The organism is Paraburkholderia piptadeniae, assembly GCF_900007165.1.
GTDB classification, from domain to species: Bacteria; Pseudomonadota; Gammaproteobacteria; order Burkholderiales; family Burkholderiaceae; genus Paraburkholderia; species Paraburkholderia piptadeniae.
The window spans coordinates 1-40,961 of sequence record NZ_CYGY02000012.1; the positions used below are offsets into that span (position 1 = coordinate 1).

Annotated in this window: 40 protein-coding genes and 3 pseudogenes; 22 read left to right on the plus strand and 21 right to left on the minus strand. The window is 60.4% G+C overall.

Annotation, left to right across the window (positions count from 1 at the left end):
• Positions 1–138: 138 nt before the first annotated feature.
• The gene (locus BN2476_RS05830) at positions 139–1,608 is read right to left on the minus strand and encodes a mannitol dehydrogenase family protein (RefSeq protein WP_087733226.1); all 1,470 of its coding nucleotides are present in this window, start codon (positions 1,606–1,608) and stop codon (positions 139–141) included.
• 94 nt (positions 1,609–1,702) lie between these two features.
• On the opposite strand from BN2476_RS05830, the gene manD reads away from it, so the two are divergent.
• From manD to BN2476_RS05855, 5 genes are read left to right on the plus strand one after another with little or no spacing between them, the layout of a single operon-like run.
• On the plus strand, positions 1,703–2,911 hold the full coding sequence (manD, locus tag BN2476_RS05835) for a D-mannonate dehydratase ManD (protein ID WP_087733227.1): 1,209 nt from the start codon (positions 1,703–1,705) through the stop codon (positions 2,909–2,911).
• A 39-nt stretch (positions 2,912–2,950) separates the two neighbouring features.
• Positions 2,951–4,321 (plus strand): MFS transporter, encoded by a 1,371-nt coding sequence (locus tag BN2476_RS05840; RefSeq protein WP_087733228.1) that lies wholly within the window; start codon positions 2,951–2,953, stop codon positions 4,319–4,321.
• Positions 4,322–4,373: 52 nt separating this feature from the next.
• The gene (locus BN2476_RS05845; RefSeq protein WP_087733229.1) at positions 4,374–5,411 is read left to right on the plus strand and encodes an L-idonate 5-dehydrogenase; all 1,038 of its coding nucleotides are present in this window, start codon (positions 4,374–4,376) and stop codon (positions 5,409–5,411) included.
• A 57-nt stretch (positions 5,412–5,468) separates the two neighbouring features.
• A complete protein-coding gene (locus tag BN2476_RS05850; RefSeq protein ID WP_087733230.1) occupies positions 5,469–6,767 on the plus strand; it encodes an MFS transporter in 1,299 nt (432 codons plus the stop codon).
• A 30-nt stretch (positions 6,768–6,797) separates the two neighbouring features.
• Positions 6,798–7,643, plus strand: coding sequence for a GntR family transcriptional regulator (locus BN2476_RS05855; RefSeq protein ID WP_087733231.1), 846 nt, complete (start codon positions 6,798–6,800; stop codon positions 7,641–7,643).
• A 279-nt stretch (positions 7,644–7,922) separates the two neighbouring features.
• Here the strand turns inward: BN2476_RS05855 and BN2476_RS05860 are convergent, their stop codons facing one another.
• Together BN2476_RS05860 and BN2476_RS05865 are read right to left on the minus strand one after the other, a co-directional pair.
• A complete protein-coding gene (locus BN2476_RS05860) occupies positions 7,923–8,666 on the minus strand; it encodes an SDR family NAD(P)-dependent oxidoreductase (RefSeq protein WP_087733249.1) in 744 nt (247 codons plus the stop codon).
• 12 nt (positions 8,667–8,678) lie between these two features.
• Positions 8,679–9,092: a DoxX family protein gene (locus tag BN2476_RS05865; protein ID WP_087733232.1), complete on the minus strand. Its 414-nt coding sequence runs from the start codon at positions 9,090–9,092 to the stop codon at positions 8,679–8,681.
• A 93-nt stretch (positions 9,093–9,185) separates the two neighbouring features.
• On the opposite strand from BN2476_RS05865, the gene BN2476_RS05870 reads away from it, so the two are divergent.
• The 5 genes from BN2476_RS05870 (at position 9,186) to aspA (ending at position 15,187) form a co-directional block, all read left to right on the plus strand.
• Entirely contained in the window at positions 9,186–9,581 is a 396-nt protein-coding gene (locus BN2476_RS05870; protein ID WP_087733250.1) for a winged helix-turn-helix transcriptional regulator, read from the plus strand.
• A gap of 264 nt (positions 9,582–9,845) precedes the next feature.
• Positions 9,846–10,760 carry a LysR substrate-binding domain-containing protein gene (locus BN2476_RS05875; RefSeq protein ID WP_087733233.1) on the plus strand — a complete coding sequence of 305 codons (915 nt, stop codon included), beginning with the start codon at positions 9,846–9,848 and terminating at the stop codon, positions 10,758–10,760.
• 178 nt (positions 10,761–10,938) lie between these two features.
• The gene (locus BN2476_RS05880; RefSeq protein WP_087733251.1) at positions 10,939–12,216 is read left to right on the plus strand and encodes a dicarboxylate/amino acid:cation symporter; all 1,278 of its coding nucleotides are present in this window, start codon (positions 10,939–10,941) and stop codon (positions 12,214–12,216) included.
• Entirely contained in the window at positions 12,213–13,673 is a 1,461-nt protein-coding gene (cuyB, locus tag BN2476_RS05885) for a cysteate racemase (protein ID WP_087733234.1), read from the plus strand. Before BN2476_RS05880 ends, cuyB begins: the two co-directional genes overlap by 4 nt.
• 95 nt (positions 13,674–13,768) lie before the next feature.
• Positions 13,769–15,187, plus strand: coding sequence for an aspartate ammonia-lyase (gene aspA, locus BN2476_RS05890; protein WP_087733252.1), 1,419 nt, complete (start codon positions 13,769–13,771; stop codon positions 15,185–15,187).
• Positions 15,188–15,270: 83 nt separating this feature from the next.
• Here aspA and BN2476_RS49640 read toward each other — a convergent pair.
• Positions 15,271–16,373: pseudogene (locus BN2476_RS49640) on the minus strand (D-alanyl-D-alanine carboxypeptidase family protein).
• A gap of 401 nt (positions 16,374–16,774) precedes the next feature.
• Between BN2476_RS49640 and BN2476_RS05900 the strand changes: the two are divergent.
• The gene (locus tag BN2476_RS05900) at positions 16,775–16,963 is read left to right on the plus strand and encodes a hypothetical protein (protein WP_087733253.1); all 189 of its coding nucleotides are present in this window, start codon (positions 16,775–16,777) and stop codon (positions 16,961–16,963) included.
• A 231-nt stretch (positions 16,964–17,194) separates the two neighbouring features.
• Here BN2476_RS05900 and BN2476_RS47655 read toward each other — a convergent pair.
• Positions 17,195–17,379 (minus strand): annotated as a pseudogene (locus tag BN2476_RS47655) (integrase); the annotation flags it as partial.
• 174 nt (positions 17,380–17,553) lie between these two features.
• Here BN2476_RS47655 and BN2476_RS05910 point away from each other — a divergent pair.
• The 4 genes from BN2476_RS05910 to BN2476_RS05925 all read left to right on the plus strand — a co-directional run bounded on the left by BN2476_RS05910 (position 17,554) and on the right by BN2476_RS05925 (position 23,230).
• Positions 17,554–17,700, plus strand: a complete 147-nt coding sequence (locus BN2476_RS05910) for a CapA family protein (protein WP_438942861.1) — start codon at positions 17,554–17,556, stop codon at positions 17,698–17,700.
• Between the two features lie 283 nt (positions 17,701–17,983).
• Entirely contained in the window at positions 17,984–19,240 is a 1,257-nt protein-coding gene (locus BN2476_RS05915) for a metallophosphoesterase family protein (RefSeq protein WP_087733254.1), read from the plus strand.
• A 3-nt stretch (positions 19,241–19,243) separates the two neighbouring features.
• Entirely contained in the window at positions 19,244–22,705 is a 3,462-nt protein-coding gene (locus BN2476_RS05920; protein WP_087733235.1) for an ATP-binding protein, read from the plus strand.
• A gap of 321 nt (positions 22,706–23,026) precedes the next feature.
• Positions 23,027–23,230: a hypothetical protein gene (locus tag BN2476_RS05925; protein ID WP_087733236.1), complete on the plus strand. Its 204-nt coding sequence runs from the start codon at positions 23,027–23,029 to the stop codon at positions 23,228–23,230.
• A gap of 746 nt (positions 23,231–23,976) precedes the next feature.
• Here the strand turns inward: BN2476_RS05925 and BN2476_RS45355 are convergent.
• The 3 genes from BN2476_RS45355 to BN2476_RS05935 all read right to left on the minus strand — a co-directional run bounded on the left by BN2476_RS45355 (position 23,977) and on the right by BN2476_RS05935 (position 26,314).
• Positions 23,977–24,162, minus strand: a complete 186-nt coding sequence (locus BN2476_RS45355; protein WP_143810908.1) for a hypothetical protein — start codon at positions 24,160–24,162, stop codon at positions 23,977–23,979.
• A gap of 243 nt (positions 24,163–24,405) precedes the next feature.
• A complete protein-coding gene (locus BN2476_RS05930; protein ID WP_087733237.1) occupies positions 24,406–24,609 on the minus strand; it encodes a cold-shock protein in 204 nt (67 codons plus the stop codon).
• A 331-nt stretch (positions 24,610–24,940) separates the two neighbouring features.
• Positions 24,941–26,314 (minus strand): hypothetical protein, encoded by a 1,374-nt coding sequence (locus BN2476_RS05935; protein ID WP_087733255.1) that lies wholly within the window; start codon positions 26,312–26,314, stop codon positions 24,941–24,943.
• Positions 26,315–27,072: 758 nt separating this feature from the next.
• Between BN2476_RS05935 and BN2476_RS47630 the strand changes: the two genes are divergently transcribed.
• Positions 27,073–27,741, plus strand: a complete 669-nt coding sequence (locus BN2476_RS47630) for an H-NS family nucleoid-associated regulatory protein (protein ID WP_087733238.1) — start codon at positions 27,073–27,075, stop codon at positions 27,739–27,741.
• A 495-nt stretch (positions 27,742–28,236) separates the two neighbouring features.
• Here the strand turns inward: BN2476_RS47630 and BN2476_RS05945 are convergent, their stop codons facing one another.
• The 10 genes and pseudogenes from BN2476_RS05945 to BN2476_RS05980 all read right to left on the minus strand — a co-directional run bounded on the left by BN2476_RS05945 (position 28,237) and on the right by BN2476_RS05980 (position 33,928).
• Complete coding sequence (locus BN2476_RS05945; protein ID WP_087733239.1) at positions 28,237–28,704, minus strand: LPS-assembly lipoprotein LptE; 468 nt, start codon at positions 28,702–28,704, stop codon at positions 28,237–28,239.
• Positions 28,694–28,972: pseudogene (infA, locus tag BN2476_RS05950) on the minus strand (translation initiation factor IF-1). Before infA ends, BN2476_RS05945 begins: the two are co-directional and overlap by 11 nt.
• Before the next feature lie 231 nt (positions 28,973–29,203).
• Positions 29,204–29,704 (minus strand): hypothetical protein, encoded by a 501-nt coding sequence (locus tag BN2476_RS05955; RefSeq protein ID WP_087733240.1) that lies wholly within the window; start codon positions 29,702–29,704, stop codon positions 29,204–29,206.
• A 110-nt stretch (positions 29,705–29,814) separates the two neighbouring features.
• A complete protein-coding gene (locus BN2476_RS48010; protein WP_235850725.1) occupies positions 29,815–30,108 on the minus strand; it encodes an ATP dependent DNA ligase in 294 nt (97 codons plus the stop codon).
• Positions 30,059–30,694 carry an ATP-dependent DNA ligase gene (locus BN2476_RS05960; RefSeq protein ID WP_235850726.1) on the minus strand — a complete coding sequence of 212 codons (636 nt, stop codon included), beginning with the start codon at positions 30,692–30,694 and terminating at the stop codon, positions 30,059–30,061. Before BN2476_RS05960 ends, BN2476_RS48010 begins: the two co-directional genes overlap by 50 nt.
• Positions 30,609–30,926, minus strand: a complete 318-nt coding sequence (locus tag BN2476_RS46390; RefSeq protein ID WP_160111677.1) for a hypothetical protein — start codon at positions 30,924–30,926, stop codon at positions 30,609–30,611. The genes BN2476_RS05960 and BN2476_RS46390 overlap by 86 nt, the downstream gene beginning before the upstream one ends.
• Positions 30,913–31,407 (minus strand): hypothetical protein, encoded by a 495-nt coding sequence (locus tag BN2476_RS05965; RefSeq protein ID WP_087733241.1) that lies wholly within the window; start codon positions 31,405–31,407, stop codon positions 30,913–30,915. The genes BN2476_RS46390 and BN2476_RS05965 overlap by 14 nt, the downstream gene beginning before the upstream one ends.
• Positions 31,408–31,959: 552 nt before the next feature.
• Complete coding sequence (locus BN2476_RS47565; RefSeq protein WP_175607931.1) at positions 31,960–32,271, minus strand: DUF3331 domain-containing protein; 312 nt, start codon at positions 32,269–32,271, stop codon at positions 31,960–31,962.
• Positions 32,214–32,714, minus strand: coding sequence for an SET domain-containing protein (locus BN2476_RS05975; RefSeq protein ID WP_235850727.1), 501 nt, complete (start codon positions 32,712–32,714; stop codon positions 32,214–32,216). Before BN2476_RS05975 ends, BN2476_RS47565 begins: the two co-directional genes overlap by 58 nt.
• A gap of 128 nt (positions 32,715–32,842) precedes the next feature.
• The gene (locus BN2476_RS05980; RefSeq protein WP_143810909.1) at positions 32,843–33,928 is read right to left on the minus strand and encodes a hypothetical protein; all 1,086 of its coding nucleotides are present in this window, start codon (positions 33,926–33,928) and stop codon (positions 32,843–32,845) included.
• Positions 33,929–34,571: 643 nt separating this feature from the next.
• Between BN2476_RS05980 and BN2476_RS45360 the strand changes: the two genes are divergently transcribed.
• The 4 genes from BN2476_RS45360 to BN2476_RS05995 all read left to right on the plus strand — a co-directional run bounded on the left by BN2476_RS45360 (position 34,572) and on the right by BN2476_RS05995 (position 36,851).
• Complete coding sequence (locus BN2476_RS45360) at positions 34,572–34,811, plus strand: hypothetical protein (RefSeq protein WP_143810910.1); 240 nt, start codon at positions 34,572–34,574, stop codon at positions 34,809–34,811.
• A gap of 332 nt (positions 34,812–35,143) precedes the next feature.
• Positions 35,144–35,446: a hypothetical protein gene (locus tag BN2476_RS05985; RefSeq protein ID WP_087733244.1), complete on the plus strand. Its 303-nt coding sequence runs from the start codon at positions 35,144–35,146 to the stop codon at positions 35,444–35,446.
• Positions 35,447–35,656: 210 nt separating this feature from the next.
• On the plus strand, positions 35,657–35,860 hold the full coding sequence (locus BN2476_RS05990; protein WP_087733245.1) for a hypothetical protein: 204 nt from the start codon (positions 35,657–35,659) through the stop codon (positions 35,858–35,860).
• Between the two features lie 757 nt (positions 35,861–36,617).
• Positions 36,618–36,851 carry a hypothetical protein gene (locus BN2476_RS05995; RefSeq protein WP_087733256.1) on the plus strand — a complete coding sequence of 78 codons (234 nt, stop codon included), beginning with the start codon at positions 36,618–36,620 and terminating at the stop codon, positions 36,849–36,851.
• A 296-nt stretch (positions 36,852–37,147) separates the two neighbouring features.
• Here BN2476_RS05995 and BN2476_RS06000 read toward each other — a convergent pair whose 3' ends face one another.
• Complete coding sequence (locus BN2476_RS06000) at positions 37,148–37,798, minus strand: SEL1-like repeat protein (protein WP_235850728.1); 651 nt, start codon at positions 37,796–37,798, stop codon at positions 37,148–37,150.
• An 813-nt stretch (positions 37,799–38,611) separates the two neighbouring features.
• Here BN2476_RS06000 and BN2476_RS46395 point away from each other — a divergent pair.
• Positions 38,612–38,749, plus strand: a complete 138-nt coding sequence (locus BN2476_RS46395; protein WP_160111678.1) for a hypothetical protein — start codon at positions 38,612–38,614, stop codon at positions 38,747–38,749.
• A 94-nt stretch (positions 38,750–38,843) separates the two neighbouring features.
• Here BN2476_RS46395 and BN2476_RS06010 read toward each other — a convergent pair whose 3' ends face one another.
• Positions 38,844–39,605: a DUF3047 domain-containing protein gene (locus BN2476_RS06010; protein WP_087733247.1), complete on the minus strand. Its 762-nt coding sequence runs from the start codon at positions 39,603–39,605 to the stop codon at positions 38,844–38,846.
• A 318-nt stretch (positions 39,606–39,923) separates the two neighbouring features.
• Between BN2476_RS06010 and BN2476_RS06015 the strand changes: the two genes are divergently transcribed.
• Positions 39,924–40,241 (plus strand): DUF4148 domain-containing protein, encoded by a 318-nt coding sequence (locus BN2476_RS06015; protein ID WP_087733248.1) that lies wholly within the window; start codon positions 39,924–39,926, stop codon positions 40,239–40,241.
• 187 nt (positions 40,242–40,428) lie between these two features.
• Here BN2476_RS06015 and BN2476_RS49490 read toward each other — a convergent pair.
• A partial coding sequence (locus tag BN2476_RS49490) for a hypothetical protein (RefSeq protein ID WP_328590278.1) occupies positions 40,429–40,961 on the minus strand: 533 nt, incomplete at its 5' end.

A 40,961-nucleotide genomic window follows, 5' to 3' on the forward strand; every position in this document is an offset into this window, starting at 1 on the left:
TCTTACTGCGACAGAACCGTTGAATGTCGGTTTCCCGACGGAATCTGTACACCCTGCACGACCTTCGCGGCGTGGAGCGATATCTCCGTAGCGATGGATGGCCGTGCGCCGTTGACTAGCGAAAGAGGCCACGCCACGTTAGCCGCGCTCAATCGCAATGGCTTGTAGTGCCCCGTGCTGGATGAGCCGGACAGCCTGCACCAGCTGTCGCCGGAAAACGTCGTGATTCGCCAGTTCAGGCGGGAACACCTCCTTGACCGACAGCATGGTTTCGATGAGTTGTTCCGGGTCGGTGGGGACATCTGCACTCAGGCGCGCAGCCATCGGGTCGTTGATTTCGTAGCGCGTGCCATCATCGGCGTGCCCGCGCAGGAACACGAGCCACGCTGCAACGGCCAGTGTCAACCGTTCGATCGATTGTCCCGCGTTCATACGCGCCTCGATCGTTGCAAGCAGCCGAGGGGGGATCTTCTGACTGCCATCCATCGCAATCTGCGCGGTGCGATGCTTGAGTGCCGTGTTTGCGTAGCGTGCGAGCAACGCATCTCGATAGGCGAGCACATCGAACGAGGGCGGGACGTCGAGCGTCGGCGCGATTTCCTCCGTCATCATCGCGTGGACCAGAGTTCTCAGAGGTGGATGGCCGATTGCTTCATCGATCGTCGAGAAGCCAGCGAGCATCGAGAGATACGCGAGCGTCGAATGCGTCCCGTTGAGCATGCGCAGCTTGGCGACTTCGAATGGCATCACGTCGTCGACGAGTTGCGCGCCGACTCGCTCCCACGCGGGGCGTCCTGCCGGAAAGCGATCCTCGATCACCCATTGTCGAAACGGCTCGCACGGCACGGGCACGGCGTCGTGAAAATTCAATGCGCTCAGCGCGGCGTCGCGTTCCGCATCGGTGGTTGAGGGCACGATGCGGTCCACCATCGTCGACGGAAACGCCACATGTGAGTCAATCCAGTCGGCGAGTTCCTCGTCGAGTACGCGTGCGTACGACGCGACCGCCTGCTTTAGTGCGGCACCGTTGTGCGAGAGGTTGTCGCATGACAGCACGGTGAAAGGCGGCGTGCCGGCGTCGCGTCTTTGCCCGAGCGCAGCGGTGAGAATGCCTGGTACAGTCGACGGTTTGTCAGGATGCGCCAGATCGTGCGTGATTCCTTCGTGGCTCAGGTCTACATCGCCCGTTCGCGTATCGCGGCAGTAGCCTTTCTCTGTGACCGTCAGCGAGACGATCCGCACATTTTCATCGACGAGCAATTCGAACAGACGCGCGCGATCGTGTGGCATTGCGAGCACTTCCTTGAGCGCGCGAATCACCGTGACGCGCACGCCTTCGGGTCCGCGTTCCACCACGCTATACAAGCCGTCCTGCGCCATCAACGCGTCGCGCTTGCCCACGTCGCCCTGCAACGTCACGCCGCAGATGCCCCAGTCGCCGCCTGCCGCGAGCATCGCTTCCTCCGTATAAACGGCCTCGTGCGCGCGATGAAAGTTACCAATCCCCAGATGAACGATGCCGATGCGCGGATCGCGCCATGCCGGCCCGAGCATGTGATCGTTCAATGAGTCGAGGGCACTACGGCAAAGCGATGGTCTGTCGGTCATGTCTGGTCCGAAGCGCGGGAAAACCCGTTGTTGACGATTAAATATACTTGTATGGTAGCATCAGTTCCATCGAATGCGACTCAAGGAAATCCCCATGAAAATCGTCCGCGCCGATGTGATCGTCACGTGTCCCGGCCGCAACTTCGTCACACTCAAGGTGGTGACGGACGAGGGCGTCCACGGCATCGGAGACGCCACGTTGAATGGCCGCGAACTCGCGGTGGCGTCGTATCTCAAGGACCATGTCTGCCCGTTACTCATCGGGCGCGATCCGGGACGCATCGAAGATATCTGGCAATTTCTCTACAAGGGCGCGTACTGGCGCCGCGGCCCGGTAACGATGACTGCAATCGCCGCTGTCGACATGGCGCTGTGGGACATTCTCGGCAAAGTGGCGAACCTGCCGCTGTACCGGCTGCTGGGCGGTGCGTCGCGTGAAGGCGTGATGGTGTACGGCCACGCGACCGGGTGTGATATTCCCGAGGCGCTCGACCGCTATGAAGAGCACATTGAAGCCGGCTACAAGGCGATCCGCATCCAGTGCGGCGTGCCGAACATGCGTTCGGTCTATGGCGTCTCGAAGGGCTCCGGCATGTATGAGCCCGCGACCAAAGGTGCCGTCGAGGAGCAAAGCTGGTCATCGGAAAAGTATCTGGACTTCGTGCCGAAGCTCTTCGAAGCCGTGCGCGACAAGTTTGGCTTCACTACCCACCTGCTGCACGACGTGCATCACCGTCTCACGCCCATCGAAGCAGCGCGCCTGGGCAAATCCGTCGAACCTTATCGGCTCTTCTGGATGGAAGACCCGACGCCCGCTGAAAACCAGGCGGGCTTCCGTCTGATCCGCGAACACACGGTCACGCCGATTGCAGTCGGTGAGGTGTTCAACAGCATCTGGGACTGCAAGCAACTGATCGAAGAGCAGTTGATCGACTACATCCGCGCGACGTTGACGCACGCAGGTGGCATCACACACCTGAAGCGCATCGCCGACTTCGCTTCACTTTATCAGGTGCGCACGGGCTGTCACGGCCCGTCGGATCTGTCGCCTGTCTGCATGGGCGCGGCGCTCCACTTCGACCTGTGGGTGCCCAATTTCGGCGTGCAGGAATACATGGGTTTCCCGAAGGAAGCGCTCGACGTGTTCCCCCATGCGTGGACCTTCGATCGCGGCATGATGCATCCGGGCGAGGCACCGGGTCACGGCGTCGATATCGATGAGGAAGTGGCCGCGCGCTATCCCTACGACCCGGCGTATCTGCCCGTTGCGCGGCTCGAAGACGGCACGCTGTGGAACTGGTAAGCCCCCATCGATAGATAGAACGACGGCCAGGAGACAGGCATGGCAGACAAGAAAACCAGTGCGATGTTGCGACGCGTAGCGGCTGCATCGACAATCGGAACCGCCGCCGAGTACTACGATTTCTTCGTATACGGCACGGCCGCGGTGCTCGTGTTCGGCGCGAAGTTCTTCCCGTCGAGCGATCCGTTGATCGGCACGCTCGCGGCATTCGCAACCTATGCCGTGGGCTTCGTGGCGCGGCCGCTTGGTGGCATCGTGTTCGGGCATTTCGGCGATCGCATCGGACGCAAGAAGGCGCTGATCGTCACGATCCTGATTGTCGGGCTTGGGACGTTCGTGATCGGCCTGTTGCCCGACTATTCGCAGATCGGCATCTGGGCGCCTGCCTCGCTGATCCTGATTCGCGTGCTGCAGGGTTTCGGCGTCGGCGGCGAACAGGCGGGCGCGGTGTTGCTGACGGCGGAGTATGCGCCACCTCGCGAACGCGGCTTTTTTGCGAGTCTCGTGCAGCTCGGCGCGCCGGCAGGCTTTCTGATTCCGTCCGGTCTCTTCGCGTTGCTGAGTGCAACGCTCACGCATGCGCAACTGATGGACTGGGGCTGGCGCCTGCCGTTTCTGGGCAGCATCGTGCTGGTCGTGGTGGGCCTGTATATCCGGCTGCGCACGGAAGAATCGCCGATTTTCGCCAGCATCCGCGAGACCGAGGCAGTCGAGTCGCGGCCGGTCGTCGAGGTGGTCAAACAGTTCGGACCGACTATCGTGAAAGGCGTCGGCGCAAAGCTGATCGAGGCGTGCACCTTCGCGATGTACACGATGATCGTGCTCGCCTACGGACGTGCGCACAACATCAGCGAAAGCCTGCTGCTGCAGACGATTATCGTTGCCGTGGTACTCGAGCTGCTCGCGATTCCGATGGCGGGCGCGCTATCGGACCGCATTGGCCGGCGCACGACTTTCATCGCGGGCGCGGTGCTGCAAGTGCTGCTCGTCGTACCGTTGTTTCATGCAGTCGACAGTGGCAACCGCCTCGCAATTCAGGCGGCGATGATTCTCGCGATCTCGGTTGGTCACAGCCTGTGCTATGCGCCTCAGGCGTCGCTTTTCCCCGAGCTGTTTCCGGCGCGCGTTCGATGCAGCGGCATTGCGCTCATCTGGCAGATCGGATCGCTGATAGGCAGCGGCGTGCTGGGACTCGTCGCGGTCAAGGTGATTCAGGCGACGCACGGCAATTCGATTGGGCTTGTCATCTATGTGGCGCTGCTCGGAATCATCTCGGCCGTCTGCCTTTTCCTTCTGCCCGAAACCGCTCCCGCGCGACGCGGCGGCGATCTCCATGACTGGGGCGCGCCGCAACGCGACGCGGCCTTGCGCGAAACGCACGCTTCCGCCGCATTCGCTGCGCGCCACTGAGCGCACCGCTGAGCACGCCGATACGGCAACACCTCGATACAGGACCACGACCATGTTTGCAGCCGTTCTTCACGAACCGAAGAAACTCCTCATCGACGAACTCGATGCGCCTCAACCGCAAGCCGGTCAGGTCCAGATTCGCGTGCGTGCCGGCGGCATCTGCGGCTCGGATCTCTCGTACTACTTCAAGGGCAAGAGCGGCGACTTTGCGGTGCGCGAACCGTTCGTGCTGGGCCATGAAGTCGCGGGTGAAGTCGCGGCGCTCGGCGAAGGCGTGAGCGGTCTCGCGGTCGGGCAACGTGTTGCCGTGAATCCCGGACTCAACTGCGGCACCTGCAGGTACTGCGTCAAGGGCATGCCGAATCATTGCCTGAACATGCGCTTCATGGGCAGCGCATCGACGTTTCCACATATGCAAGGCATGTTCCGCCAGTTCATTGCGGTGAGTGCGCATCAGTGCGTGCCCGTGCCGGACGGACTCGACTTCGCGGAGGCCTCGATGGCCGAGCCGCTCGCGGTGGCGCTGCATGCGCTGCGTCTCGCCGGGTCGCTCGTCGGAGCGAAGGTGCTGCTGGTGGGTTGTGGACCGATCGGTTGCATTCTGCTCGCGGTGGCGAAGCGTGCGGGCGCGCACCGGATCGTTGCGCTCGATCTCGCGGAGAAAGCGTTGCAGATGGCGACGACACTCGGCGCCGACGAAACCGTGCTCGCCACTGATCACGCACGCATCGATCAATGGGCGCAGCAGCGCGGCACTTTCGATGTGGTGCTGGAAGCGTCGGGCAGTACGGCTGGGCTCGATACGGCATTACGCACCGCGCGCGCGGGCGGCACGGTCATTCAGGTCGGCAATCTACCGGCGGGACAATCGCCCGTGGCGGCGAATCTCGTGATGTCGAAAGAGCTTCGGTATCAGGGTTCGTTCCGCTTCACCGACGAATACGCCGTCGCCGCCGAAGAACTCGGTGCGCACAAGATCGATCTGCGCCCGCTGATGACGCACGCATTCTCGCTCGAAGAAGCCAACCGCGCTTTCGAAGTCGCGCATGACCGCATCCAATCGATGAAGGTCCATCTGCACTTCGACTAACCTTTCCACATGAACCGCCCGGACACACAAAGAGGCGGAGCACTGGAGACATACACCATGATCAAGAGCCAGCGATGGTTCGTCGTCGGCCTGCTGTTTCTCGCGGGCGTCATCAATTACCTCGACCGCGCGGCGCTCTCGATTGCCGCGCCGCTGATCCAGAAAGACCTGAACTTCTCGCATGCGCAGATGGGCATCGTGTTCAGCAGCTTCTTCATCGGCTATGCGCTGTTCAATTTCATCGGCGGCGTGGCTTCCGACGAATTCGGCGCGAAGAAAGTGTTTGGCGGCGCGATGGGTGTCTGGTCGATCTTCTGCGGCGCGACGGCGCTCGCGAGCGGGATCGTTTCCCTGATCGTGCTGCGCGTGTTGTTCGGCATGGGCGAAGGGCCGTTCAGCTCGTCGAACAGCAAAATGGTGAACAACTGGTTTCCACGCCGCGAAGTGGCGAGCGCAATCGGCGTCATCAGCTCGGGTACGCCGCTCGGCGGCGCACTCGCGGGCCCCGTCGTCGGCTATATGGCGATCCAGTTCGGATGGCGCTGGGCGTTCGTCGCGATCATGGTGTTCGGCCTCGCGTGGCTCGTGCTCTGGTCGATGACCACGACCGAGCATCCGCGGCAGAACAGTCGTGTGAAGCCGGCCGAACTCGATCTGATCGTCTCGGGCCAGCAGCAGGTTTCGTCGATGGAACATGCGCCTGCGGGCAAGAAGACGGGACTCAGCTTCTACCTGAAGCAACCGATCATTCTGGCGACCGCGCTCGCGTTCTTCTCCTACAACTACGTGCTGTTCTTTTTCCTGTCGTGGTTTCCGACCTATCTGACGGAAGCCCATCATATGTCGCTGCGCGACATGAGCATTGCTACGGTAATCCCGTGGGTGCTCGGCAGTATTGGACTCGCGGCAGGCGGTTTCATCACCGATTTCATCCTGCGTCTGACTGGTAAGCCGTTGTTGTCGCGCCGGATCGTGCTGTCGGTTTGTCTCGGCGCGGCGGCCGTGTGCGTCGGGTTCGCCGGACGCGTGCAGAGCATGCAGGGCGCGGTGGCGCTGATGTCGGTGTCGATCTTCTTCCTGTATGTCACGGGTTCCGTCTACTGGGCGGTGATTCAGGACACAGTGCGCCGTGAGAACGTGGGCGGCGTCGGCGGGTTCGTGCATTTGCTCGCCAATCTCGCGGGGGTGATTGGACCAGCCGTGACCGGCTTCATCGTGCAGGCGACGCACGGCGCTTACGGCAGCGCGTTTGTGCTGGCGGGGGCGATTGCCGTGATCGGCGCGCTGTGTGCGCTTGTTTTCATCCGCGAGCCCAGATCGCAAAAAGAGCCGGCAGAGCGTAAACTAGTATGGTAGTTTTGCGATATCAGTCTTCGATTACCCGGTATGGACACGAAAATTGCAAGCCCGAAGGCCGCGTCGCGGCGCGAGAAAGGAACCGGCGCGCTGACCGTTGCACCACCTGCCGCGAGTCGCGCACGCGTGGTGTCCGGCGAGCAGAAAACGCCGCTGCGCGGCGCGCTGGCGGGTTTGTCCGTCGAATCGCACGAGCCGATCGGCAAGCAGATCTTCCGCTCGTTGCGTGAGGCGATTTTTACCGGCCTGCTCGCGCCCGGCACACCGCTTTCGGAGAAAGAGGTGTCGGAGATGTTTCAGGTGTCCCGTCAACCCGTACGCGAAGCGTTCATTAAGCTCGTCGAGGCCGGCGTGCTGCAGGTGTTGCCTCAGCGCGGCACGTTCGTGAAGCGGATTTCCCCGCGCAAGGTACGCGAGGGGCGTTTCATTCGCGAGGCGATCGAGGCTGCCGTCGTGCGCAAGGCCGCCGACGCCATCACCGATGCTCAACTGGCGGAGCTTGCCGCGAATCTGCGTGAGCAGAAGGCAGCCGCCAGGCTTAACGACACGGCCGCGTTTCTCGCCTGCGACGAGCAGTTTCACTTTCTGATCGCTCAGTCCATCGATTGCGTTGCGGCGTGGGAGACGATCCAGGACATCAAGGCGCAGATGGACCGGGTGCGCTATCTGAGCCTGCATGAAGTGTCGCCGCTGGATCTGCTGATCAAGCAGCATGCGCTGATCGTAAGCGGGCTGAAGGCGCACGATCCCGACGCTGCGGAAAACGCGATGCGTGCGCATCTGCGAGAGATTTTGGTGTCGCTCGGGCCGGTGGCGCAACTGAATCCGGACTGGTTCGAACCAGACGAGCCAGAGGCGGTGAGACTGATGCTCTAGCGCTTTTTGCTCCGCGGGGACTGATTGCTCCTCTTATTGCGATCGATGGCACGGGGTCTTGTACAGCGCGGGCCTTACACTTCTACGTCAAGCCAAGGAACCGATCATTTCTCTACGGATATCGGTTCTCGCCCATCGAGCTTGCAATTTGGCCGGTGCGGTTTCGATGCTCATACGAGCGCATCGAAAATGTGGTAGCCGAAGAGACTTGCCTTCGAGACAACGTGACATTCCAGGACCCCGTGCGGTCATGCAGAAAGGTGAGCGCGCCCTCGTGGATTAGCGTGCGCTGTCGATGATCGAGCCTCCGTCAGGGGTGAGGCTGTAACCGGTCAGGAACTGCGCATCCTTGCTCGCCAGGAAAAGGACAACGGGCGCGATGTCATGGTCCGGCGATCCATAGCGGCCAAGCGGATTGGTCGGCGCGGGCACGTTGACGTCCTTAGCCCATGTTTCAGCGACCGGTAGGACGTTGTTCACCGTGATCTTATCGGCGCCCCATTCTTTCGCTGCAGTTCGCGTCAGGGCGCGCACCGCCTCTTTCGCCATGTTGTACGGGCCATAACCCGCGAGGCCCACCACGCCCGCCATCGAGCCAAAATTGATGACCCGGCCTTCACCGCTCGCCTTGAGGTAGGGATAGGTGGCTTGCATCGTGCGCAGATAGGCAATCGGGCCGACCTCGAAATTGCGCTGCAACTGTTCCACCGAAAGGTCGATGATGGACGAGAAGGGCGCGGTGGGGTCGAAGGCGTTGTTCACGAGAATGTCAATGCCGCCGTAGGTTTCGACGACCTTTTCCACCGCCACCTTGATTTGTTCGGCGTCGCTGATGTCGCATGGCACGCCAAGAGCCGTGCCGCCGGATGCCTTGATCTCCGCGACAACGGTATCCACATTGGCGGGGGTGAACGAAAGAACCGCTACTTTTGCGCCTTCCGCTGCGAACAGCTTAGCGGTAGCGCGACCGATGCCTCGACCGGCGCCCGTGACGATAGCTACTTTTCCGTTAAGTCGGCCCATATACATCTCCATTCAGTTGAAGCTTTGGTGGATTGGCTGCGTCAGGCTCGGCGCATAGGGCGACGGAACCTGTCGAGCAGCGTTTTGGGTGGCGAATGAGATGGCGAGGAGCACCAGGCCCACGACTGCTGGCACGGCCGCCTTCGGATTGCGCACGCCGAGATGTGCCATGCCAGACAAGATCAGGTGATAAAAAATGCCGGCATAGGCGAAATCACTGAGGGGAACACTCAGCCGCGAGAGAATGGCGACAAGGCCCAGGATCTTCACGACGATCATGAAGGGCACTAGATGATCGGCGGAGTAGCCCAGCGCGATTTGGGCCTGCTTCACCAAGTCTCGTTTGGTCACGTACAGGTGAACGGAGACCAGATACAACAGCGACAACAGTGCTGTGCTGATCCAATATGCATAGTTCTCAAGCATGAAGTTTTCCTTTGCAAGTCATCCAGTCGACTTGGCATGAGAATGTCGCGTAAGATGAAATCTCGCAAGTAGGATGAAAAAATGGCACTTAGTATGGAAAACCAGACCAATAGCGATGACGGGATCAACATGCACGACGAAATGCGGCGTGCCTTCGCGCTCCTTTCCGGCAAATGGAAGCTCGAAATAATGTGGCTGCTCAACCAGCGGATCTATCGCTTCGGCGAACTAAGAAAAGCCATTCCCGGCATCACACAGCACATGCTGACAGCGCAGCTTCGCGAACTGGAAGCGGATGGCTTGGTGTCGCGCACCGTATTCGCGGAAGTACCCCCGCGCGTCGAGTACGAGATCACGCAGAAGGCCCGCGGGCTTGGACCCACGATGGAGGCACTAACGGCCTGGTGGAATGAGTATGGACGGAGCGTGCCGGTAAAGCCCACTTCGCGTGGGCGAACAGCCAAAGCGCCCAGGTCAAAGGTGGGATGACAATGGCGCTAGCGACGTCGCCAGACGATCAGCGCAACCGCGTTGAGCAGTTCGAACGGCTCCAATGGACATAAGTCGTCTGCAGATTCACCGTATGCTGATTAAGCCTGCGGAGGCGGGCACATCGGTCGCGGTCCGACCAAGCGATCGCGGACGCGGCCACAAGCAGGCGCAAATCGGTGAGCTGGCATCTGCAGCCGAAGCGATCCGCATGGTCACTGTACGGCTAAAATCGACGATTCCGAACACGGTCCGAAGGCCAACATGGAAATCAAATGGATTGAAGATTTCATCGCTCTTGCGCAGTACCAGAGCTTTTCCCGAGCCGCTGAATTTCGTAATGTCACGCAGTCCGGGTTCAGCCGCAGAATCCAGTCACTCGAGCAATGGGTCGGCGCTGACCTGATCGACCGCAGCAGCTTTCCTCCCGTCCTGACTCCCGCCGGTCAACTGTTTCGCGAAGTCGCCGACGATGTTCTTGCCCGGCTTCTCGATACGCGGGCCATCATCCGCACCGAACAGCGCATCGCGGGCAAGAGTCTGCAGATTTGCGCGGGACACACGATAGCCCTGAATTTCCTTCCGACATGGCTCAAAGCGCTCGCGCCCCAATTCGGTGAGGTACGGGCGCGCGTAATTCCGACGAACGTCCACGACTCGATTCTCATGCTCGTGAACGGCAATTGCGAGCTGATGTTTGCCTATCATCATCCGGAGCTCCCCCTCCATCTCGACGCCGCGAGGTACGAGCATCTCACCGTTGGTCTCGATACCCTGATGCCAACCAGCAGGTCAAACGAGCGTTCGGCTCCCAAGTTCCGCCTGCCGGGGACCAAGCAACGTCCGCTGCCCCTTATCTCCTACACCGAAACAAGTTACTTCGGACGTTGCCAGGCGCTGCTGTTGAAGAAGGCATCGGACGCGCTGTCGTTGCGACTGCACTATGAGTCCGACATGGCGGAAGTTCTGAAGAAACTCGTAATGGAGGGGGAAGGCGTGGCCTGGCTCCCCAGGAGCACGATTACGAAAGAGCTTGCCGATGGCGATCTCGTCCCGGCAGGGCCAGCGAGCTGGCACCTGCAGGTGGAACTGCGCGCATATCGTGATGCAACGAATCGCAGCGAATTCCTGGATACGCTCTGGCATCACCTGCGCGCCGGCTCCGCCACGCTGGAATAGGGTTTTCCCGCCTTATGCGAATTTCGCATGAGCGCATGTCGTAACAGCATCAGCGTTTTTTTGAACGTCCCTACCATCCGTTCTACGGTGAAAGTGCCGCTCCCAGCGCCGCTTTCATTTCTTCTCCCGCGCGTGGCCGTCACCTTCCATCGTCCACGCCGCTACAGGACGGATGACCATGAAGAATCGCCTTACCCTGAGCATCGCGGTAGCCATGCTCCTTGGAGTCGGAGCTGGGTACGCATGCCACACGAACATTGCTGACCCCGCCACGCTGAAAGCGGTTGCCGGCTACTTCTCGATTGTCACGGATATTTTCCTGCGTTTGATCAAGATGATCATCGCGCCGCTGGTCTTCGTCACACTCGTGTCGGGGCTGGCAGGAATGGATAGCGGCGACGATGTAGGGCGGATCGGGCTTCGCTCGGTCGGATGGTTCATCAGCGCATCACTCATCTCTCTGGCGCTCGGGCTCGTCATGGCCAACGCGCTGGAACCCGGTGCAGGTCTGCATCTGACTGAGAGTTCCAGCGAAGCGAATACGGGGCTCAACACGGCGGCACTGAACGTCAAGGACGTCATCACGCACGCATTCCCGACAAGCCTGCTGGATGCGATGGCGCGCAATGACATCTTGCAGATTCTCGTATTCTCACTTTTCCTTGGCGTCGGCCTTAGTGCACTCAAGCGCGACTCGCGCGTCGGCATCGTCATCCAGGCGATAGACGGAATGGTCCCTGTGATGCTTCGGCTTACGAACTACGTCATGCGTGCTGCGCCGCTTGGTGTCTTTGGTGCCATCGCCTCGTCCGTGACGCTGCGTGGCCTTGACGTGATCTACACCTACGGCAAGCTCATCGGGTCGTTCTACCTCGGGCTGCTGGTCCTCTGGGCAATCCTCATCGCAATCGGCTACGCTTTTCTCGGACGCAAGGTGGGTAGTCTGCTGAAGGCAGTCCGTGAACCCGCGATGATTGCATTCTCGACGGCAAGCAGCGAGGCCGCATATCCGCGACTCACCGAGCAACTGGAAAAGTTCGGCGTCGACAAGAAAGTGGTCGGCTTCACGTTGCCGCTGGGCTACGCATTCAATCTCGACGGTTCGATGATGTATCAGGCGTTCGCAGCGATCTTCATTGCCCAGGCCTTTGGCGTCCAGATGCCAGTGTCGCAACAGATCTTCATGTTGCTGATTCTGATGTTGAGCAGCAAGGGAATGGCAAGTGTGCCGCGCGGGTCGGTGGTCGTCGTTGCGGCTGTCGCGCCGATGTTTCATCTGCCTGTCGCCGGCGTGGCTTTGGTCCTGGCGATCGACCAGATTCTCGATATGGGTCGCACGATGACCAACGTGATTGGCAATAGCGTTGCGACTGCTGTCATCGCGAAATGGGAAGCTGCACGCGAAGCAAAGTCGACGGACGCCTCCTTTGAGCAGGTGGAGGCCGGTGCACGATGAGCGCGACGGTGGCTGAAAGCCGGCGCAAGCTGGGCGTAGTCGGAGGATTGGGCCCGCTGGCAAGTGCCGATGTGTTCTTCAAGATCGTGAAGGCGACGCCTGCATCCTCCGACGCCGAGCATGCCGAGGTTATCTTCGAGCAGCGCCCGTTCAAGGGGGCGGGGGCGGGCAGTACTGCAACGACGGAGCGCAAACTCTACATCTTCGACATGATCCGGGATTTCGAGAAGCGCGGGGTAACGATGGTCGTGCTTCCCTGTTTTCTGAGTCACACGTTTATCGACGAATTGAAAGCAAATACGAGCCTGCCTATTGTCGATATTGTCGAAGCGGTTCGCAGTTACGTGCAGCGAAAGTTCCCCGACGCGAAGCGTATCGGCGTGCTCGCATCCGATTACGTCCGTGAAAAGCGCCTCTTTGAACGGTATTTCATCGCTCCCGAATTCGAGGTCGTGCATCCGAGTACTGCCGGCGATACCGATACGGTAACCGAAGCCGTCTATGGCTCTAACGGTATCAAGAGCGGTAATCTCCGTGGCCGCCCTGTTGCGCTGCTGCGCGCTGCGTGTGAGAGCCTCATGGATCAGGGCGTCGACGTCATCGTGCCGGGCATGACGGAGATCGCCCTCGTCGCCGAGGAAATCGGTCAGTTGCAGGTGCCACTTGTCGATACCAACATGGCGTATGCGCAGTATGTCGTGTCTGGCCGTCCTGGTTCACCTGCCCCGGTTTTCAAGGTCGGCGTGGTGGGCGGTGTAGGCCCTGCGGCGACGGTCGACTTCCTTAACAAGGTCGTTCGTCATACGCCGGCGTCGCGCGACCAGGACCACATCAAGCTTCTGGTCGAACAGAATCCGCAGATTCCCGACCGAACAGAAAACCTGATCAGTGAAGGGCTGGACCCGACCGTCTCGCTCTACGCCACGTGCAAAAAACTGGAAGACGGTGGCGCAGACATCATCGCAATCCCCTGCAACACTGCACATGCGTTCGTTGACCGGATCCAGCCGTATCTCGGAATACCTATCGTCAACATGCTCACCGTCACGGTGCGCTACCTGCGTGATTCCTTTCCCGGCTTGCGCGATGTCGGCGTGCTGGCCACATCAGGCACGATCGGCAGCGGTGTCTACCAGAAGGCTCTCGAATCGCAGGGCCTGCACCAGATTGCCCCTGGCGCCGCTTTGCAGGCGCATGTGATGGACGCCATCTACGGAAAGAACGGCGTCAAGGCAGGTTTCACGACCGGTCAATGTCAGGAAGACATCATCGCAGCAGTCGAGGGACTGATTGCAGAGGGCGTTGAAGTGATCCTCCTTGGATGCACAGAGCTCCCCATCCTCCTCCCGGCTGGCGAATTCGTCGGCCGTAACGGCGGGCGCGTGCAACTGGTTGACCCGACTGAAGTCCTCGCGAGGCAATGCATTGCTTACGCGAAGGGCGGCGCCACCAACTGAGCTGACACCGGCTCGCCACCAAAAGCTTTCGTCGCCCGGTTCGAAAAAACGGACCGGGCGCGCCATCGGTCTGGCCATTTCCTTTGGAGCATCAAATATCAGTTTCGACTCACCGTATCGAGCACGATCTTCTTGGCGATCTGCCGGTTCCGCAGGAGGCGTATTACGGCGTCCATACCCTGCGCGCGCTCCAGAATTTCCCGATTACGGGCATTCCTATTTCGACGTACCCGAATCTGGTCAACGCGCTTGCCAGCGTCAAGGAGGCGGCAGCACTCGCCAATCACGAGCTGGGCCTGCTGCCGGAGCACAAACTGAAGGCCATCGTGCAGGCCTGCCAGGCGATTCGTCAGGGCGTGGCGCGTGACCAGTTCGTGGTCGACGTTATTCAGGGCGGCGCCGGCACGTCCACGAACATGAATGCCAACGAGGTCATTGCCAATCTCGCGCTCGAGTACCTCGGTTGTCAGCGTGGCGACTATGCAGCTTTGCACCCTAACGAGGACGTCAATCTGGGACAAAGTACCAACGACGTTTATCCGACTGCACTCAAAATTGCTGCTTACATGGGTATCGTGCAGCTCGTCCATGCAATGGGTGTGCTGCGTGCCTCGTTCGAACGAAAGGCGGAGGAGTTCAGAAACGACCTCAAGATGGGGCGGACGCAGCTGCAGGACGCGGTGCCAATGACGCTGGGCCAGGAGTTCAGTACCTTTGCCGTGATGCTGGGCGAAGACGAAGATCACCTGATGGAGGCATCAAAGCTGATCTGCGAAATCAATCTGGGGGCGACCGCGATCGGCACCGGTATCAACACGTCGCCTGAGTACGCGCCTCTTGTATGCCGTCACCTTGCTTCGGTCACGGGAATTCCCGTCACCACTTCGCCGAATCTCGTTGAGGCAACACAGGACGTCGGCTCGTTCGTGCAATTGTCGGGTGTGCTGAAGCGCGTAGCCGTCAAACTCTCGAAGGTCTGCAATGACCTCCGGTTGCTCTCCAGTGGTCCACGGGCCGGCTTTGGGGAAATCAACCTCCCTCCCGTTCAGGCGGGTTCCAGCATCATGCCGGGCAAGGTGAACCCGGTTATCCCGGAAGTGATGAACCAGATTGCGTTCGAGGTGATCGGTAACGATGTGACGGTCAGTTTCGCAGCAGAAGCGGGTCAGTTGCAGCTGAACGCGTTTGAGCCGGTTATCGCGCACAGTCTCTTCAAGAGCGTCGCGCATCTTCGGGCGGGATGCCTGACGTTGGCATCAAAATGCGTGGACGGCATTACCGCGAACCGTGAGCGACTGCAGTCACTCGTCGAGAACTCGATCGGCATTGTGACTGCGCTGAACCCCTACATCGGATATGTGAATGCAACCCAGGTCGCGCAGCAGGCACTCGTTTCCGGCCGGGGCGTCGCGGAAATTGTCATTGAGCGCGGCCTTCTCACCCGGGTACAACTGGATGAAATCCTTCAGCCAGCGATGCTGACCCAGCCCAGACAGTCCATCGTCTTGCGGTGATCAGGTGACGGGCGCCGGGGCCGGTCGCTGTCCGCCCCGGCTGCGAGCATGTTACGACCTCACGTCCTTAACTGCTGACGACTTCAAGGGCTGCGGGTCTGCACCAGCTTTGGCTCGGCCATGCGCGTAACGACATGATGTCCCGCATCGTCCGTGAGGGGATAGTCCTTGTACGCTGAGAACGCATAATTCAGGAGGCTGCCTGCACCCGTTATACGGTCGTTAGCCGTGGGCGCGCCCAGGACGACAGCGAACACGCGACGCATCATCGGAGGGGAGCTCTGCTTCCGTTTTGCCGTGGCAACAATGCAATATCCGGCTGCCTGCGTGTGACCAGTCTTCATGCCGTCGACTGAGGGTCCTTCCCGAGCAGCCAGTTCTTGTTCCGCTTTTCGAACTTCCCATAGGCGAAGTGCTGCTCGGATGAGAAGGTGTAGTACTCCGGGAAATCCTTGGTCAGGCGTAAGGCCAGGGTGGAAAGGTCGCGGGCGGTCGAGTAGTTTCCAGGCGTTGTGATGCCCGACGGCGTTGAAGAGTGGGTGTGGGCCATCCCGAGCTTTCGGGCGGTGTCGTTCATCAGCTGCTCGAATCCGGCAGGCGAGCCGCCAACGCGCCTGGCCAGCACCAGGGCGGCATCGTTTGCCGATGCGGCAATGAGACCCTGAACAAGATCTCTGACAGGTACCTGCGGCCCCGGCACCAGATACATCCTTGCCTCGTCGCCGCCGACCTCACCAATGTCTGCCGCGTCAACAGCCACTTTCTCGTTCCAACTCACCGACCCGCGCTTCAGGGCATCGAGCGCGATATACGCTGTCATAAGTTTGGTGAGCGATGCGGGCTGCCGCTCAGCGTCCGCGTTGTGTTCGACCAGTACCTGGCCCGATTCGCCATCAACTAACATCCATGACACTGCATGAATGTCATACGGTGGTTGTGCTGCAGCACTTGCGCCTGGTGCGCTGAGGCACGATGCAATGCCTATCGCGGTGAGCGAGAGCAGAAGAAGAGAGTTTGATAGCCGTGACGTCAAGGTTTGAAGCGTTGTGAATAGGTTGTGGTAAGACCGCACGCTGTGGACGCATCCTGTCGTGGGTGCTGCAGGGAATGCGAACAGCCTGTATAGACGGGTGGAAGGCGGCCATGATAAGCGGAAAGGGCCCGCCGCATGATGCCGATCTCGCATGGACCCATGTCGAACTCAAGATGCCGGCTACACAGACGAGATTTGCCAGTCTACGCGCCCGCCGCGCCGCTCGGTCTGTTTCAAGATGCGGAGGCGCCGAACGTGAAGCATTCCGGGAGCAGCCATCAAAGCTGTTTCAGCTTGACCGGCCGATGTGGGTGGTGAAGCGTCTAATGCCAGGCTTTGCCTTTAGAAGAGGGCCGCAAATGGCCCGTGACCCAACCGCTATGACGGGGATGCTGAAGGATGACGGCACATCAATTCGACTGATGGGTTGCGAACAGAATTATGAAATGACGCACAAAAAATCGGAGGGCGAAACGCCTCCGCGAGGACGTTCCAGATGCGAGCCCTTCCGGCCTGCTAGACTGGAAGTTCCCCTGCAAGCCATGGAGGGAGACATGACGACCGTCTACGTCGTGAAGACTGGCGAGAAGTACCTCTGCACCGCAGAGGACGGCGATATCGGCATGGCACCGGAGATTAAGGAAGCCACGTCCTTTCTCTCGTATGAGGAAGCGAACAAAGTCGCGAAAGAGAACGCCGACCCCGGATACGAGATCGTGGCCGTCAACATTACGAGACGCTGATGCGGAGTCCGCTCCCAGGCGCTCAATGAAAGAGGGCTAGCGATTCAGGAAGCGCCATGCAATATGGTGCTCCGGTCGGCTGCGTCCAAAATCATCTGAGAATGGGCTGCACTGTGCATCGAGATTCGCACGACGCAGTCGATGTGGACATTGAATGCGTTAGCATGGGCCGCAAACCTGTCTTGCACGAACGCTCAAGAATTCGATGTGTCGCCGCGCACCACGACGCCGGGCAAACGCATTGATGATCACGTAGTGGTGGCCGACGAGCCACGCAAAGAGCGCGCGCAGCACGGCGAGCGCATACGCGGCGAGAGGACCGTCAGGCCGCGCGCGAACGGCCGCCATTCGGCGGAATCGCGCGGCCGGCGCCGGAACGCCCGGTACGCGATCGCATCGTCGGTCGTGAGCGATGAGCGCGGGACGATTGTAGCAGGCGCTTCTGTACAGCCACCGAACTCTAGACGCCGAAGTGCCAGCAAACTATCTTGAAGGCGTCCTGGGCGACTTGCATCACCGTGAACATTGGTTTTTTTCCGAAGGTCCCGTTCGGCTATGTTTAAGGCGATACGCTGCTGGAACTGGAGCGCATGAGTCCTGCCACGCGCATCATCAACCTCGAAACGGCCGTCACATCCAGCGAGGACGCATGGCCCAGAAAGGGTATCCACTACCGCATGCATCCCGCCAACGCGCCCGTCTTGAACGCCGCGGCCAGCTTCACGTCGTCACTTTGATGACGGCCGCCGGCCCCTCCCACAGTGTCCGGGTAACCCCGCATTTCGATTGCGTTGCGTCCATTGCGTGCGTCAACTCGCCGTCGATCATGGCGACTGCCCGCGTCGATCTGGACCGTGCGCGCGCATCACAAGCGATGTCGACAGGGAGGGGTTGCTGCCCGATTTGTGCCGATACATCACTATCATCGACGCGGTTGGCGTTTCGCTTAGAATCGACGTCCGGCATCGGCGGGCCACGGCTGTGCACGTCGACGGCCAATCGTTCAATCGGGGAGTGAACATGCGGTTTATCCATGCAGCGGATATTCATCTCGACAGTCCGCTTCACGGCTTGAGTGCCTATGCGGACGCGCCCGCGGAGATGCTGCGTAACTCGACCCGCGAGGCCTTCTCGTCGCTGGTGACGACCGCCATCGACGAATCCGTCGATTTCATGGTGATCGCGGGCGACCTGTACGACGGCACCTGGCGGGACCACAACACGGGCATCTTTTTCTGCAGGGAGATGGGCCGGCTGCGACGCGCAGAGATTCCCGTGTTCGTCCTGTTCGGCAATCACGACGCCGAAAGCGAGATGACGAAGCAACTGCAACTGCCCGAGAACGTCCGCACGTTCTCGACACGCAAGGCGGAGACGTTCCGGATCGACGCGCTGAAAGTCGCGTTGCACGGCCATAGCTTCAGGGAACGGGAGACCACCGTGAACCTCGTCGCCGGCTACCCGGCGCCTGTATCGGGCTATTTCAACATCGGCGTGCTCCATACGGCGCTCGAAGGCAATGCCGCACACGCGAGCTATGCGCCGTGTTCACTGGCGGAACTGCATGGCAAGGGCTATCACTACTGGGCGCTCGGGCACGTGCACGAGTTTGCGATGTGGCAGGACCGGTCGACGGTCGTATTCCCGGGCAATCTGCAAGGCCGCAATATCCGCGAGACCGGGCGTCGCGGTGCCGTCATGGTGACGGTCGACGATTCGGGCGAGATGGAAATCGAGCGCCTCTTCGTCGATGTGCTGCGTTGGGAAGCGGTGGAGGTCGATGCCTCGGCTTGCGCGACGCTCAACGATGTCGCGCGCGCGGTTGGTAGCCATCTGGAGATGCTCGCGGAATCGGCGTCGGCGACGGTGCCGCATGCCGTCCGCGTGACGGTCACGGGAATGACTGCGGCGCATGGCGAGCTGTTCGGACTCGAGCCGCAATTGCGCGTCGAAGTGCTTGCGCAGATCGCGGGTCTCAGCCATGACCGTCTGTGGCTTGAGAAGGTGCGCATCGAGACGAGCCCGCTGGGCGATAGCAATGCCGTGCTAGATCGCGCGGATGCCATCGCGGATCTGCATAACCTGCTCGTCGAAGCCGAGTCCGATCCGGAGTTTCTCGCGATGCTGAAAGAGCGGCTGATCGGGCTGGCGACGCATTCGCCTCACGAACTGCAAGAGATGGTGCCGGCGCTCTTCGATGTGCGCAACGGCGAACTGACGGGACTGGTGCGTGCAGTGCGCGCCGGGCTGGTTGAACAGGTGGCGAAGGCGAACTGAACTATGCGCATTGGCAAGCTCGAACTGATCCGCTACGGCAAGTTCTCCGATGAAGCGGTGGCGTTTCCCCGCTCGTCGCACGATTTTCACTTTCTCGTCGGACCCAACGAAGCCGGCAAGTCCACGATCAAGACGGCGATCACCGAACTGCTGTTCGGCATGCCGCACAGCTCGCCGCTGGATTTCATTCATCCTCAGAGCGAACTGCGGCTGGGCGCGGTGATCGAGCATTCGGATCAGTCGCTGGCGTTTCATCGGTCGAAGGCGAGAAAGGCGTCCCTGTCCGCGCCGAAGGGCGAACCGCTCGCGGGCGAAGCGCTCGTTCCGTTTCTCGGCGAGGCCGACAAGGCGTTCTTCGAACAGATGTTCTGCCTCGATCACACGTCGCTGATCAAAGGCGGGAAGAGCATTCTTGATGCGTCCAGCGACGTGGGGCAGGTGCTATTCCAGTCGGCGGCAGGCATTTCGAGTCTGGGTCCCGTGCGGGAACGGCTCGCGGAAGAGGCCGACCGCCTGTGGAGCAAACGCAAGTCAGGCGAGCGCGCTTATTACGTCGGGCTGAAGCAACTGGATGACGCGAGCGCCGAACTGAGAACTGCAATGGTCCGGACGTCCGCCTGGCGGGCTGCGCAGGAGACGGTCGACGACGCGCTGGAAGGCAAGCAATCCGCAGAGCGCCAGCATGGCGAGCTGGAACTGAAACGCAGCCGCCTGGAGCGCATTCGCCGCGTCACGCACCATCTCGCCGTGTGGCGGGAGAAGACCGCCGAGCTGCGCGCGCTGGGGGAGGTGATCGATCTGCCGCACGATGCCGACGCCACGCTGCAAGGCGCGTTGAGAAAACTGGCGGCAGCCGACAGCGCGCTCGAAGTGCATCTGCGGCGCGCGGGCGAACTGCAAGGCACGCTCGACAACAAGGACATCGATCAGACCGCGCTAGCGTTCCAGAGCGAAATTGAGGCGCTGGAAAGCACGCGTCACCGATGCGGCGACCACGAGGCGGACGTTGCGCGCCTCGAACAGCAGGTGTCGTTGCTCGTGCGTCAGGTCGCCGATGCCTGCGCGCAACTCGAATGGCCCCGGGACGAACTGGCGGCGCGTAATAGCGTGCCCTCGGCGCTCGCGCTGCATACGGTCGAGAGCCTGATGCGCGACCGCGGCAAGCTCGAGCAGTCGGTCGTCAGCGCACAGCAGGCGATACAGAAGAAGCTGGCGGAGATCGACGACCTTGGCCGTAAGCTGGAGAGCCTGCCGGCCGGGGAAGTTCCCGACGATGTCCAGGCCGCACTGCGTTCCGGGCAACGATATAGGGAAAACGACCCGGCGCAGCGCCGGCTGAAGGACGCCGTCGCCGACGCACAGCGCACGCTGGATGCGAGTCTTGCGGCGCTCGGCAAATGGAGCCGTGCGTTGCCAGCGCTGAAGTCGATGACCTTGCCATCGACGGAACGTGTCGCGTCGTTGCGTGCCGAGCGCGACGATCTCGTCTCGCGTCTCATGCGCGCACGCGACCGACTCGATGAAGCACGCGAGGGCGAACGTCTGGCCGTTGCCGAACACGATGCGTTCGAGCAGGCGCATCAGATCGTGACGGGTGAGGTCGTTGTGCACGCGCGCGGGGTCCGCGACGCGGCCTGGGCGGCGATCAGGGATGGCGCGGTGTCGGTGGCGGACGGCGCGCCCGAATTCGAAGCGGCAGTGACGGCGGCGGACGATCTGTCCGACCGGCAGGTCGGCTCGGTCACGGAAGCGACGGAACTGTCGAACCAGAAACAGCGGGTTCTCGAAACAAAGGAAACGGCCCTGCGCCATGGCCAGCGCGTTGCCGAGGCAGAAGAGGCGCTTGCGCGCTTCGACGCAGCCTGGGCATCGCTCGTATCCGAACAGGAACTGGCCGGCATGGCGCTCGACGATATCGCCTCGTGGATCGCGCGCCGCGAAAACGCGCTGCTGGCCGCCGCAGCACTCGAAAAGAGCACGGATGAACTCGAACGCGAACGCGCGGAGGTCGAATCGTGCCGGGCGCGGCTCTCCGGCTGTCTCGTCCAGGCGGGGCTGATCGGCCCGTTGCCCGCGGCGCTCGAAGACTTGTGCACGATGGCCGAGAGCTACGTGAGCGAACGCAGGCAGGCGACGATGACGCGGCGCCTGCTCGCCGGGCAGATCGAAGCGGCTCAGGCCGACGTTGCGACCTTGCGTCGAGAAGCGGCCGTTCACACCGATGCCCACCGTCTCTGGAAGGATCAGTGGGCAGCCGCCATCGCGAAAGCGGGACTGTCCGCCGTCGCCGATTCGGATGCCGCGACCGGTGCCGCACTCGGAATCGCCAAAACGGTTCGCGAACAGCTCGATCAGATCGCAACCATCCGCAACGCGCAGATCGATCCGATGCGGGCCGCCCTGGCGGACTTTTCCGCAAATGCCAGCAGGCTTGCGGTCCAGTTTGGAATATCGACGCCCGAAGCGGACCCGAAAGCCATTTCGATCGAACTCTCGCGGCGTCTGTCGTCGGCGCGGGCTGTGCAGGCCGAATCCCAGCGCCTGACGAACGAACTGGCGGACGTGTCGGAGCGCGTTCGCCTCGCCCGTGCGGAGGTGGATGAGGCGACAGCGCAGCTGCGTCCGCTCTATGCACTTGCCGCCGTCGACAAGCCGGACCTGCTGCGTCCACTGATCGCGCGTTCGGACCGCAAGCGCGAACTGGCGGCGGCCATCGGGCAGGCGCACAGGAGTCTCGTCAACGATGGCGACGGACTGGGCATCGAAGAACTCGCCGAGGAAGTCGACGCGACCGATCTGCAGACGGTCCAGGCCGACCTGCTGAGTGTGGGCGTCGCGCTGACGGACTCGGTCAACGCACGTGCCGAGATGGCGACCAGGGTGGCCGAGGCGCGTGCGCAACTGGCGGCGATCTCGGGCGGCGCGAATGCGGCGATTGCCGAAGCAAAACGCCAGGAGGCGCTCGCCGCCATGGCCGAAGCGGCCGAACGCTTCATCAAGGTCGAGACGGCGTCCACCCTGCTGCGCTGGGCCGTCGACCGGTATCGCGAGCGTCGTCAGGGACCCATGCTGGCGCGCGCGAGCGCAATCTTTTCGGAGCTGACGCTCGGTGCGTTCGAACATCTTTCGGTCGACTACGACAGCCAGCCGCTGGCGCTGGCCGCCGTGCGTGCGGGCGGCAAACGTGTGGAGATCGGTGGCATGAGTGAGGGGACGCGTGACCAGCTCTATCTGGCGTTACGTCTTGCCGCGCTCGAACTGCATTGCGAGCGTGGTTCCGCGCTGCCTTTCGTTGCCGATGACCTGTTCATCAATTTCGACGACAGGCGTGCGAAGGCAGGGCTTCGCGTGTTGGCGGGACTGGCCACGCGCATGCAGGTGATCTTTCTCAGTCACCACGATCACCTGGTCGAGATCGTCAACGAGGTGTTTGGCGCTTCGGCGAACGTGCGATATCTCGGTTAGCGGTTCTCTCCATCCAGCAACGCAACGAATATTCCGGCAAGTAGTGCCGCTTTTGCGGTCCAGGGTGGACATCGCCACTTCCCGTGGTGGAAGCCGCGTTGAAGTACAGCACCGATGAGCATGACGATCCGCGGCCATGATCGCCGCTGGCGTGGTCGTATCGGCGGTCGGGCGGAGGCAAGGAGATTCAATGACGTCGAAGGTGCAATGGCGTCGGAACAAGTTCACAAAACCGCTTACCTGACGTCAACGAAACCCATCCCCACGCGTTATGGCAGTGGACGACGCAATGAATCGTCGCCTTACCACTGGAGACTCCGAATGAAGAACCTTGCTGCCGCCTTGATTACATCCCTGTTTGCTACTGTCGCGTTCGCCCAGGCATCCGCACCCGCGGCGACCGCACCAGCAACCACGGCTACGGCTCCGGCCACGACCGCCACGACGCCTGCGCCTGCACACAAGTCGACGAAGCACATTCATAAAGTGAGTCACCATGTGACGCACAAGAAGGCCGCACAATAATCCACGGCCTCGGCGTAAAGTATCAGAACCCTGCTTCGGCGGGGTTTATGCATTCAGCGATCGGCCCTAAGTTCGGTAATCGTTCATCGCGGTACGTAGACCTCGTCAAGGTGTTCGCGGCAGTCGATGGGCGTGGCTGCATTGGTCTCACTCAAACAACGCTGCCTGATGCAAACGCGAGCACCTTGTCGCCAAGGCATTCGCGGCCGGCCCGTGGGCGGGGCCGTCGGAGTGGGCAATCAGGCGCTTGCCCACTCGGAATCCCGCAAAAACGCTGCCTTATGCGAGCGCGAGTGCCTTGGCTCTTCACGTCTTGCGTCGCGCGTCAAATGCGCACACTGTTCAGATCACGATAGTGAAATTTCCGCGACGAGGGTTGTGGGCGCGCTTGACGCTTTTCGGCCCTGGCGGGACAAGTTACGCCAGCAAGTGAGAGGGTAGATCAAAGAGGCTGAACTGACGGGCAGGTCGTCTTGAGGTTTGTTCGACGCCTGCCTATGTCTGGGGACACGGAAGCGCGCGACGGCGCGTGCGGGCAGGCGTTGGAAAAGGACGAATACCCCTGGTCGAAACCTCCCGCGTCTGCGACCGCGACCACATGAGCTCATTGAAGAGTGCGGCCAGTAATGATTCTTGGGATCTGCGCCGCATTCTTGCGATCGACGGTTATTGGAGACGACACGGCGCGTCCGTCAACGTATCCGGAAATCCACTCCCATACTTCGAAGCCCCAGTACGGGCAGGCTTCAAGCGGTTTGCCCAGACGTCCAGCGAGGAAGCCGTTTTGCCACGGTGTGCTGTTCATCAATCGCCCTTGATGAAAAGTTCGGGGCAGTATTGCAGCGATCCTTTTCTTGTGTTGTGCGTTGCACCACGAAGATTGTTAATTTAATTTGAGCGCGCTTCATCGCTTTGAGCGCCTTGTTTTTCATGGCGAGAGAGCCAGGCATTTATCGTGGCTTGAGTCTGGGCGCAACAGCGCATAAAAAAACAACCGGCCGTCTCCGGGAACTGCGGGCGTTGATCGCTTAATTTATCGCGATGAAGATCTTATCGCTCGTTGCGCGGCTGCATGTGAACGGCCTGTTACTTCGTTCGCGCACTCCTGACACGCCGAACATAAGAAATGTGACCCGCGCGGGGCGGGTTACGCGCCAGGATGATGTGCGTCCCGATTACACAGGCTTGATATTTGCGGCCTGCTTGCCCTTCGGTCCCATCTTCACGTCAAAGCTTACTTTCTGGTTTTCCTGCAATGACTTGAAGCCTTCAGTCCTGATTTCCGAGAAGTGGGCGAACAGATCTTCGCCGCCTTCGTCCGGAGTGATGAAACCAAAGCCCTTCGCATCGTTAAACCATTTCACAGTACCAGTTGCCATTTTTGAACCTGTAAACGTTGAAAACCGCATTCGCGAACGCGGTACTGCACGGAGCGGCCGCCCGCGACGGAAGACTTTTACCACGTCGGGATGAGACCTGCCAATCAGCAGGTCCACGGACAGCACACGGTCTGCTTTCCGGTGGCCCGAACCGGCTCAGGCGCTGGTTGTTCAGGCCAGCGGCGGCTGCATCGGCTCAGCGACGGAATCCGTCGTCGATCGTCGATCCGAAATGGAACTATTTTTCGCGCACCGGGCCCATGCGCACCCCGATGCGCTTTTATCGCTTTATGCGTCATGGCACGCGGGGGCTTGGCCCGCTACCACCGGCTCACAATAGGACCGCTAGCTGCAAAAGTTCCAGCGCTTTCAATTCGTCCAGTCGACCCGTGCGCGCTTTACCTGCCAGCGTCTTGATCAATGCTTCCGCTATCGGTTCAATACCGTCAAGATTGTCCAGGCTGGTTACGGAAGTGAAGGGGCGCGGTACAGGGTTTCGGTGCGGTACGGCGGAGGCGGGGAACGACTCTAGGGTTGCCGGTGTGGCTGCCGCGGCCTCGCCATCAGTTTCTTCAGGTGAGCGACCGGCAAGGTCGTCGCGGAAATCACTTACATGATCCTGCGGGCTGACGACGGTCGTCTCTTTCTCCCCTGCGACATCCACCGAAACAGGCGAGGGGCTTTCCGGATCGCCCAGGGCGCCCGCCCGTGCGCGCGCCGTGTGCGCCTTCGCATCGACCTTCGCTGGCACGCCATCGTTTGTTGCGGCCGCAACCGGCTCGTGTTGTTCGGATACGCGACCGCGCGAAGCAGGCGTAAGCCTACGCGACACCGACTCTGGAATCTCGGCTTCGGATCGCGGCGTATCCAACCAGCCAACTGGCAAACCAAGTCGCTCCGTGAACCGGTTTGCCTCGACGCTGTCCATGCGTTTCTTGCCGTATAGCCGATGGTTCATGTTGGATCCACTCATCGCCATGACCACACCCAGTGTTACTTTCGATCCCTTGCGACTCGTGAGAACGTGGAGATTGGCGCGCCGGATGCTTTCTATCTCGGCGCTGTCGCTTAATGCCAGCGGTTGCTGTTGGGGCGTTTCAGGAGACGTCTTGCGTTTCGACGGTGAAGCTTTTAGCGGCGCAGGTGGTTCCTGCTGTCCGGCCATTTCGCTTCTACTGTTCTTGACGGCTCTGGGTGACCCGCCAGCTGCTTTCCTTGGCATTTGCGCTTCCTCGGACAAACTAAGAAATGGTTGTTGATCGACGTTCAGGGCAGAAGCCGGCTCAGGTGCTTCCGACTCCACGTCGGGTCCGTCGTGCGCTTGAACGAAGTCGAGCGGCGACTTCAGACGAGCGATGGTCTCGGCCGCGAGCGCGGGATTCGGATGGTCAAAAAAACCATGCGGCAACCCAAGCGTGGTTTCCATGTGAAAAGCGGTCTCGGGCGTGAATCTTTCGCCCTTCATCAGTTCGGCCACGCGCGTCATGTTCGATTCAAGTGCTATCGCGATATTCTCTGCGCCCACCGCATCGACGAGGAACTGGAACGATCGGGTTTTGAAAATGGAGGCAGTCTGGGTGAAGTCTCGAGGAGGGGGCTTAACATACGGTTGTCCCTGCCGGTTGGGCGGGGATTTTATTTCGTGGCGAGGTTGACGTTGGCCGCTATCCCGGGATCCCGCATATCGCCCGCGGGCTTGACTCATAAGGTAGGGCTCCATGGAATCGTTGGTCTGCTGAATCTTTTCATTATAGACGGGGCTGTGTCGGCATTTGATGGATCAGTAGCGGTGACATAAGCAGCCGTGGACAACTATAACGTACCAGGGGACATCTTTGAACACTCGATTTGCGCGGCCCGGGATCGTGAAAACAACTGCGATCGACTCGTGGCAGCGATGCATCGCATTCGAAAGAGCCAGTTCGCCCTCGGAAGCACGGCCATCAAAGATGGCGCTGCATGCCCGATAAGCACACCTTTCTATATCAACGATATCTTCCGATCCCCCTGTTTGCACCAGGGCCTCCATCGGCTGGTCCTTGTGCGCTCCGGGCATCGGGTGGGGCGTGGATTTATCGCGCGCTGGTTGTGCCGCCTGTTCTACTGGCGCGCACGGCATCCGATGGTACCGGATAGCCCAATCTGCGGCAAACCCGTTGTAGACCGGCAAGGAGGAGAGTCGCGCCAGACCTCAGTGGCGAAAAAGCGGATCGGTGTCAGGCACGAAACGAAAGGTGAGCGTTTTCAGGATCCCTCACGAAGGCTGCGGCGGTAGCGTACGTCATGGTTGCACATAACCGCTTCGCAGTTCATGCCGTTACACTTCGAAAGTGACGACTCTATTCAGACACGAAAAAAAACGTGCACCGGGTTTGAAGATTTTCCTGACACGCAGTGGTCACCTCAAATCCACACTGATCCTCACGACGGTTAGCATTATTTAAGACTTGAGTAGGCTAACCGATGAAACGACATTCGATCTCGCCAATCATTCCCTTATCACCCGCGCGAATCTGGCTCTATAATTCAGCTACTGGCGCAATGGAGCGCTGTATAAAAAAGGGGGAATACATGGCCACCTTAGCTGCTATCGAACGGCAAATTGCCAGGTTGAAAAGTCAGGCCAATGCGATGGCCAAAAAGCAAGACGGTGCCGTCAAGAAAATCCTTAAACAGATGAAAGTTGCGGGCGTAACGATCGAGGAAATTGTTGGGGCGAGTAGGAGTAGAGCTAAACGGGCTCCAATGGCCGGAAAGCATTCCACTGCTAACGGGAAACCCGGGAAACTGCCGCCGAAGTATCGCGACCCGGTCTCGGGCGCGACCTGGAGTGGTCACGCTCGTCCTCCCGCCTGGATTAAGGATGCAAAAGATCGGTCCAACTTTCTGATCAGTAAGGACACTTCAGCTGTTTCGGTTCAGAAAGCAAAAGCTACAACTGCGCTGAAGGGCGGAAAAAACAAAGGTAGTAGTTCACTCAGACCCAAATATCAGGATCCTGTTTCGGGCGCTACGTGGTCGGGAGCCGGACGACCGCCAGCGTGGATCAGTCAGGCAAAAAGCCGTGACGCTTTCCTGATCGGCACCACGGCAAAGAAAGCAGGGCGAAAAAGCGCGGCGAAGCCGAATTAACGAAGACACCGCGCCAGTTCGATTCGCGCCGGCAACAGCGTCCGCCCAGCAGCCTGATTTGGTGCCCTTCAATGGCATCTATTTGTACGTGACCGGTACCGCTATGGTCCGCCCTGACCAAAGGGAGCCGTAGACGGTGCCGACGCTCGCCGAGCGCTTTTGATAAAGCGGCGAGCCACGATGGTCATCGGCCAACGGCCAAGGCAGACTGCCCGGCTCGTGTTATGCCGACCTTCGACTCGAGAGCGGGCCCTCATCTGGTCGACCCCGCCGTGACCATTGCACATGGTCACGGCGCCAGGTGGCAGCGATTGACATGGCACGACTTCTGGGAGAGGCATCGGCGATAGCCGCGCGTTGGTGACACGCCTTCCGGTCTGCCTTGCACAGGATGCGACCCGGTTGGGACGAATGCCATGCATCAGGCGGAATCTACCGTGATGCGATCGTACCAGAAGAGCCGTACGCGCCGCCGCTGGTCCGGGAGTCGGCGTTTCATTCAGGATTACGTGGCTTCGACGCTGCCTGTCCGGAGAGCGCGTGGCTCGCCTGATCGATCAGCGATTTCGCGGTGCCCACAACAATCGAGCGGTCGATATCGGCGGTTTGCCAGCGACCGCCGCTGTCCTTTGCGAAGGGTAGTTCCGCGTGAAGGGTCGTGCCCTCATCGCCAGTCTCATCGGGCCGCAGGACGATGCTGACGTTGCAGGTGAATGCACGGCTACCGCCCGTGCTCCGTTGTTCAGCGCAGTCACCATCGGGCTTCACCAACGCAACCCTGTCAGCCGTCGGCAACGGATTACCAGCGAGCGCATTCAGCCCTCCTTTGTTAGCCGCATCCAGCGCCCGACGTACTGCACTGTCGATGTCCGATGCGTCCGGACCTTCACGCAGCCACCCACACGCTGTCAGAGTCAGGCACGCCAGGGCTAGCGCCACAGGCAAAATATTTTTACTGTCCATCCTTATTCTCAATCCCGGGCAATATTGCATGCCTCAATTGTCGCATTTTGCCCGGAACGTGCCGGAAGTTAACCCGTCCTCTCGACAGATCGTAGACCGACGACTCCAGCGTAACCCGGTCACCGGCAAGGATGCGAATGTGATTCTCCGCATGCGGCCCGATGCATACGCGCTCACCACTACGCCGTTCTCGAGCGTGCGCGGTATTTGCTGTCCGGCAGCACTTTCGACGACCCCGTTGAGGTCACATCAGTTCTTCCTTTGCCAATTCCCCCAGTGTGCGTAATACCGCGTCAATGCGGAGCATCGGCAAAGGCCGCTGAACACTGCATCCGTTCCGCGCGCGGTGATGTCGCAAGTTGTGTCTGTCCGGCGTATTTCGCATGTACGACGCAAGCCGATTTGCGCGAACAACATGGGCCAAAAAACAACGATGGTCGGCGGGATGAAACGCCAGGTGCCGGTCCCGGTCACCCGTCACCACACCTGGAGCATCTGTTCACTTGCAGCCCGAGACTGGAGGGCTTGCTTTCAGCCGTGCGGCTTCTTTTATTCCGTCCATAAACTGGACGGTCTCATAGTTTCGCACGAGTTTTTCGAGACCGTGGACGATATCGGTTTCCATCGCGAGAAGGCCTTTTTCGCCGTGAAAGTTGGATCTGAAGGCCTGATTGAACCGGTTGCTCAAATAGGAACTGACTTCCTCGATTTTCCCGGGGCTCCCTGAATCCGTGAACAGAACCGACCTGGGCGAACCAGCGTCATAGAATAGGTTATGCCGCCGCTTTGGCACGAAGTTCGCGGGCCGCTCGTCGGTAATCCACATAGAACCGATAACCCTGATCTTCCCCTTCATGCCCTTGGGCGTTATGAAGGTCCACACCTTGCGCGGCAGCCGCCCTTGAAGCTCAGTCAGCTTGTCGGTATCAGCTCCAAGTGTGCCAATACGCCCTTCGTTTACGTCCGATACGAAGTCTTTCCAGTAGTAGAAGATGTCCAAATTTGCTCCGTTCTCGAACTGGCGATATCGAGTCAAATGCCGTGACGGCCAACTGGGGCGAAGCTCGGCGACAGAACGCGATACCTCATAGCGTGAACGCGGATACGCTACTACAGGTCGCTACCAGCAGCCATGACACGGCCGACGGTCTCTACGGGCGCCTTTGCCCAGGACAAGCGATCGGGGTCTATGGCAGGCTCGACAGTCACCTCGCGCGCCAGCTTGTCGTGACGCAGCGCGAGAAATCTTGCTTCCCGTAGTTCGCCGCGGGGCGTCCATTGATGAAATGATACCTCGACGACGATCTCGGGCTTGAGCCACAGGTATTCGCGATTGCGCTCGGGCTTTGGTGTGTTACGGAATGGCGAGATGTCCTGTGGCGTGGCGTGCGCGAGGAATGCCACGGCCTGCCGGCTTCTGAAACATGGTGGCAATGGAGCCGACGTAGCGAAGCGTGCCGCCTTGTTCGAACACGCCGAGCAGGAGGGAGTCGACGCCAGAACTCCCGCGCGCGATGCCACCGACGACGAACTCCTGCTGCGGGTGACATTTGAGTTTGATCCAGTTCGGCGAGCGGCCCGAGTGGTAGGGCGCATCTGCGCGCTTGCCGATGATTCCCTCGAGCTTCATTTCCCGCGTCGCGGCCAATATCTGTTCCGGGTCTCCATCGAAATTTTCAGAGAAACGGATCAGCGGCGAGTCGACGACTTCGAGCAGCTCGCGCAACAACAGTCGACGCGTGCGCAGAGGTTCCTGGCGGCGTTCGATGCCGTCGAGCCAGAGCAGATCGAACAGAAACAGGGTGACGTTTGCTGTGCTGCGACGGTCGAACGCGTTCTGAAGCGCGTTGAAGTCCGGACGTCCATTCTCATCGAGAACGACCGCCTCGCCGTCGAGCCATGCGTTATCGACTGGCAGTTTCCCGAGCGCGTCCCGAAGGCGCGGCATTCTCTTTGTCCAGTCCAATCCGTTCCGGCTGACGAGCCGCATGGCACCGTCCAAGCCAACGTTCGAACGACGGGCGCCATTCTTCCCACACCTTGTCCTCGAGGCCGAATTCCCCGTCGTCCTGGCCGCTTCCGTCTTCGCAGAGGAACGTGTAGATGACGCCGTGCCCGCTCCGGTATGCGACGATGCAATCGCTCGGATCGGTGGTCATGCCGAGGGGATGCCGCTGCAGCAGCGCGGCAACGTGCTCTTCGACGCGTTCACGCGTCATCATCGTCGTCCTCGTGTGGGTCGCCTCGTGGTATGGGCGCGTGCAGGGGCTTCGACATGTCTACGCCCATCATCTCCATGGCGTCCGTCAGCAGATCGGTCTGCAGCCTGAAATTGAGAATGTGCTCTTCGCCGTCGAACACGCCTCCCATACCGCTGTGTATCGAGAGCACGTACCGGGCGACATGCAATGCGTGCAGAACCCTGGCTTCGTCGCCTGGCTGCTCGTCCTCGTCGAGGTCGATGGTCTTTTCGAGCCCGGGCGGTGGCGGCACGGAAACGACGCCGCTCTTCACAAGTTCGACGGCACGCGACACAAGGCGAATCTCCGCCTCGAAGTCGAGCGGAAACACCTCGCCCTCTGCGCGGCAGGTAATGCCACAATATTGCTGGAGCGTCCGCAGCGCCGCTTGCAGTGCATTCAGCACGAGACGATTGTCTGCTGCCTGCTGAACCGCGCGGCGAATAAACGGATCAGTGTCCATGATCCACCTCGATGAGCTACGCCCTTAACCGACTATTGCAACGAGGCGATGCATCGCATTAATGCTACGCGGTCGATCGCTCCAAAGTCATCTGCGGGATGGTCGGAGCGGGGGGAAACACCCTCCAGCAGCCGTCGCCGTGACGAAAGAAAAAGAGTGCGAGTTGCTCACTGTCGTGCGTAGTCTCAACGCACACATAGCGCCTTCCGCCCGAGACCGTACGGCTAAACGCGGTGATTCTTGCGGTCTTGCGAGGGTTGAAACCAAGCCATTTTTCCACTACGAAACGTAAGGATTGCTCTCCGGTATTGTTCATCTTGTCCTCTCGGTCCTGTGTGAAGGCGCATCCACACGCACAGCGCCTTTTACCCATACCAACGCAACGTGCGTGCCAGTGTGTGCTCGCCGCTCAATACCTGCACGATGAACGAGCTTCGCCGATCTCGCAGGGTGGCTGTGGCGCTCAACGACGTGCCGGATATCAGGGTAGCCATGCAGCAATTGCTTCCGCCGGCCTCGACCTGACCGTCGCACCAGCTTGCGGCAAGCCGGTTAGCCAATCGGCAAACCAGGCACGGCGTTTTGCGAGATACAGGCGTCATGATTGAGGGGTGGCGGTGCTCCGCGCGGCACAAACACACGGTCGCCGGCTTTCACCGGAACATAAGACAGTGCGCAGTACCCGTCGCGAACGGCCTTTTTCAGAATCCAGACCTGTTCGCCATAGTGGCAGCGACCCGCTTCACACCATGCAACGATAATCGTCGTCGCGCTCGGGCGTTCCAGTACACGAACTTCGGGCGGCTTCAAACCGCTCGACGTATCGCTGCCTGCCTGCTTCGACCGGCTGGTCTCAGCGAGCATGGCGCCGCGGCAGTTGGGCGAGCCACATCGGCACCGATACAGTTTCGAAGTTCATTGGTTTGTGGTCCGTCGACGACGAGCCCGTAATTGATCGTCAGTTCTTCACCGCGTTTGATATCTCCCAGAGCGTAAATGAACACGCGTCCGTCGGAGATATAAGCCTTGCAGTTCGGCTCACAACCATGATTCATCCAGCGGACGCTGCTGCCTCCGCGCGCTCCGTCAATAACCGTCCCATCACCGATATCAAACAGGAAAGTGTGGCCAGGGGTCTTGCCATAACTGGAGGCGCGTTGCACGACGTGTTGCCAGGGGACGCGTGCGCCCTTGTACTCGGCAATCAGCTCGGCTCGTCCGATATCCTGATTGGCAAAGACACCCTGTCCGTGCACTGGCGAAGGTTGCACAACGAATCGGGAAACTGAGGATTTATCAGACCGCATGTATCAACTAATGGCTCGGTAAAGCTTGGTCACCTCGGACCAGATGCTAAAGAAAGGAGCCCGCACCGCAGTCATTTCGTCGGCGATGTGTTTATCGCACGAACGGGCTGCCGGGTTGAGAATAAGACCTAGGTGGGCGGCTGGCGAGAAGCGACCTCGTACCAGCCATTTGGCAGCGCGACGAGTACTCCCCGCTGAACCGCGTTCTGGAGAATTTTCTTGGCTGCGCGACGCTTGATGCCTAGCTTGTCCGCCACCTGCTGCAGCGAGACTCGCCGGTGCGCGTCGCTCCAGCCAGCAAACAGGCTATCGACGGGCTTGCCTTCAATCATGTCCCTCGACGACGCCTTGCCGTTTTCGCGCACTGCGGGTGCTAATTCACTCCCTGCTGGTTCCAACGATTTCGCCTGCACCTCATGCTCCGCCACGCGCGCCTGGTCCAGCTTCGCCCGCGCCAGGTCCCGCGCGCCTTTCAAAAAGACGTCTCGGCTTTCCCGCTCGGACATCTTGCTGAGCAGCACACCGCGCACAGCACCATACTTGAGGAACATCGACTTCAGCGCCTGGGTCTCCGACTGCTTCAATTCGACCGAGTGCTGAAGCGCAGTAATTTCCCGCTCGAGTTCCTCCGCGCTTTCGTCCGCTTGTATGCCGGCTTTTACAGCGGCACATTGCTGAGCCAACTGCGTGTTCGCCCGTTCAAGCTCCTCAGTGCTCAGATTGACTGCTTGGGCGGCTTGGGAGTCGGTCCGCAACGAGCTGCCGGGAAGGTCCAGCGGCACCGCCGGCTCTTGCCTGTCGCAAGCAACCCCGGCTGATTCCCCGGGCAGCTCCGTTCTGAGCAGTTCGGTCCGCTCAAATGCACTCAGGGTGCGATAGTAGCGGCCGTCCACCATTGCATAACGATCGAGGAGATAGGCCATCAGCTCGGCCTCCAGCTCTAGCGCCCTTAGTAACTCCCTCTGCTCGAAAATCTGGCGGCGCCAGGTTGCGAAGAGTGCGGCTTTTGAATGATGTGTCGCCAATTCGGCTGTGAGGCGCCGATGGGTCACCAGCCCGTCGGAATGACGCTGGTGCACGGTCGATTCCATAGCCCGCATCAACGCGGTCGTTGCCGCTGTCTCTTGCATACCGTGAACAGCGGCTTCACTCAATGGCTTGGGTGCCTCCGGCTCCGTTCGCGCACTTTTTAACAGGCGGGTCATCCAGTTCACAAGCTATCCCTCGCGACGTCGAGCGGGACAATTTAGCACAGTCGACGCCGCTGAAAAGCCAACCGAGTACGGGGAAGTGGCTCCGCCCATTGCCGGGGACCATGTCACACGCTCTCGCGCAAATTCACCTTGCGGGCTTCGCCCGGATACCGTGAGCTTCTCGCACGCGACTGCCGTTGTTGCGCGATAAGTTGCGCGATAACGCTCGCGTTTGCGGTCGTCGGTTGTCGAGATCAAGCTTTTATCGTCGACAGGCATGTCGGATGGTACATCTTTGCGACCGGCGCTAGATGCGGCGCATTGCCGTAGAGCGCATTCAAGATGTCAAAGTTGCGACAATCAACACGTCAATTCGCTGAACAGCAGTGCCCGGATCGCTGTCAATGATTATTCGGAGGTTGCCCGACGGGAATTAAAGATGTCACTTCGGGCGAAGCGCGGGGACACCGTCACTCCCCACGTTTCGAGATGCTCTGATCTATGCAGCGACCACCGGCCAGTTCCAAGACATTGGACCCATGGCCACATTGATGACGATCCGGCTGACTTCGCAAATGATTCTTTTTTCGTGTGCCCGGTGTTCCTGAAAACCGTTGTCGGTCTGGCATACTGAAACTCCGTTCGTCAGCGCGGAGACAAACTGATGGGTGCACCCAATGAGCAAAATTTCGTCGACGGCAATCTGATAGTAGTAACGCTTATCGCCGCGACGGCGGAGGCATCGATAGCGGTCAGTCGACCACCAGCCGGACCGGCAGTACCGCCACAACACGTCAACATCAAACCATTCCTTGATGCTGGGCTATCTGAACGCGATGCCTTAAAGCGGGTGATGGAGATTGCTTCAATTGCAGTGCAGGCCACTAGCGCTGCCGTCAAGTAAATCCCGACTCTCGAAAAGGGACCACGGTGAATCCGAGCCAGGACGGACGAGTCCAATTTTCTCCACAAGCATACTTACGCATATAGTTGCATCGCGTGTGCCTTCGCAAATTTGACCAGTTCTGCAAGAGTCGATCGCCGAGGCTTAAGGCTGGGCCGCGGGAGAAAGCAAAGCGAAGGTCAGCACTTGCCCGGCGAGGCGCCAGGACGGGGTGCGGTGACGGTAAGCTTCGACGACACGATCGAAACTATCATGGAGATTTTTGAGCAAGCGGGTTCCTTCACCCCGCGCGTTACTGGACAACCCCTTCCGCTATCGTGTGGTGATCTGACATGAACGACAGGCGGCGAAAGATCATCCATGCGCAGAGGCAACGCCTCGAAGCGCTGAAAGTCAAGGTCGAAGAGCTGAAGGCGGAAGCCGAGAGCATCCGGAGCGAACTGGAAGCCGTACGTGACGACGAACAGGAAGCTTTCGACAACATGTCCGCAAACAGGCGATCCGGCGAGCCCGGGCAAAATGCGGAAGCGTCCATCGACAACCTCGACACGGCCATCTGTGCGCTCGATGAAATTGAAGACCTGACGGACCTCGTCGATGCCATCGAAGCGCTCGGCGATGCGGAGAACGGATAACGTGTCCACGGTTGTTGCGCGGCTTGACAGCGCGAGCGACCCGGTATCAAGGAAGGCGCCGCCCGGCGCTCCAGGTCGCGTCGTTTCATGAAAGGCGTGTGGCTGGTTCCCAAAACAATCCGGTTCCCTGACGTCAACGAAACCAAGCCTGATTCGTTTTGACGGCGGACGACGCAATGATTCGTCGCCTTCCCCCCACTGGAGACTCCAATGAAGAAGCTTGCTGCCGCCTTGATTACATCGCTGTTTGCTGCTGTCGCGTTCGCCCAGGCTTCCGCACCTGCTGCGACCGCACCGGCAGCCACCGCTACGGCTCCGGCCACGGCCGCCACGACGCCGGCGCCTGCACACAAGACGACGAAGCACATGCATAAAGTGAGTCACCACGTGACGCACAAGAAGGCGGCGCAATAGGACACTGCCTTGGCGCGAAGTATCAGAACCCTGCTTCGGCAGACTGCTTCGGCAGGGTTTTATGCTTTGAGCGATCGGCCCTGAACAGGGTAATCGTGTAGACCTCGTCAAGGTGTTCGCGGCTGCATTGGTCTCTCTCAAACAGCGCTGCCTGATGCGAACGCGAGCACCTTGCCGCCAAGGCATTCGCGACGGCCCGTGGTCGGGGCCGTCAGAGTGGACAAGCTGGCCTTGTGCCTCTCAGAATCCCGCAAACGCTGCCTTATGCGAGCGCGATCGAAAATCGTGGTAGAGGGATCTCGGTTATCGGATCGACTCGACAGTGCCCGTCAAGGCATTCTTTGCGGAATTTGTCGTCAAACGCCGCGAAGCGTGTTGAATTACCTTTGCGAGCTGAGTGAGCGGAGAACACTCAGCAACGCGATCCGGAGGGCTATGTGGCCCCCATCGGTTCCAATGCGGCACCGTATCGAGTTGCGCTTCGGCCATCGAACATGATGTGCTCGTGATGATCGATGCCTGAGCGAATCGGGGCGGTTTACATCAAGAACGCCCGACGAGAGAGTCAGGCGATCATCCGGCTATGCGTCGTCCGCCGTCGGCCTTCAGCGTCAAAAAGGCCGTCCTCATGCTGTCACATTTCGACGTTAAGCTTGCCGCCCTCGGTAGTAAGCCCACGGTGAGTGGGTAGTCACGGAACGCCCGTCAACGCAAAAGCTGACGAGCAGCGTTTCGTTCTTTGCATCAGGAGCAGCCCGTGCTGAGCGCCCACGAATTTGCAACATTAATGCTGGTCAAGGACTCCGCCGATCACATTGCCGACCGGCAAGAACTTGGCACGTTGGTTGAACGCCAGCTTGTTGCATTGGAGCGACTTGCGGGCGGCGCAGTTCGCCCTCGCATCACGGAGGACGGAGAGTCGCTTCTCCGTAACATTGCCTTTATCCATGACGGGACAATCCGTCGAGTGCTGGATGTCGCCAACCATTGATGCAAGTCGCGCTCGCATGGTCCTTATCGGGGCGTTCCATTGTAGAGCCGACCGGTACATCGATCGAAAGGCCCGCACTGCAATCTGATTGGCCAACTTCGACAGCAACGTATGGCTTCGCGCCAGGAGTTCGCGAAGGGACCCCCGCGCCTGCGCCGTGGAGAGCATTGCAACTACAGCTATCGCGCCGCTAATGGCTCTGTTCGGGTCGCCATGAAAGCGGCCTGGAGCTCCGGCGACATACGGACACCTCTCAGCTCTTTCACCCGCTTGACAGGCGGGCGGATCGGGCAGCTTCAACGCAGCGCTTCCAGGCGGCGTTGGCAACGTATGTCATCTCCACCGCGTCGATAGCTCTGCATCGCCTTTGAGTGGTCCGGGATAACGCTCTTGTCTTCTGCGCCCCACACGCCCTCCCAGAAGAGTCCGAGATTGTGTGCAGACGCTTTGTGCCCCAGTTCAATGGCCTCCTCATAGAGCGAGCGCGCGCGGCTCACATCAACCTGCATGCCCCGTCCGAGCCGTGCGCTGTCGGCCAGCGCGGCGGCGGCCATGCCGCGCAGACGACCGTCCGCGGTCTCATCCTTCATCACATCTTCGAGAATCGCGTTACCTCGTTCAAAGTCCGCCTCCCCTCCCGTTGGCGTAACCAGCGAAATGGCCATTGCCATTCGCCAGGCTGGATGGCGGTTCGCGCCAATGCGCTCCAGTAACCAGCGGCCCAGATACGGCGCGTGGCTTAACGTGCTGGTGAGAAGCGCGTTTGCGATCGCGGCGAGCGACTCGGGTGACAGGAATCCAGTCTTGTTTGCCGCAATGACGTGACGGGAGAACTTTTCAACATCGAGTGCGGGGTCGGCGCGACGCAACTGATGCCATTCACGCTCGATTGTTCCAACCCAGCTTTCCATTTGCATGGTGAGCAATCCGTTGGTGAAGAAATGCACCTGATTCTAGCTCACCTTTTGCGAATTGCAACCATGCGGATTTGAGCGTCATCCCAGGGCGGGGCTAGATACGCGGATGTCAGAAACAGGCTTGAACTGCGCTTGGGCGCAGTTTCGACACTAAGCGGTAGTGTTTAATATGCGCGCTGCCTGGACGCGATGGTCGCGGCAGTGCGGACCACAACGGGCCGTGTCTAGGGTGCGACCACCTACGGGCGGCTGTTGCGCGACGTCGCGCCGCAGGCCGGTGTCACCCGGCGGCCAAGTACCCCGACTATCCAGTCGGCAGTGCTGCGCACGCAGTCCCTGGAGCGCGGTGCGGTTGAGGCGGCTGTTGAAGCTGCCCCACTGATGCCGGCGGCCAACCGCGCTCACACGGCGTACGGCTTACACTTCGACAGGGGAGAGCGGCGACGGTGGGGCCAACGCAGTCGTGCCGTTCGACGCAGCGCAGGTTCGCGCGTGGCTCGCGCCGATGCTGCGCGAGGCGCTCGTGCCACTGCATGCAATGCTGGCTGCGACCCACGGTGAACCAGAACCGGTGAGCGCGGATACGCAGCAGCTGCAGCGCACGTCGGCGGCCCTCGAGGATGCACACGCGCGCATCCGCCGGCTCGAGCAGGAGATGGCTGAATTGCGACGGGAACTCGGTCAGGCGCAGGCCGCGCTCGATCTCGCCGGTGAACATGTCAATGCGATGCTCGCCGACCTGCGTGAGACGATCGCGGCGTCCGGGCGCGACAGCGGGGCGCTGGCGCGCGCGGCGGAGCAGCTGGCCGGTACCAAAAATTCCTCAAGGCGCAGAACGATGCTGTGCGGCTGCAGGCGGCGTCCGAGGCCAACGCACTGCGTACGCAGAACCGGCAGTTGCGGGAGCGGATCGACCACCTGCTGGTCGACAACGACCAGTACCGGCGCGCGCTGGCCAATCGTGCGACGCCGCGTAGCTGACGCAGGGGGCTATCGCGCCTCTGCCCAAGCCGTCATCCGACGGCTGCTGCGCGCTCCGCGTTCTCCTGGAGCTTCGTTGCGCGGCGTCACCTTGTCATGGCCCAGGCAGGAACTGGATGTCTCCGTACCAGGCGCGTGTCGTGGTGCCGGTGTTGTCGGTATCGGTCAGCAGGCCGTAGCCAGTGATCCTGCCGGGCGGTTCGTGAAAGACCTTCTCATAGTCCTGCACGATGTTGCGACGTAGGCTTTGCCACTGGCCTGCATCGCCGGGCTGACCAGAGACGACGATCATCTGTACGCGGCTAGTGTGGGGATTGGCAATGACGCTGCCTGGCGCGGCGCTGGTCGACCAGATATACATCAGCGTGGCATAGGGCAGGTCCTGGCCACCCAGGCGCTTCGCCACTTCCATGCTTGCCCGGTCGAAAAGCGACAGCCTGCTTTTGTCGCCGTCAAATGCGAACACCAGTCGCGCGGGCGCATCTTCCTTCGAACCGTCGCGGTTGTCGGCGCCCTCGATCGGTTTTTCTGCTTTCCAGCGCCATGCAATAACCGGTGTTTGGGCCAGATCGATATTGCCTTCATGCATCAGGGCGGAAGCGGAACGGTTCGCGTCTGCCTGAAGGACAGTGGTCTGGCCGTCGTGAGCGAGGGTGTATTGCGTCATCGGCTTGCCGTGCACGACTGGCAGGTTCTTCCATCCCGGGGGCAGAGATGCACCGGGCGCGATCATGGAAAAGGCGATACCCGGTTTTTCGTCCTGTGCAAGAGTGACCAGCGGCGACAGCAGGAGCGCGGCGCAAACGGCGATCCGGGCTGGTCGTTTCCAGTCACGCGCGATCGAGAGTAAGCCCATGGATGGTGGTGTCTGGATTGGCTAGTCTGCATTGTAGTGGGAGCAGCCGGGCAGTCCAGAAGCACACAGTTTGACTTGTCTGCGGCGCGACCGGCGTCACAGGATCGCCCGTGCAGCGACGCTGGTGGCAACTTTACTTCTGGCCCTCATTCCTGCATGCAACGAGCAATGCTGTCCTGCTCGGCAATCCTTCAAGGCGCGACCCTTGCATCTCGTGTAAATTGGGTTCACTTGGAAGGCCGCTTTTCGGGTTGCAAAACCCCACCGGTCACCGACTCTTTTCAATGCGTCCGACTGACTGTGAACAGGAGAAAGCAAATGTCCATCGCCAGAAAGCTGATCGTCCTCTTCGCCTCAGCCTCGCTAGGTATCGGCGCAGTTGGGCCAGCGTTTGCACAAAACGACGCTGCTAGCGGAACTAATGCTGCCGCAACGGGCGCCGTCGCGTCCGCGGCTAAGCCGACTAAAGAGCAACGCAAACAAGCCCGCAAGGAAGCTCGCGCGAAGAAGAACGCCGAATTGAAGAAGCTCGAAGACGCGGGCTATCAGCCTGGTCGAGCAAATGACCAGAACTATCCGCAGGATCTACAGAACGCACAGAAGAAAGCCGGTATTGGACAGGGCGCAAGTCAGTAATGCGATTCGATTCGAAGGGCGTCTTGCCGTAGCTCTTCGCGTGCGGCCGGTGGCTTCATACCGCTCGCGGCCAACAATAGCGCTCACAATATCGCGGCGTAGAGCCCCCGCTTTGGTGCGGTCCCCTATCAGCCCAGCAAAAGGTGAGGATTTCCAGGAGTCGGGGAGACCTCGAGCTCTGGACGAGTCAGGTTGCTCGCGACGCGGAGGGCCCTGGCGCCCTTCCCATCGTCGACGAAGCAACCTCAGAACCGTCGTGGTTCGCGAAACCGGACGGGAGATCTTCCTTGGGGGTAGCTCCCGGAAACATCTCCCCGTTTGCATGTGAGCGGATTTGGCCGGCCTGGACGTGGCGAGCGATTGGTCGGACGCAGGCTCCGCAGGACGCCGACTGCTCATTTCCGGCCGTCGTGAAGCCGAAGGCAAGGCGCTGGAAGCCGAGCTTCGCGAATTCGGTGCCGACGCCGTCTTTGTCCGCGCCGACGTCCGTGGCGACCACGATGTTCGCGGCCGCGTCGACCACGCCGTCGCCCGCTTCGGCCGCATCGATGTTGCCGTTCAGTTTAGGGAGCGATGCTTGGCAGGCAGCCGGTGCGCCTGGATGCGTTTCGCTGAAAAAACGAAATGCGCGCCGCGCGCGAATCGCACCGCGGGAGTGGAAAGAAAAGAGGGAACGTAGTCTTTTCGTGTCCATGCGTGTCCGGTTCTGTCGCAGTAAGA

Coding starts and splice junctions, on each gene's coding strand:
- BN2476_RS05830 (WP_087733226.1), bottom strand. CDS start 1,608: ATGACCGACAGACCATCGCTTTGCCGTAGTGCCCTCGACTCATTGAAC.
- manD (WP_087733227.1), top strand. CDS start 1,703: ATGAAAATCGTCCGCGCCGATGTGATCGTCACGTGTCCCGGCCGCAAC.
- BN2476_RS05840 (WP_087733228.1), top strand. CDS start 2,951: ATGGCAGACAAGAAAACCAGTGCGATGTTGCGACGCGTAGCGGCTGCA.
- BN2476_RS05845 (WP_087733229.1), top strand. CDS start 4,374: ATGTTTGCAGCCGTTCTTCACGAACCGAAGAAACTCCTCATCGACGAA.
- BN2476_RS05850 (WP_087733230.1), top strand. CDS start 5,469: ATGATCAAGAGCCAGCGATGGTTCGTCGTCGGCCTGCTGTTTCTCGCG.
- BN2476_RS05855 (WP_087733231.1), top strand. CDS start 6,798: ATGGACACGAAAATTGCAAGCCCGAAGGCCGCGTCGCGGCGCGAGAAA.
- BN2476_RS05860 (WP_087733249.1), bottom strand. CDS start 8,666: ATGGGCCGACTTAACGGAAAAGTAGCTATCGTCACGGGCGCCGGTCGA.
- BN2476_RS05865 (WP_087733232.1), bottom strand. CDS start 9,092: ATGCTTGAGAACTATGCATATTGGATCAGCACAGCACTGTTGTCGCTG.
- BN2476_RS05870 (WP_087733250.1), top strand. CDS start 9,186: ATGGAAAACCAGACCAATAGCGATGACGGGATCAACATGCACGACGAA.
- BN2476_RS05875 (WP_087733233.1), top strand. CDS start 9,846: ATGGAAATCAAATGGATTGAAGATTTCATCGCTCTTGCGCAGTACCAG.
- BN2476_RS05880 (WP_087733251.1), top strand. CDS start 10,939: ATGAAGAATCGCCTTACCCTGAGCATCGCGGTAGCCATGCTCCTTGGA.
- cuyB (WP_087733234.1), top strand. CDS start 12,213: ATGAGCGCGACGGTGGCTGAAAGCCGGCGCAAGCTGGGCGTAGTCGGA.
- BN2476_RS05900 (WP_087733253.1), top strand. CDS start 16,775: ATGACGACCGTCTACGTCGTGAAGACTGGCGAGAAGTACCTCTGCACC.
- BN2476_RS05910 (WP_438942861.1), top strand. CDS start 17,554: ATGAGTCCTGCCACGCGCATCATCAACCTCGAAACGGCCGTCACATCC.
- BN2476_RS05915 (WP_087733254.1), top strand. CDS start 17,984: ATGCGGTTTATCCATGCAGCGGATATTCATCTCGACAGTCCGCTTCAC.
- BN2476_RS05920 (WP_087733235.1), top strand. CDS start 19,244: ATGCGCATTGGCAAGCTCGAACTGATCCGCTACGGCAAGTTCTCCGAT.
- BN2476_RS05925 (WP_087733236.1), top strand. CDS start 23,027: ATGAAGAACCTTGCTGCCGCCTTGATTACATCCCTGTTTGCTACTGTC.
- BN2476_RS45355 (WP_143810908.1), bottom strand. CDS start 24,162: ATGAAAAACAAGGCGCTCAAAGCGATGAAGCGCGCTCAAATTAAATTA.
- BN2476_RS05930 (WP_087733237.1), bottom strand. CDS start 24,609: ATGGCAACTGGTACTGTGAAATGGTTTAACGATGCGAAGGGCTTTGGT.
- BN2476_RS05935 (WP_087733255.1), bottom strand. CDS start 26,314: ATGAGTCAAGCCCGCGGGCGATATGCGGGATCCCGGGATAGCGGCCAA.
- BN2476_RS47630 (WP_087733238.1), top strand. CDS start 27,073: ATGAAACGACATTCGATCTCGCCAATCATTCCCTTATCACCCGCGCGA.
- BN2476_RS05945 (WP_087733239.1), bottom strand. CDS start 28,704: ATGGACAGTAAAAATATTTTGCCTGTGGCGCTAGCCCTGGCGTGCCTG.
- BN2476_RS05960 (WP_235850726.1), bottom strand. CDS start 30,694: ATGCGGCTCGTCAGCCGGAACGGATTGGACTGGACAAAGAGAATGCCG.
- BN2476_RS46390 (WP_160111677.1), bottom strand. CDS start 30,926: ATGATGACGCGTGAACGCGTCGAAGAGCACGTTGCCGCGCTGCTGCAG.
- BN2476_RS05965 (WP_087733241.1), bottom strand. CDS start 31,407: ATGGACACTGATCCGTTTATTCGCCGCGCGGTTCAGCAGGCAGCAGAC.
- BN2476_RS47565 (WP_175607931.1), bottom strand. CDS start 32,271: ATGCTCGCTGAGACCAGCCGGTCGAAGCAGGCAGGCAGCGATACGTCG.
- BN2476_RS05975 (WP_235850727.1), bottom strand. CDS start 32,714: ATGCGGTCTGATAAATCCTCAGTTTCCCGATTCGTTGTGCAACCTTCG.
- BN2476_RS45360 (WP_143810910.1), top strand. CDS start 34,572: ATGGGTGCACCCAATGAGCAAAATTTCGTCGACGGCAATCTGATAGTA.
- BN2476_RS05985 (WP_087733244.1), top strand. CDS start 35,144: ATGAACGACAGGCGGCGAAAGATCATCCATGCGCAGAGGCAACGCCTC.
- BN2476_RS05990 (WP_087733245.1), top strand. CDS start 35,657: ATGAAGAAGCTTGCTGCCGCCTTGATTACATCGCTGTTTGCTGCTGTC.
- BN2476_RS06010 (WP_087733247.1), bottom strand. CDS start 39,605: ATGGGCTTACTCTCGATCGCGCGTGACTGGAAACGACCAGCCCGGATC.
- BN2476_RS06015 (WP_087733248.1), top strand. CDS start 39,924: ATGTCCATCGCCAGAAAGCTGATCGTCCTCTTCGCCTCAGCCTCGCTA.